Source organism: Burkholderia territorii (assembly GCF_902833055.1).
GTDB classification, from domain to species: Bacteria; Pseudomonadota; Gammaproteobacteria; order Burkholderiales; family Burkholderiaceae; genus Burkholderia; species Burkholderia territorii.
The window spans coordinates 227,703-283,871 of sequence record NZ_CADFEJ010000001.1; the positions used below are offsets into that span (position 1 = coordinate 227,703).

Sequence of the window (56,169 nt, forward strand, 5' to 3'; positions counted from 1 at the left end):
ACACGCTGCAGGGCGCGGTGGGCCGCGACTACAACTGGGTGCGCGACGTGACGATCTCGAACAGCACGTGGGGCAACCGGCTGCTGAAGATCTTCGAGCCGCGCGCGGGCGTGCATGCGCTCGGCGGCGGCATCGGCCAGGGCATCCAGATGGGCATCGGCGCGGCGCTGGCCGGCACCGCGGCGAAGACGGTCTGCCTGGTCGGCGACGGCGGCCTGATGGTCAACGTCGGCGAGCTCGTGACGGCCGTGCAGGAAAACGCGAACGTGATGATCGTGCTGATGAACGACCAGTGCTACGGCGTGATCCGCAACATCCAGGACGCGCACTACGGCGGCCGCCGCTGCTTCGTGCAGCTGCACCAGCCGGATTTCGCGCAGTTCTGCGCGAGTTTCGGCCTTACGCACTACCGGATCTCGTCGCTCGACCAGGCCGAGGCGATCGTGCGCGAAGGGATGGCGAAGGAAGGGCCGGTGATGGTCGAGGTCGACATGCTGTCGGTCGGCTCGTTCGCATCGGCATTCGCGGGCCCGCCGGTGAAGAAGGAAGAAACGCCGTCGGAGCGGCAGTATGCGTAACGGCCACGCTCACGGGCATGCGCCCGTCGACATCGCTATGATCGGCTTCGGCGCGATCGGCGCGGCCGTGTATCGCGCGGTCGAGCACGATGCATCGTTGCGCGTCGCGCACGTGATCGTGCCCGAGCATCAGCGAGACGCGGTGCAGCGCGAGCTCGGCGGCGCGGTGGAGGTCGTGTCGTCGGTCGACGCGCTGGCCCGCCGCCCCGAGTTCGCGCTCGAATGCGCGGGTCACAGCGCGCTCGTCGATCATGTCGTGCCGCTGTTGAAGGCCGGCACCGATTGCGCGGTCGCATCGATCGGCGCGCTGTCCGACCTCGCGCTGCTCGAGACGCTGTCGCAGGCGGCCGACGAAGGCGATGCGACGCTGACGCTGCTGTCCGGCGCGATCGGCGGCATCGACGCGCTGGCATCGGCGAAGCAGGGCGGCCTCGACGAGGTGCTGTACGTCGGCCGCAAGCCGCCGCTCGGCTGGCTCGGTACGCCCGCCGAGGAACTGTGCGACCTGCGTTCGATGACGGAAGAGAAGGTGATCTTCGAGGGCACCGCGCGCGACGCCGCACGGTTGTATCCGAAGAACGCGAACGTCGCGGCGACGGTCGCGCTCGCGGGCCTCGGCCTCGACGCGACGCGCGTGCGGCTGATCGCCGATCCGGCCGTCGCGCGCAACGTGCATCGCATCACCGCGCGCGGCGCCTTCGGCGAGATGTCGCTCGAAATGAGCGGCAAGCCGTTGCCCGACAACCCGAAGACCTCCGCGTTGACCGCATACAGCGCGATCCGCGCGCTGCGCAACCGCGCGGCGCGCTGCGTGATCTGAGCGGGCGACGCGGCCATTCGGGCCATTGAACGGCCGCCGGCGCCACGGCGCGGGCGGCTGCGCAGAGACAGATTAGTGGGACTTGTGACATGACTCCATTCGATACGAGCCTCGTACCCAACGGCGACATCCTGATCGGCGGCGAGTGGCGGCGCGGCCGTGGCGCGCCGTACGCGAGCATCTATCCGGCCGACCAGTCGCTGAACATGGAAGTATCGACGGCGAACGCCGAAGACGCCGTGGAAGCCGTCGTGGCCGCCGACGCCGCATGGCGCCGCGCCGACTGGGCCGGCCTGAAGCCGCACCAGCGTGCGCTCGTGCTGTACCGGATCGCCGACCTGATCATGCAGCGTCACGAAGCGCTCGCAAACCTGCAGCGCCGCGACAACGGCAAGCCGATCGGCGAGACGCGCGTGCTGGTGGCGAGCGCCGCCAACACGTTCCGCTATTTCGCGGCGTGCCTGGAAACGCTCGACGAAGAACTGACGCCTTCGCGCGGCGACTACCTGACGATGAGCGTGCACGAGCCGATCGGCGTGATCGCGGCGATCACGCCGTGGAATTCGCCGATCGCCTCCGATGCGCAGAAGCTCGCGCCGGCGCTCGCCGGCGGCAACGCGGTCGTGCTCAAACCGGCCGAAGTCACGCCGCTCGTGTCGCTCGCGCTCGCGCGCATCTGCGAGGAGGCCGGCGTGCCGAAGGGCGTGCTGAGCGTGTTGCCGGGCAAGGGCTCGGTGATCGGCGACGTGCTCGTGCGCCATCCGCTCGTGAAGAAGGTGTCGTTTACCGGCGGCACGGAAGTGGGCCGCGGCATCGCCCGCATCGCGGCGGAAAAGCTGATGCCCGTGTCGCTGGAGCTCGGCGGCAAGTCGCCGACGATCGTGTTCGACGACGCCGATCTCGACCATGCGGTCAACGGCGTGCTGTACGGCATCTTCAGTTCGTCGGGTGAGGCGTGCATCGCGGGTTCGCGCCTGTTCGTGCAGCGCTCGGTGTACGACGAATTCATGCAGCGTCTGGTGGCCGGCGCGCGCAAGCTGCGCGTGGGCGATCCGACGCGGCCCGACACGCAGATGGGTCCGCTGATCACCGCGAAGCATCGCGAGTCGGTGGAACGCTACGTCGCGCTCGGGCTGGAGGAAGGCGGCCGCCTGCTGTGCGGCGGCGAGCGGCCGTCGGGCGACGGCCGCGACGACGGCTTCTTCTATCAGCCGACGATTCTCGAAGGCTTGCCGAACAGCGCGCGCATTTGCCAGGAAGAGATCTTCGGGCCGGTGCTCGTCGCGATGCCGTTCGACGACGAAGCAGCGCTGATCGCGCAGGCGAACGACAGCGTGTTCGGCCTTGCCGCCGGCATCTGGACGCGCGACTACAAACGCGCATGGCGCATCGCGCGCGCGCTCGAGACGGGCACCGTCTGGATCAACACGTACAAGCTGTTTTCGATCTCCACGCCGTTCTCGGGCTGGAAGGAAAGCGGGATGGGCCGCGAGAAGGGGCGTCTCGGCATCCGCGAATACATGCAGCAGAAGAGCCTCTACTGGGGCTTGAACGACGCGCCGCTGCCGTGGGCGAACTGAGCGAAGGGGAATGACGCAATGAGCATCTTGGGTATCGAGCAGATCACGTACGGTGTCGACGACCTCGCGACGTGCCGGCGCTTTTTCGCCGACTGGGGGCTGAAGGAAGTCGCGCACGACGACACGCGCGCTCGCTTCGAAACGCTGAACGGCTGCACCGTGCTGGTCGTCAAGGCCGACGATCCGTCGTTGCCGCCCGCGTTCGAGGCGGGTCCGACGCTGCGCGAAGTCACGTGGGGCGTCGCGACGCAGCAGGAAGTCGATGCGCTGCGCACGAAACTGGCCGGCCAGCCCGGCTATTACGCGCAGGACGATGCGGTCGGCTGCATCGACCCGAACGGGATGGCGATCCGCATCGAGGTGACGCGCAAGCGTGCGCTGGACATCACCGGCTCGCCGTCGAACGTGTGGGGGCACACGGCGCGCGTCGACCAACCGAGCCCGATCTATGCGCGCGCCGAGCCGGTCGAGGTGGGCCACGTGGTGTTCTTCACGAACTGCCTCGACGCGCAGGAAGCGTTCTATCACGAGCTGCTTGGCTTCGAGACGTCCGATCGCTATCCGGGGCGCGGCGCGTTCATGCGCTGCGCGCCGCACGGCGGCCATCACGACCTGTTCCTGCTCGCATTGCCGAACGGCAAGCGCGGCCTGAACCACGTCGCGTTCACCGTGCGCGACATCCATGAAGTGTTCGGCGGCGGCATGCACATCGACCGCTGCGGCTGGGAAACGCAACTCGGCCCGGGGCGTCATCCGGTGTCGTCCGCGTACTTCTGGTACTTCCAGAATCCGGCCGGTGCATTGATCGAGTACTACGCGGACGAGGACGTGCTGACGCCCGAATGGCAGCCGCGCGAATTCGAACCGGGCCCGACCGTGTTCGCCGAATGGGCCGTCGACGGCGGCCTCGACGGCAACACGCGCCGGCAGAAGAACGCGAAGGCGCCGGAAGGCAAGTTCATGACGGAGCGCAAATCATGACCGAAGGGAATACGCAGGCGCCGGCGGCGCCGGGCACCGTCGTCGTGATCGGCGGCGGGCAGGCCGCCGGCTGGGTGCTGAAGACGCTGCGCGCGGAAGGGTTCGCGGGCCGCCTCGTGATGATTGCCGACGAGCCGCACCTGCCGTACGAGCGTCCGCCGCTGTCGAAAGCCGTGCTGGCCGGCGACGCCGACATCGAAACGGTGCGCGTCGTGCGTCCCGACGAATTCGACGCGCTGAACGTCGAGGCATGGCAACCGGAGCGCGCGTCGTCGATCGACCGCGCGCGCCGCGTGGTGAAGACCGAAAGCGGCCGCGAGATCGAATACGACCGCCTCGTGATCGCAACCGGCGGCACCTCGCGCCGCTTGCCTGACTCAATCGTCAGGACCCCGAATCTGCATTACCTGCGCACGCTCGACGAAGCGGCCGCGCTCGGCGAGAAGCTGCGTGCGAGCCGGCGCGTGCTGGTGATCGGCGGCGGCTGGATCGGCCTCGAGGTCGCCGCGACCGCACGCAAGCTCGGCGTCGACGCGGTCGTCGTCGAAGGCGCGCCGCGTCTGTGCGGGCGCTCGGTGCCTCAGATCGTGTCGGACTTCCTGCTCGAGCTGCATCGCGCGAACGGGGTCGACGTGCGCGTCGGCGCGGCGCTCGCGTCGCTCGACGCACAGCCCGACGATGCGTCGAAGGTGCGCGCGACGCTCGCCGACGGTACGACGATCGACGCGGATTTCGCGGTGGCCGGCATCGGCCTCGCGCTGAATGCGACGCTGGCGAGCGACGCGGGCCTGGCGATCGACGACGGCATCGTGGTCGACGAGTTCGGCGCGACCAGCGATCCGGCGATCTTCGCGTGCGGCGACGTCGCGAACCATCACAACGGCTGGCTGAAGCGGCGCGTGCGGCTCGAATCGTGGGCGAACGCGCAGAACCAGGCGATCGCGGCCGCGAAAGCCGTGCTCGGCGTGCGCGCGCCGTACGCGGAGATTCCGTGGTTCTGGTCCGATCAGTACGACGTGAACCTGCAGATCCTCGGCGATCTGCCGGCCGATGCGCAGCTCGTCGTGCGCGGCGATCTCGCCGCGCGCCGCGCGACGCTGTTTTTCGTAGGCGATGGACATGTGAGAGGTGTCGTCGCCATCAACAACGCACGCGAGCTCAAGCTCGCGCGCAAGTGGATGAACCAGGGCCGGGCAGTGGATACGGAAGCCCTGGCGGACACGACCAAAGCGCTTGCCTGACCGGCGAACGATCCAGGAGACACCCCGCATGAGCACTTTCGACAACGTCGTGGCCGGCAGGGCCGCGACGGAAGCTGCCGCCTCCACGCCCGGCGCGATCATCGCGCGGCTCGAGCGGCTTCCGGCCAACGCGATGCAGATCCGCGCGCGCGTGCTGATCGGCACGGCCACGTTCTTCGACGGCTTCGACGTGATCACGATCGCGGCGACGCTGCCGTTGCTGATTCACAAGTGGGGGCTGTCGCCGACGCAGATCGGCATGCTGATCGCGTCCGGCGCGATCGGCCAGCTGATCGGTGCGTTCCTGTTTCCCGCGCTCGCGGAGAAGCATGGCCGTGTGAAGGCGATCGCGTGGAGTTCCGCCGTGATCGGCATCACGAGCATCGCGTGCGGCTTCGCGCCGACGTTCGAGGTGTTCGTGCTGCTGCGGATCCTGCAGGGGCTCGGTCTCGGCGGCGAACTGCCGGTCGCGGCCACGTACATCAACGAAATCACGCGGGCGCACGGCCGCGGCCGCTTCGTGCTGTTGTATGAAATCGTGTTCCCGATCGGCTTGCTGGTGTCGATGGCGCTCGGCGCATGGCTCGTGCCGCGGTTCGGCTGGGAGATCATGTACTTCGTCGGCGGGCTGCCGTTGATTCTTGCGCTGGTGCTCACGCATCTGGTGCCGGAATCGCCGCGCTGGCTCGCATCGCGCGGGCACCTCGCGGAAGCCGGGCGCGCGGTCGGCGTGTTCGAATCGTCGGTGCGCGGCGAGCTGCCGCCGGTCACGCAGGTGGCCGCGTACGACGAGATGGTCCGTCAGCACCCGAAGCGCCGGATGAGCGACCTGTTCAGCGCAGCGTATCGCAAGCGCACGCTCGCGGTGGCGACGCTTTGGGCGACCTGCGGGTTCATCCAGTACGGGCTGTCGACGTGGTTGCCGACGATCTACAAGAACTTCTATCACGCGCCGCTGCAGCTCGCGCTGAATCTCGCGGTGATCGGCTCGGTGATGGGCGTGCTTGGTTCGCTCGCGTCCGCGCTGCTGGTCGACAAGCTCGGCCGCAAGCCGGTGATCGTGTGGTCGTTCGTGCTGTGTGCGCTGTCGCTGGCGTTCGCGGGCTTCTATCACGCGGCATCGGTGTATGTCGTGGCGACCTTCTGCTCGCTGTCGCTGGGGCTGATGGCGTCGGGCTTCATCACCGCGTACGTGTATACGCCGGAGCAGTATCCGACGAGCATCCGTGCGTCGGGCTGCGGGCTCGGCAGCGCGTGGCTGAAGATCGCGTCGTTCGCGGCGCCGATGATCGTGCCGCACGCGATCATCGGCGGCAACCTCGCGCCGGCGTTCTACCTGATCGGCATCGTGCCGCTGATCGCCGCCGTGACGGTTCATCTGGTCGGGATCGAGACGAAGGGGAAAGTGCTGGAAGCGCTGGAGGCGTGAGCGCGGCTGGCCGTCATCGCTGACGTGGATAAGCCCGGACACTGTCCGGGCTTATTCGTTTTACGGCGATCGCGTTCGCCGCTCGCGAGCGAGCGGTTCACCGTGTGACGCCCGGGGCTGCGCGCGGCGTTTCGTCCCGCAGGCGGCTTGCCCGATGGCCCGATCGAACGTACTCTCTGTCGATACTCCGGCCCACCAGCAGGTTATCGACCATGCAAGCCCATCCTTTGCGTCTTTCCCCCGGCGACGATCTGCGTGGATCGATCGAACAGGCATTGCGCCGGCTCGGCGCGGACGCGGCATTCGTGATCCAGGGAATCGGCAGCCTGAGCGTCGCGCAGCTGCGCTTTGCCGGTGTCGATGCGCCGACCGAACTGCGCGGCGACCTCGAGATCCTGACGCTCGCCGGTTCCGTCTCGCCGGACGGCGCGCATCTGCACATGTCGGTATCCGATGCGCACGGGCGCGTGTCGGGCGGACACGTCGCGAGCGGCTGCGTGGTGCGCACGACCGCCGAGATCCTGCTCGCGCTGTTGCCCGCACATCGTTTCTCCCGTGAACCCGATGCGGACACCGGATTCAACGAGCTGGTGATCCGCCCCGCGCAACGCTGATCGCGAGCGGCGCTCGGTGCGCGGCCGGTCGGCCCGTCGAGACGGCCGCGCACGGAGGGAGTGCTCAACGGGCCGTCCCGGCGAGCACATGGCGGCGGCAATGTTCGAGATACGCCTGTTCATGCACGGCCATCAGTTCGATGATGCTGCGCCACAGCCATGAAGGTGCGTCGACGGTTTTCGGGCGTTGACGATGCAGTTCGGTGCGCCATGCACGTTGTGTCGCGTCGTCCATCTGCGCGGCATGCGCGCGGCCGATCACGCGGGCAAGATACCGCGCGACCTCGATCGCATCGGCTTCCGACAGCCGTTCAGCTTCCAGTTTCAGATCCTGCGGCATCAATTCGCGCATGACGACGGAGCGCCCGTCGAGACGGCCGCGCACATCCGGCTCCCCAGCATCGGCGACACGTGACGGGCGCCTTCGAGCACGCGTTGCGCCGGATCGCGCGGCATGCGCACGCCGGGATGTCTGGGCGCCTTGGCGGTCGTGGCTTCCTTGATGTCGATCAGATACGGCGGATGTCCGTCGGCGCACGCGTCGTCGATGTCCAGCATGACCGCGAAGCGGCGCCGCCCGAGCGAGCTGCAGCCCTTTACCCAGTAGGCTGCATCGAGCACCTTCATGCTGGCGTCGCTGTCAGTCTTGCGGCTGAGCGCCGCGCTGACCGGGGAAAGCGGCGCGGATTCGAACAGCGCGTGGATGGCGTTTCGCTCCTGTTCCGAGAGCGGCCAGAAACGCTTTCCGAGCGGAATGTGCGGCGTGATGTTACGGATCGTCTGCCGCTCGAGTTTGCGCCACGATCGATGCAGTGCCGCGTTCATCGCGATTTGCACGGCGGTCGGGCGCTGCATGCGTTCGGTCGTGTCGCGGCGCCGGCCGTCGAACGCGCATTCGTAGCCGTCGATCAGTGCCTCGATCATCCGCCACGTGACGACACCGGGCAGATCCGAGCTGCGAGCCGCGGTCGCGAGCGAGAAGCCGAGCCGCAGCACGTCGTGAACGGGATTGCCGATCACGCTCTGGTCGAGGTCGCGAATCTGCACGGCGACTTCGCCCGTCTTCGCCGCGACCGGCCCCAGATTGCCGAGATGGCAGTCGCCGCCGATCCATACTGCGGGCCCGTCGGGCAACGTTCCGCGGCGATGGTCCGCCAGCCACGCGTAGAAGCGGTCCGCGCTGCCACGCGTATAGGTGTGTATCGAGCGCCATCTTGCGGCTGCGCAGGCGCGCGAGGATTTGCGCACGTTGGTCGCTGGAAGGCAGCCGCGAGGATTTCGATACCTTTTTTGCCATGATTCGTTCTCCTTCCGACCTGTGTGACACGCACTTGGTGCGTACGCCGGCCGCGCGGCGACGCAGCGCCGGCGCGGCTCGCCTGGCACACGCACCTTAGCCCGGCACGAACACGCCCATGGCCGCGATTGCCATCGCGCACGTCGCGAGCCATCCGCCCCATGCCAGCGTGCCGGTGATCGCGAACTTGCCCATGATGCGCCGGCTGCCGGCCATCAGCATCATCACGACCATGATCGGCACGGCGGTCACGCCGTTGATGACCGCGCTCCAGTACAGCGCGCGGATCGGGTCGAAATGCAGGAACGTGACCACGACGCCGCCGATGATCGCCAGCGCGATGACCGCATAGAATTCCGGCGCGACGCCGAGCTTCAGCGCGAGACTGTTGCGCCAGCGGAAGGTGCCCGCGGCCGCATAGGCGGCCGATCCCGCGAGCACCGGCAGCGCCAGCAGGCCGGTGCCGATGATCCCGAGCGCGAACAGCACGTACGCGAAGTGCCCGCCAATCGGCTCCAGCGCCCGCGCGGCATCCGCCGACGTCTTCACGTCGATGTGGTGCAGATGGAGCGTGGCCGCCGCGGTCAGCGTGATGAAGAACCCGATGACATTCGATACGCCCATCCCGACCCAGGTATCGAAGTTGATCCGGCGCAGCTGCGCGGGTGCCTGGTGCGGCGCACGCCGCAACGAGCGCTGGCTCGGCACCGCACGCAGTTCCTCGACTTCCTGCGACGCCTGCCAGAAGAACAGATAAGGGCTGATCGTGGTGCCGAGCACGGCGATGACCGTGGTCAGGTATGCGGCGGACCACTGGAAGTGCGGCCGCACGATCGCACGGCCGACCTCCCGCCACGGGACGGGCACGATGAGCGCCACCGCGACATACGCGAGCAGGATCAGCGCGGTCCATTTGAGCAGGCGCGCATAGCGATCGTACGGCACGAAGATCTGCAGCACGGCGGACACGGCGCCCAGGCATACGACATAGAGTTCTTGCGGGCCGTGCAGCAGCAGGTTGAGCGCCGCACCCATCGCCGACAGGTCGGCCGCGATGTTGATCACGTTCGCGACGATCAGCAGCACGACCGTGGCGTAGAGCAGCCAGCACGGATAGTGCGTGCGCATGTTCGACGCGAGGCCCTTGCCCGTCACGCGGCCGATGCGCGCGCTGACGAGCTGGATGGCGGTCATCAGCGGATAGGTCAGCAGCAGCGCCCACAGCAGCTCGAAGCCGAATTGCGCGCCCGCCTGCGAGTACGTGCCGATGCCGGACGGATCGTCGTCGGCGGCGCCGGTGACGAGGCCGGGCCCGAGACGGCGGAGCCAGTTTGCGGCACGCGGACGGTGCTGCGCCGAATCGGGGGACTCGTTGTCGTTCATGATCGCGACCCGTGGGGGAGGGGACGATCGATCCGCAAGTAGCGTGCCCGGCCGGCGCGGTCGGCGGGGCCGGGCTTTGACGCGTGTCGAGCGCCCGCCGGGCGCGACACGGAACAACGGAAAGCCGGCGTGGCCTAGGCGCGGGAAGAAAGGGCTGGGAAGCGGCGCGTGGCCGGATCCGGCCGCGGAATACGACGGGCGTGCCCCTCGATTCGCGCCAGCGCCTTTCGCCGCGGCAGGTGCGACGGGGAACCGCTACCGCTCATCGGCGGCGCGTGTCCGGCATCAACGTGCTGCGGTCGCCACGTCCTGATTGCCGCGCCCGCTCACGAGGCATGCCGACATGAAGGCTTCGCTCTGGCTGTCGGCGGCCGCGCTGCCGAAGCCCTTGCCGAGCGCGTCATATTTCACTTGCTGGGCGCCCTGCGAGCAGGCTGCCGGGCTCGCATCGCGGCCTTGCGCATGCAGCAACGCGCGGTCGCCGATCAGATAGGCCAGCAGCGCAAAAAAAGCGATGTGTACGACTCGTCTCATGGATCGTCTCCTCGTCGCTCGAGCGTAACGCGGACCGGCTGCGCGAGGCACTTGGGGCTTCCCCCGGTAAACGTCTGCGGAAATGACGACGAGCAGGTGATCGCTTCCCTTTTTTACAGCGCGCACGCGCAAAAGCGGCATTGGGCGGCCCGCTGCCGGCGCATGCGATCGACGCGAGTTTGACGAATATCAGGTTACGCGCGGGGCGAGACGGTCGGCCCCGCAGTCAAGGCGATAGCATGAATGCATGTTTCAACGGAACGCAATGCGCGGCGAGCGATGGGCGCAATGGTTTCGAACGCAACAGTTAAATGCCGGGCATCGCTGTCGAATTAGTGAGGAATCCAAATGCTGAACGTATCTTCGGTCCTGATCAGCCTGGCGCCGATGTGGGCCATTTTGCTGGTTGCGTCGTCCGCCGCGGCCTATCTCGTGTTCTGGCGCAAGGTCATCAAGTAAGCGTGACGCGCTGAACGATCTATCTGACTGCCGTTACCGGCACATTCGAGATTCGCACGAGCCGGCCCATCACGCTGTCGCGGAAAATCGACAGCAACTGATGAAACACGTCGTGCCGCGGCGCGACGACGACGATTTCGTCGCAACCCGTTTCGGCCGCAACGGCCGCGATCGTGTCGGCAACCGGGCCGACCTTCTTCACGATGCTGTACTGGACACCGGCTTCCCGCAGCACTCGCTCGGCCGCCGCCAGATCGGCGCATGCGAACTTGTCCTCGATCGAGCGCAGTCGCGACAGCGGGTGAAACGCCTCGAGCCGCGTTGCTTCGAGCGGCGGCTGGACGTTGATCAGCACGATTTCCGACGCGCAGTGCTCGCGATAAAGGAAGGTAGCGTGGCGGACCGCCTGCAGGGAGCGAGGCGAATGACCGACCGGAACCAGCAGCTTGAGCATGGAAAATGCTCCGTAGTCGAGATGTTCCCAGCGTAGTGCGCCGCCGGCTCGCGTGCCCTAAAGATATCGGGCGGCTGCGTAAAAATCTCGTCAACGTCCGTCGCCGCGTGTTGCGCCTATTAGAAATATAAGAAATTTAAGTTTATGCGCATAAACGTTTACACCGATCGGCCGGGGGCGGCAGCCCGACGTCGGCTGCCGTGCGGCGTACCGCGCGGATTTAGTCGAATCCTCGATGAATCGCGGCGGAAAATATCGGAGGTCGGCCATCCGGGCTCGCGTAGAGTAGAGCATCGACCGCGGCGCGGCCGTTCCCCGGCGCCTTCCTGGCCATTCGGGATGGACCGCCGCCACCACGCGGCCCGCCATTCCATTCCGATTCCAGGAGACTTCGCATGCCGCACGGCGCCCCGCAGCTTCTCGCCCCCGCATCCATCACCGTCGATCCGATCGTGGCCCTGTCGGCCGGCGAACTCGCGTCGGCGATCCGCGGCAAGGAGGTTTCCTGCGTCGAGACGATGCGCGCATATCTCGATCACATCGAGCGCGTGAACGGCGCCGTGAACGCGCTGGTGTCGCTGCGCGATCGCGCGACGCTGCTCGCCGAGGCAGCGGAAAAGGATGCCGCGCTTGCGCGCGGCGAATATCACGGCTGGCTGCACGGGATGCCGCAGGCGCCGAAGGACCTCGCGATGACCAAAGGGCTGCGCACGACCTACGGCTCGCCGATCTTCCGCGATAACGTGCCGCAGGCCGATTCGGTCGGTGTCGGCCGAATGCGGGCGGCGGGCGCGATCTTCATCGGCAAGACCAACACGCCGGAGTTCGGACTCGGTTCGCATACGTTCAACGAAGTTCACGGCGCGACGCGCAATCCGTACGATCTGACGAAAAGTGCGGGCGGCAGCAGCGGCGGCACGGCCGCCGCGCTCGCGTCGCGCATGCTGCCCGTCGCGGACGGCAGCGATTTCGGCGGCTCGCTGCGCAATCCGGCCGCGTTCTGCAACATCTACGGGTTCCGTCCGTCGCAGGGCCGCGTGCCGCGCTGGCCGGGCGTCGACGTGTTCATGCAGCAGCTCGGCATCGAAGGGCCGATGGGGCGCACCGTCGGCGACGTCGCGCGCTTGCTCGCGATCCAGGCCGGCTACGACCCGAACGATCCGCTGTCGCTCGCGGAGGATCCTGCCGTCTTCGCGGGGCCGCTCGACAAGGACCTGCGCGGCGAGCGCATCGCGTGGGTCGGCGACTGGAACGGCTACCTCGCGACCGAGCCCGGTGTGCTCGCGCAGTGCGAAAAGGGCCTCGCGACGCTGCGCGAGATCGGCTGCGACGTCGATGCGGCGCTGCCGGCGTTCGCGCCCGAGCGGATCTGGCGCCTGTGGCTCGCGCATCGGCATCTGCTGTCGGGCGGCGGGTTGCTCGCGCACTATCGCGACCCCGCGCGGCGCGCGCTGCTCAAGCCCGAGGCGATCTACGAGGTCGAAGGGCTGCTCGCGATGCAGGGCGCCGCCGTGTTCGACGCGAGCATCGAGCGCACCGCGTGGCACCAGGCCGTGCTGAGCTTCTTCGACCGTTACGACTTCATCGCGGCGCCGACCGCGCAGGTGTTCCCGTTCGACGTCGACCAGCGCTGGCCGAAGGAAATCGCGGGCCGCGCGATGGATACCTACCACCGCTGGATGGAGACGGTCGTGCCGTGGACGCTGGCCGGCTGCCCTGTGATCAGCGTACCGGTCGGCTTCAACGATGCCGGATTGCCGATGGGCATGCAACTGATCGGCCGGCCGCGCGCGGATCTCGCGGTGCTGCAGCTCGCGCGCGGCTACGAGCAGGCCGCCGACTGGGTCGGGCAGCGTCGGCCGGCGTGGATGGCTGCGTGATGCGTGATCCGGCGTCGACCGCGGACGCGCGGGACAAGCGATATTGATGCGCAACACGAACGAATCCGCGCGCATGCCCGACATCGCGCGAAAAACGCGGACGAATGCGCACGCCGAGCCGGCACGGCGGCGGAAATGCAAGCCGCCGCGGCGCCCGATTTCGTTTCGATGTGTTTCAGTCGTTGCGGCGGCGCGCGGCGCGCTTCGACAATATCGGCCTCAACCATTCGGGCACGAGGCAAACAAATGAAGCAGATTCGCGCGACGGGCAAGCACCTGGCATCGGCAGGCATCGCATTCGGCATCCTGCTGGGGGCGAACGGCGCCGCGCATGCGCAGCTCGACCTGCAGTCGATCGGCTCGGCGCTGCTCGGCGGCGGGCAACAACAGGCCGCACCCACGCAGGGCGGTGTCGCGCAGCTGATGCAGGCGTATGTCGGCGCGAACCAGCAGGTGCTGGCCGGCCAGTCGTCGCTCGCGTCGGCGATGGGCCTTACCGGCGCGGCCGGGCAGGCGCAGCAGGCCGCCAGCCTGCTCGGCGGCGGCAACGCGTTGACGCCGGCCGCGCTGTCGCAGATGGGCGGCGCGCAGCAGTCGGTGTCGCAGGCGCTCGGCCAGGCGTTCGCAAGCGGTGGCGCGACGCACGGCCCGATCGACAAGCAGGCGTTCAGCAACGGCCTCGCGTCGCTCGGCCAAGGCCTCACGCAGTATTCGCAGCTGCAGTCGGGGCTCGGCAATCTCGGTTCGACCAGCGCCGCGTCGCTGCTGCAGTCGGGCCTGAATCCGCAGAACATGCAGGCGGCGTCGTATATCGCGCAGAGCGCGCCGGGCCAGTTGCAGTCGCTCGCGTCCACGCTCAGCCAGGCCGTGCAGTTCGCGACGAGCCAGGGCATTTCGGTACCGTCGGTCGCGTCGTCCGCGCTGAAGCTGCTGCCGTAACGCTGTCGCACGCCACGCCACGCCACGCCACGCCACGCGCCGCGGTGCCGGCGGCGCGCGGCGATCCGGGATGGCCCCGCGCACCATGGGGATTTCGCTCGATGTTATCGTTGCACGTCCCTCCGTTTCCGGTGCCGGTTCATGACTGACTCGTTCGACCTCCCGCGCTACTTCGCCCGCATTGGCTACGACGGCCCGGCCGAGCCGACGCTCGACGTGCTGCGCCGGCTGCATTTGCTGCACCCGCAGGCGATTCCGTTCGAAAACCTCAATCCGCTGACCGGCGCGCGCGTCGCGCTCGATCTGCCCGCGATCGTCGACAAGGTGATCGGGCATCGTCGCGGCGGCTACTGCTTCGAACTCAACAAGCTCTTCTACACGGCGCTCACGACGATCGGTTTTCGCGTGACGCCGCTGATCGCGCGCGTGCGCTGGATGCGGCCGCCCGAGATCGTCACCGCGCAGACGCACATGCTGCTGTGCATCGATCTCGACGGCGCGGCGTGGCTCGCGGACATCGGCTTCGGCAGCGCGACGCTGACCGCGCCGCTGCGGTTCGTGCCGGGCGAGCGGCAACTGACACCGCACGGCGCGTTTCGCGTCGTCGGTGCGCCGGTCGACGGCGAGTTCGACATGCAGTTCGAGATCCCCGACGGCTGGCAGACGACCTACCGCTTCTCGCTGAAGCCCGCCGAGTGGATCGATTACGAAGCCGCGAACTGGTTCACGTCGACGTATCCCGAATCGATCTTCGTGAACGACCTGATCGCCTGCCGCGTGCTGCCGGAGGGCCGCGCGGCGCTGTTCAACACCGTGCTGACGCTGCGCGACGCGGCGGGCGCAGGGCGCACCGTCACCTTCGACGATGCGGCCTCGTGGGGCGCGTGCCTGCGCGACACGATCGGCATCGACATGGCCGGCTTCGATGTCGACGCGCTGTTCGCGAGAGTGGCAGCGCGGGTGAATCCGGCATAGGCCCGTATCGAGCGGGGGGCGGCAGCGCGGCCGGGTGACGACATCCGCCGCGCCGCCGGTTCCGGTGTGCCGATTGACATTTGCCAGCGTGAGGACGCGATCATGACCGATCTCCAGCAGGACGCCCCCGACAGCACCGCCGCGCGCGTCGCGCTGTGGCGCGCGCTGCACGTCGAACTCGATGCGCCGCCGCACGTGCTCGCCGACGAAGTCGGCCTGCGCCTGCTCGAGCCGGCGCCCGGCTGGCAGCAGCGCGGCGACATGGATCCGCACTTCACGCGGCCGTTTCGCGCATCGATCGTCGCGCGGGCGCGCTTCATCGAGGATCTCGTCGTCGAGCAGGCCGCGCGCGGCGTGAGCCAGTATGTGATCCTCGGCGCGGGCCTCGACAGTTTCGTGCAGCGCCGGCCCGAGATGGCGTCGCGTCTGACGGTCTTCGAGGTGGATCCGCCCGGGCCGCAGGCGTGGAAGCGCCGCCGGCTGACCGAGCTCGGCTTTGGCGTGCCGGACTGGCTGCGGTTCGTACCGGTCGATTTCGAGGCGAAGCAGTCTTGGCGCGACGCGCTCGTGCGCGCGGGCTTTGATCGGGCCAAGCCGGCGGTCGTCGTGTCCACCGGCGTCAGCATGTACCTGACGCACGATGCGAACGTGGCGGCATTGCGCGAAGTCGCGTCGCTCGCGCCGGGTTCGACGTTCGCGATGACGTTCCTGCTGCCGCTCGAGCTCGCGGATCCGGACGTGCGTCCAGGGCTGGAAATGGCCGCGAAAGGCGCGCGAGCGAGCGGCACGCCGTTCATCAGCTTCTTCACGCCGGCGGAGATCCGCGCGCTCGCGACGCAGGCAGGCTTCGCGCGGGCCGAGCACGTGTCGGCCGAGGAGCTTGCACGGCGCTACTTCGCCGATCGTACGGACGGCCTGCGCCCGCCGGGCAACGCGGAGGAGTTGCTGGTCGCGACGGTGTGATCCCGGCGCGACCCGCGGCGACCGTCACGCGCGTTCGAGCACGGCCATCTCGCGCACGACCACGAGCAGCACCGCGAGGCTTGCGCCGCCCGACGCGCGCAGGTCGGCGAGCAGATGCTCGTAGCGCTGCAGCGCCGCTTCGCGCCGTTCGCGCCACGCATGGACGATCGTCTCGGGCGCCGTCGAATCGGCCGATTCCGCGAGCGCGCTGGTGGCGAGCGTGCGCTTGAGGCGCGCGACTTCCGCGAGCGCGGCCGCGCGCGCCAGCATGTCCCAGTGCGTCGGCGTCGGCAGCGTGGCCGCGCGTTCGCCGATCCAACCGTAGTTCAGCAGCGTGCCGAGCGAGAAGTAGACGCCCGCGACCAGTTCGAGGCTGCGCTCGCAGGTCGCGGCCACTTCCGCGATGTCGAGCAGCGCGGCGGAAATCTCGCCGCTCGCGACGCGCACCGCGAGCGCGCTGTCGACGCCGGCCTCGACCAGCACGCGCTGTCGCTCGGACAGCGCCGCCAGATCGTCGGCCGGCAGCAGCGACGGCAGCTGCGGCGCAATGCGCTGCACCGCGTCGCGGCAGCGCGCGATCAAGCCGGCGACGCCGTCGGCTGCCGTGCCCGACTGCAACTGCCGCAAGAACCATAGCGCCGCACGCTCCAAGAGCCGCGCGACGTCGACGAACATGCGCGCCTGCACGTCGTCGGCGACGCGGTTGTCGAGCGCGTCGATGTCGCGCCATACCGCATCGAGATCGAACACGTCGCGCGCCATGATGCAGGCGCGCACGATGTCGCCCGGCTTCGCGTCGGTTTCCTCCATCAGCCGGTGCACGAACGCGCAGCCGACCCGGTTGACGAGCGCGTTGGTCAGGTGCGTCGCAAGGATCTCGCGGCGCAGCGGGTGACGATGCATCGGTTCGCTGAAGCGCTGTTGCAGCGGCTTCGGGAAATAGTCGACGAGCATCGCGGCGACGAGCGGATCCTCGGGCACGTCGGACTCGAGCAGCGCGTCGTACAGCCACATCTTGCTGTACGCGAGCAGCACCGCGCGCTCCGGCGACGTGAGGCCCTGTTTCGCGGCCTGCCGCTCGGCGATTTCGTCGTCGGTGGGCAGGAACTCGATCACGCGGTTCAAGCGGCCCGCGCGTTCGAGCCAGCGCATCAGGCGCGCTTCGGCGTCGAGCAGCTCGACGCCGTAGCGGCCGGCGATCGACAGCGCCTGCGTCTGGTAGTAGTTGTCGCGCAGCACGAGCAGCCCGACTTCATCGGTCATTTCCGCGAGCAGCGCGTTGCGCTGCTTCTCGGTCATCTCGCCGTCGCCGACGACGAGCCCGAGCAGGATCTTGATGTTGACTTCGTGGTCCGAACAATCGACGCCCGCCGAGTTGTCGATCGCATCGGTGTTGATGCGCCCGCCGCGTTGTGCGAACTCGATGCGGCCGAACTGCGTGAAGCCGAGGTTGCCGCCTTCGCCGACCACCTTGCAGCGCAGGTCCGCGCCGTTCACGCGTACCGCGTCGTTCGCGCGATCGCCGACCTGCTGGTGCGTTTCGTGCGTCGCCTTCACGTAGGTGCCGATGCCGCCGTTGTACAGCAGATCGACCGGCGCCTGCAGGATCGCGCGGATCAGCTCGGTCGGCGGCAGTGCGTGTGCGTCGATGCCGAGCGCGGCCTGCACGGCCGGCGACAGCGGGATCGTCTTCGCGGTGCGCGGGTAGACGCCGCCGCCCGCCGAAATCACGGATGTGTCGTAGTCGGCCCAGCTCGAGCGTTCGAGCGCGAACATCCGCTGGCGCTCCGCGAAACTCTTCGCCGCATCGGGGTTCGGGTCGAGGAACACGTGCCGGTGATCGAACGCCGCGACGAGGCGGATATGCGGCGACAGCAGCATTCCGTTGCCGAACACGTCGCCCGACATGTCGCCGACACCGACCACCGTGAAGTCGGTCGTCTGCGTGTCGATGCCCATCTCGCGGAAGTGCCGCTTCACCGACTCCCAGGCGCCGCGCGCGGTGATCGCCATCTTCTTGTGGTCGTAGCCGACCGAGCCGCCGGATGCGAACGCGTCGTCGAGCCAGAAGCCATATTCGTGCGAGATCGCGTTCGCGTAATCGGAGAAGGTGGCCGTGCCCTTGTCGGCCGCGACGACGAGATACGGATCGTCCGGGTCGTGCCGCACCACGTCGGGCGGCGGCACGATCGCGTTGCCGGCGAGATTGTCGGTCAGGTCGAGCAGGCCGCGCAGGAATGTCTGGTAGCACGCGACCCCCTCGCGCAGCCACGCTTCGCGATCGCTCGGCGGCGGCGGGTTCTTCACGACGAAGCCGCCTTTCGAGCCGACCGGCACGATCACGACGTTCTTCACCATCTGCGCCTTCATCAGCCCGAGTACCTCGGTGCGGAAATCCTCGCGACGGTCCGACCAGCGCAGCCCGCCGCGCGCGACGCGCCCGCCGCGCAGGTGCACGCCCTCGACGCGCGGCGAATACACCCAGATCTCGAACATCGGCTTCGGTTCGGGCAGGCCCGGTACTTTCGCCGGATTGAACTTGAACGACAGATACGGCTTCGATTCGCCGTTCGCGTCGTGCAGGAAATAGTTGGTGCGCACGGTCGCGTTGATCACGCCGAGGAACTGGCGCAGGATCCGGTCCTCGTCGAGGTTCGGCACCTGGTCGAGCGCCGTCTCGATCGCCTTCAGCAGGTGTTCGACCCGCACGTCGCGCGTGCCGCCGGTGGCCGGGTCGAAGCGCAGCAGGAACAGTTCGACGAGCTGCCGTGCGATCGCCGGGTTGCCCGTCAGCGCGCGCTCGATGTATGCGTCGCTGAACGTCGAGCCGACCTGCCGCAGGTATTTCGCATACGCGCGCAGGATCGTGACCTCGCGCGCGCTCAGATGCGCGCGCAACACGAGGCGGTTGAAGTCGTCGTTCTCGATCCGGCCGCTCCAGATCCGGTCGAACGCGTCCTCGAACAGGCCCTTCACGCGCTCGATGTCGAATTCGGTATCGTCCGCGAGTTCGAGGCCGAAGTCGTGCACCCACGCATGCGCGCCGTCCTGCGTCTGGATCCGGTAAGGCCGCTCCTCGTCGACGCGCACGCCGAGATGCTCGAGCATCGGCAGGCTGCGCGACAGCGCGATCGGGTCGCCCGCGCGGTACACCTTGAAGCGGAATGCGCGCGCGTCGGCCTCGATCGGGCGGTACAGGTTCATCGCGAGCTGGCCCGATTCCTTCACGCGCTCGATCAACTCGATGTCGCGCACGGCCGTGCGCGCCGGGTAGTCGTCGCGATAGCCGGCGGGGAACGAGTCCGCATAGCGCTGCAGCAGGCGGTTGCCCTGTTCTTCTCCGAAGGCGTCGAGCAGCGCGTCCGCGAGATCGTCCTGCCAGCGGCGCGCGACCTGCACGAGCCGCGTTTCGAGCTCGCGCGTGTCGACGTCGGGCATCGTGCCCGGTTCGGCATGGACGACGAAATGAATCCGCGCGATCGCCGATTCCGACAGCAGCGGCGTGAACTCGACGTTTACGCCGTTGTACGCGTCGACGAGCAGCTTCGCGATGCGTCGCCGCAGGTCGGTGTTGTACTTGTCGCGCGGCACGAACGCGAGGCACGACACGAAGCGGTCGAAGCGGTCGCGCCGCACGAACAGGCGCGTGCGCTGGTGTTCCTGCAGGCGCAGGATGCCGAGCGCGATGTCGTAGAGCTGGTCTTCGTCGGCCTGGAACAGTTCGTCGCGCGGATAGGTTTCGAGCACCGTCACCAGCGACTTGCCGAGATGCCCCTTCGGCAGGAAGCCCGCACGCTTCACGATGTTCGCGCATTTTCGGCGCACGATCGGAATATCGTTGTACGAACCGAAATAAGCCGTCGACGTGTACAGCCCGATGAAGCGGCGTTCGCCGGTCACCTTGCCGTCGGCGCCGACGAGCTTGACGCCGACGTAGTCGAGATAGCCGGGACGGTGCACGGTCGCGCGCGAGTTCGCCTTGGTCAGGAAGATCGGCCAGGGGCCGGTGATGATCTCGGCGGCGGCCGGCGGCAGCGGTGTCACGTCGGGCGCGCCAGGCGCGCGCAGCGATTCGCGCAGCAGGCCGCAGCCGGAGCCTTCGACGCCTCGCAGGCCGAAGCCCGTGCCGTCCGACACGAGCGCGTAGTCGCGCTGGCCGAGGAACGTGAAGTGATCGGCGACCATCCACTCGAGGAACGCGCGCGCCTCGATGTCTTCCGCGGTGGATTCGCGGGCCTTCATGTCCTTGATCGTCGCGCGCGCGATGTCGACGATCTTCGGCCAGTCCTCGACCGATGCGCGGACGTCGCCGAGCACGCGTGCGATGTCGTCGCGCAGTGTGTCGAGCAGCGCGGCGTCGCCGCAGCGATCGACTTCGAAATGAATGAACGACGCGAGCTGCGACTGGCCGTCGCCGGGCGTCGCGCCACCGGCATCGACGCGTTCGATTCCGCCGTTGCCGCCGCGCCAGATGCGGAACACCGGGTGCAGCGCGGAGTGCAGCGCGAGTCCGAGGCGATTGACGGCCATTGTGACCGAGTCGACCAGGAACGGCATGTCGTCGTTGACGATCTCGATCACCGTGTGATCCGAGTGCCAGCCGTGCTGTTCGAGAATCGGGTTGTAGACGCGCAGCCGTTCGCTGCCGGGCACGAATTTCTGGGCGGTCTGCCAGTGCGCCATCGCGGCGCCGTAGAGGTCGGCGATGCTGCGATTCTGCAGATCGTCGGCGTCGACGAAATCGTAATAATGACGCAGGAACGGTTCGACGATCCGGAACGTGGCTTCGGGCAGGCGTCCGCGCGCGAATTCGACGACATCGGAGAGCAGGTGTGCGACGACTTCCTCGTTCTTCGCTTCCATGGCGGTCTCCTCGTCGGGTGGCCATCGGCTGCTGCGTCTGTGCCGCATTATATGCGCCGATTGCGTGACAACGCGATGTGCGAGCGCACAACGCGTAGCGAGGAAGGGAAGCCGCGTGCAACGCCGGCGCTGGGCGTTGCACGGGGGCGTCAGGCCAGGTCCGGCGGTTTCAGCTCGGGGTGTCGCGCGTAGAGCGGATTCATGAAGTCGATCAGCATCGTGGTCAGCAGTTGCGATACGAATTCGCGATAGGCGACGAATTCCGACTCCGGACACGATGCCTTGACTTCCAGCAGGGAGCGATCCAGGTCGGCTCCCATTTGCAAGATCATGTCGTTGAGAACACTTGCGATTTGCTTGTCTGAGATCACTTGTTCGCCCTTTTAGCATCCCGCCAACGCATTGCAGCTGTTGACGCAGTTCCAGAACTTGAATCCGAAGTTGCCGGTGGGCAAAGTCATTGCCGAGCATTTTGCTCTGCACATTGCTCGCCATTGCGCACAGGCCGACGTGTGTCGGGGTTCCGGTGTCGTGTCGAGTGCGCGCGCACTGGCCACGGGACCGAGGAAAATGAAGTTCGCTGACTCTCGTTTCGTCGTATAGACGACAGCCAGGTCGTCCGAAAATACTAACTCGGCGTCAATTGCTTGCTGACCTGTCATCTGACAAGTCGTCGTTGCCGGTCATGTCGTCACGCGATAGACATGCTCCCGACTGGAAGATTTCATCTTTCCGGTCAGCCGGCATTTGCCGATATTGATGGAAACGTCCACGAGGTTTGGGGCGATCTGCAGTTGCATCGCGGTACCCGAAACCACCGTGGACCACTTTCCCGGACGGATCTCTTCTTGAACCTTGTGGCGAGACCGGTAGGGCTTTGCGACAAAGCTCGTGGTGTCGCCGTCGATGCTCAGCATCACACCGATCGATTGACTGCTCGTCTCCTGAATTCCGATCGTGATGTCGGACGAAATCGACGTCCCCGGAATATACTCGGTGCCGGTTGGACCGTTTCGTTGATCGTAGACGATGTACCCTGAAATATTGTTCTTGTTTCCGTAGACGATTAGAAAACGTTCTTGGGATACCTTGACGATTTTGTAGTCTGTACCGTTTTCGACCGCTTCCCATATCCGCACGGCAAGCGAAGGAGTTGGTCTGACGGATTCAATTGCCAACGAGCTTCCGAAGCCGGTGCTCGAGAAGGAAATCAAAGAAAACAGCAGCGCAGCAAAATAGCCTTTGAGTGTCGTGATTTTCATGGCGTTGGCCTGCAATGATGGGTTGAAGATCGGCTCGGTCTTGATTGCCGGATTTCATTGCTGGCGCCGCCGCTGGGGCGATTGGCTGGCTGGAGTGTTTCGGATGCTGATTTATTGAATTTGATTGGTTATGCAGATTGATATACGGAAAATCGGAAGATGCCTGTGCCAACGAAAGCTAATTGCCGCGAGACTGATTGTCAACGCCAATATATCGAGATAGCGGCGGAATTCGACATGTGCGAATTGCAGGCCTCCTTTTTCGACGTGAAAAAGGAGGCATTCGAGTAGCGGGAGTTCAAGCGCAACACACCCGCAGATCGAGCGGCACTATTCAGCGCTCGTCGCTCCACAGCTTGCCCGCCGTCGCCCAGTTTTCCTTCTTCACGTCGGCGAGAATGATGTCGACCGAGCCCGGGTCGCACCCGAGCGTCTCGCACGTGACGCGCGTGATCGCCTCGACGAACGCACGCTTCTGCTCGACCGTGCGGCCTTCGAACAACTGGATATTGAATGTCGGCATGACTGGATACTCCGATGGTGGGTTGAACGATTCGTCGGGAGAGTGTCGAGGGCGGGCGTTCAGTCGCGATACGACGGGTCGATCCGGTCGAGGCGGCGCAGCAGCGCCGGCCATTCCAGTTCGCCCTCGATCGCGCCGCCGTCGCGCAACTGCGCCGCGGTGCGCGTGGCGACGGCCGGTTCCGGCAACACGAGCGGCCCGCCGCCTGCCTGCGCGCGGATCTGGATGTCGCAGGCCTTGATCAGCGTATCCATCAAGACATACGCCTCGGCGACGGTCCGGCCGACCGTCAGCGTGCCGTGATTGCGCAACAGCATCGCGGATTTCGCGCCGAGGCTGGCGGTCAGCCGCGCGCCTTCGGCCGGCGAGAACGCGAGCGCCTCGTAGTCGTGATACGCGAGATCGCCGTGAAACCGCAGCGCGTGCTGCGACGCGGGCAGCAGCCCGTCGCGCTGGATCGACACGGCGATGCCGGCCGTATTGTGCAGATGCATCACGCAGACGGCGTCCGGCCGTGCCGCATGCACGGCCGCGTGGAGCGCGAAGCCGGTCACGTTGACTGCGTGCTCGCCGTCGCCGATCCGGTTGCCGGCCAGGTCGATCTTCACGAGATTCGATGCGCGTACCTCGTCGAACGCAAGGCCGAACGGGTTGATCAGGAAATGCCCGGGTTCGCCCGGCACCGTCGCGGACAGATGGGTGTAGATCAGGTCGTCCCAGCCGTTCAGCGCGACGAGGCGATAGGCGGCGGCGAGATCGACACGCACCCGGCGCTCGGCGTCCGAGATCGGCCCGCCGGGCTTCACGGTGTCAGGACGGTGTGCGAATGACGACATCGGGTTCTCCGAGGGTGAAGCGGCGCGCGACGATCACCGTGATCCACGACGCGACAGCGAACGGGGCCGTGAACGCAGGCAGGTCCGCGCGCGTCGCGAGCCACTGGATCAGCGCGGCGAGTGCGGCGGCGGCGAACGCCGCGCGCGGCCCGCGCGGCATCAGCGCGAGCGCGGCAAGCGCGCCGTTGATGCCGAGCAGGCCATCCGCGAACGACGTGCCGTTCGCGCCGGACGCGACGAGCAGCACGGTCGACACGATCGCGCCGCCGAGCGCGAATGCGGCCGCGCGGCGCGACGCGACGGCGAGGCCGGCGACGATCAGCATGCCAGCCCACGGGCCTTGCGCAAAGGTGGTCTGTGCGAGGCCCGACAACAGCGCATCGGCGACGGCAGGCAGCGTAAGCGGCGCAGTCGTCGCCGCATCGCTCGGATGCTGCGAAGCAACAAACGGCAGCCACAGCGCGGTGACGACGAGGCACGGGCTCGAATACGGGCACTGGCGCCAGCGGGCGAGCGGCACACGCATCGCGCGCTGCACGAGCGCCGCGCCGATCGAGACCACCGGCACGAGCGCGATGGCGGCGAGCGACGAAGGCGCGAACAGCACGGCGATCAGCGCGGCGAGCGCGCCGTTGAAGCCGTGCAGCCCTTGTTCGATGTCGCGGGGCTCGCTGCCCGTGAGCACGGCGACCATGCTGGCGGCGGCCGAGCCGACCAGCGCCGCGGATGCGAGCCGCAGGTCGGTCAGCGCCAGCGCGGCGAGCAACAGCGCGCCGGTGACTGCATTCGCCTGCAGCACCATTTGCCCGACGCCGCGCAGCAGGGTGCGCAGGTCGATCGACGGCGAGGCAGGGCGGGCGACAGGCATGGCGGCGGTGGGACAGGAGGAGCCGCGAGCATAGGACACAATGCCGTGCACCGGAATAGGGAATTCTGGATAGTCAGGATTTGTGGTGGATGCCCCGAATTGGGGAATGGCGATGCCGGGGGCTGCATTGGCGGTGTCGCGACACATTGCCGGTGTCGGTGGGCGGGTTCGTGGCACTGGCCGGTTCTCGCGGCCGTTTGCGTCGCCGAGCGGAATTCGTGCGACGATGACCGACATCGAATCGATCGGGAGGCGAAAGCATGCGCGAGGTGCGTTGGGCGTCGCTGGAGGGCGACGGCGTCGAACATCTGACATTCGACCGGAGCGCCGGCGGCATCGTCGTCGAAAGCGCGGTGGTCGGCCAGCGCTACGGCCGCGCCTACGGGCTCGCGTATCGCGTCGAATGCGATTCCCGCTGGCGCGTGACGTACGCGGTGCTCAAGGTGATGGGCGGCGGCACGCTGGCGTTGCAGGGCGACGGCGCCGGGCATTGGCGCGACGGTTCGGGCCGCGCGCTGCCGGAACTGGACGGTTGTGTCGACATCGACATCGCGGCGACGCCGTTCACGAATTCGCTGCCGATCGGCCGCCTCGGTCTCGCACGCGGCGAGCGGCGGCCGATCGACGTCGCATACGTTTCGACGCCCGACCTGAAGGTGACGCCGGTCAAGCAGGCGTATACGTGCATCGAGCCGGGCCGGCGCTACCGCTACGAAGGCATTTTCCGAAACTTCACGGCGGAAATGGACATCGACGCCGACGGGCTCGTGATCGACTACGAGACGCTGTTCAGGCGCCTGCCGGCATTGCGCTGAACCGTCGCCGCTTGCGTCGCTGCCGCCGGTGCTGCCGCGACCGCCGGCCTTTCATGCGCGGCCGCGAACCGGTCGATTCGGGCCGCGATCAGCTCCGGATTGCGCATCACGATCCAGTGCGCGCCGTCGATTTCCTCGCGCACGTGCTCGCCGAGCCAGCGATCGAGGTCGACCGACATCTCGGGCGTGACGTAGCGGTCGCGCACCGGCACGAGGATCTGCACCGGCGCCTGCGCATATCGCTCGCGCGGCTTTCTCGCCCGCGCGAGGAAGTTCGCGCGGTAAAGCTGCAACCCGTTCAGCGCGTTCTTCAACTGCGCGGGATCGCGCTCCGGCCGCACGCGCTCGGTCAGTTGCAGCCAGCGCGGCCACAGCGCGGCGCCGCCGAGGCGCCAGACCAGCGACGGCACGACTGGCAGGTGGAAGAACGCGATGTACCACGACTTCAGGCTTTGCTTGAGCCGCATCTTCGCGCGGAACACGTGGTCGAGGCACGGGCCCGAGATCGACGTGAACGACGCGATCCGGCCGCGAAACGCGGGATCGGTCACGGCCTCCCAGCACTGGATCGATCCCCAGTCGTGACCGACCAGATGGAACGGCCGGCCGCCGCACGTCGCGTCGGCCACCGCCTTCAGGTCCTCCGCGAGCCGCGCGAGCGCGTAGTCCGCGCGGCGGCGCGGCGCATCGGATGCGCCTGCGCCCCGCACGTCGTACGCGATCACGCGATAGCGCTTCGCGAGCCGAGCACGGACCGGCGCCCACACGGCCGCCGAATCGGGATAACCGTGCACGAGGATCAGCGGCGGCGCGCGCCGCGGTCCGCTGACGTAGACGGCGAGCTTCACGTCGCCGGAGCGGACGGTCAGCATCTCGTGTGTGCGCGCCATGACGTCATGCCTGCGCAACCGGATGCAGCGGCACGCGGCGCGGGGCGGCCTGCGCGGCATGGCGCGCGTTGGTCGCGTCGATGTTCGCGAGCAGCGTGTCGAGCCCCTGCAGGTACTGATGGTTGTCGTGGTCCCACGGATGGAAGCCGGGGCGGAAGTAGTCGAGCCATTCGCGCGCGATGCTCGGGAATACGCCGTGCTTCGGGCTGTACAGGTACTTGACGAGGCGCCACATGCCGCCGAACCTGCCGTGCTCGCGACGGTGCGCGAGCATCAGGCGAACGTGGAAGTCGAACACGATCGCCCAGAACAACACCGTCGTCGTCAGCATCGTGCCCGTGCGCAGCAGGTAGCTGCCGAGGCCCGGCTTCATCACGGCGTTCCATACGTCGTACGACACGGCCTTGTGCTCGGTTTCCTCCATCGCGTGCCACATCCACATCTGCTGATAGCCTTCGACCGATCCGTCGATCCGGTGTTCGTGGCCCGACAGCAGCTGGTTCGCGAGGATCGCCGTGTAGTGTTCGAGCGCGATCGTGATCGCGAGCTGCATCGAATGCGGCAGCACCTTCTTGAAGAAGCCGAGGATCGCCCACAGCCGCTTGTCGAGCTTGTGCGCGGGCAGGCCGGACGACTGCAGCAGGTCGTTGTACTCGATGTGCTCGCGCGTGTGCATCGCTTCCTGGCCGATGAAGCCGAGCACCTGCTTCTTCAGTTCGGGATCCTCGATGCGGTCGCGGTAGTTGCGCACCGAATCCATGAAGAAGCGCTCGCCGGCCGGGAACAGCAGCGACAGCGCGTTCATGAAGTGCGTGACGGGCACGCCCTGGACGTGCCAGTCCTTCGCGCGTTCGGGCGGCAGCGCGAAACGGATGTCGCGCCGTACCGGCATCATGTGCGGGGTCGTCATGATTGTTCTCCTCCCTGATTGCCTGCGTTGTTGTAGGTGGCGTGAAGCGGCGCGGCCGCCGGCGCGCCGTAGCGCGACGCCGCGCGGCGGGCCTTCGCGGCCTCGCGGCGCGTCGCGAGCACGACGAGCGCCTGGTATGCGGCCGGCAGCGTACGCGCCATCCAGTCCGCCGCTTTCGCGTCGCGGCCGATCAGCACGCGGCGCTTGTTCTTGCGCACGCCGGCGAGGATCGTGCGCGCGGCGTCGTCGGCGGTCGTGATGAAGAACTTCTCGAAGCTGTCCTTGCCTTGCTGCTCGCTCTCGACGATGAAGCCGACCATGTTCTTCGCGACGCGGCTCGATTGCGCGATGTTGGTGCGGATGCCGCCCGGATGCACGCAGGTGGCGGACACGCCGCACTTCATCATGTCGAGTTCCTGCCGCAGCGATTCGGTGAAGCCGCGCACCGCGAACTTGGTCGCGTTGTAGCCGCTCATCCCCGGCTGCGAGAAGATCCCGAAGATGCTCGACGTGTTGATCACGTGACCGTCGCCCGATGCCTTCAGGTGCGGCAGGAACGCCTTCGTGCCATGCACGACGCCCCAGAAGTTGATGTTCACGATCCACTCGAGATCGCTGTACTCCATGCCTTCGATCGTGCTCGACAGCGCGACGCCCGCGTTGTTGAAGATCAGGTTGACCTTGCCGTGTTCCTTCGCGGTGTCGTCGGCCCACGCGAACATCGCGTCGCGGTCGCCGACGTCGAGCACGCGCGTCGACACGCGCACGTTCGGCGCGATGGCCCGCACGATCCGCTCGGTTTCGGCGAGGCCGACGCCGTTCTTGTCCGCGAGCGACACGTGGCAGCCCGCCTGCGCGAGCTGAACGGCGAGCGAGCGGCCCATGCCCGAGCCCGCGCCCGTGATCGCGGCAACCTTGTTGGAGAAATCTCTCATGTCGGTGGCTCCTTGTCTGACTCAGGCCGCTTCGGCGGAAGTGGAAGCGGAAGCGGCGGGCGCGGCGACGGGCCGCGCGGTCGTGTCGTGGCTCGGCGCGCGATACGCGTGGTAATCGGCGATCGAGAAGTGCGCGGTCGCCTGGCGGAAGCGCCACGTGAAGCCGGGCCACAGGGTCGTGTTTTTGCCGGTGCGCGGATCGAGGTACCAGCTCTTGCAGCCTCCCGTCGACCAGATCGCCTTCTTCAGCTTGCCCTGCAGGTCGCTGTTGTACTGCGCCTCGACGAGCGGGCGCACCTCGATCGCATCGGCGCGTTCGCGGCGCATCGCGTTCAGCGCGCCGAGGATGTATTCGATCTGCGACTCGATCATGAACACCATCGAGTTGTGACCGAGGCCGGTGTTCGGGCCGACGATCATGAAGAAGTTCGGGTAGCCCGGCAGCGTCGTGCCGAGATACGCGTGCGCGCCGTCGCGCCAGGCATCGACGATGTCGAGGCCGCCGCGGCCGATGATCGCGCCGCGCGGATACGGATCGGCGACCTGGAAGCCCGTGCCGTAGATCAGGCAGTCGACCTCATGACGCTTGCCGTCGGTCGTCACGACCGCGTCGGCTTCGATATGGTCGATGCCGGTCGTGATCACGTCGACGTTCTTGCGCGACAGCGCCGGGTAGTAGTCGTTCGAGATCAGCACGCGCTTGCAGCCGAGCGTGTAGTTCGGCGTGACGGCCTTGCGCAGTTCCGGATCGGGAATCTGCTTGCGGATATGGCGCAGCGCGAGCTTCTGCACGTTCTTCATCAGCGACGGATGGATCGCGAAGCCGAGCACGCGCGATTCGAGCATCCAGTAGATGCCGCTGCGCACGATTTTCTGCGTGAACGGCAGCGTGCGGAACAGCCATTTCTCGAGGCCGGTCAGGTTGCGATCGGGCTTCGGCATGATCCACGGCGGCGTGCGCTGGAACAGCGCGAGTTCCTTCACGCGCGGGGCAATCTGCGGCACGAACTGGATCGCGCTCGCGCCGGTGCCGATCACCGCGACGCGCTTGCCTTCGAGCGCGTAGTCGTGATCCCACTGCTGCGAATGGAACGCGTGGCCCTTGAAGTCCTCCACACCGGGAATCGCCGGCAGCGCGGCGCGCGACAGCCCGCCCATCCCCGACACCAGCACGCGCGCCGACAGCCGTTTGCCGTTCGCGAACGTGAGGCGCCAGCGTTGCGCGGCTTCGTCGTATTCCGCGCGCTGCAATTCGTGGTTCAGGCGCAGGTGCGGGCCGACGCCGAAGCGCTGCACGCAATCTTCCAGATACGCGCGGATCTCCGGCTGCGGCGCGAACATGCGCGTCCAGCGCGGGTTCGGCGCGAACGAGAACGAATAGACGTGCGATTGCACGTCGCACGCACACCCGGGGTAATGGTTGTCGCGCCACGTGCCGCCGACCGACGCGGCCTTCTCGAGAACGACGAAGTCGGTCACGCCGGTCTGCCGCAGGCGAATGGCCATCCCGAGACCGGCGAAGCCGGTGCCGATGATAGCGATGTCGATGGTTTCGTCCGGGCCGTCATGGCCGGGCGGGCCGAAAGGCAACGTGCGAGCATTCATCCGGGTGTCTCCGATCTGGCTCATTTTTGAATGTTACATTGTGTGATGTAACGATAGTGGGTGAACCCGGAAACCGCAAGAGGCTAGAAGCGGCGCTCTAAGGGCCGGAAGCCGCGCGGGGAAAGGCTGAGCGAGGTTTGGAACGGGTCGGTTTCCGCATTGCGGAATGCGCGGAAACGGCCGCCGGCAGGGCGGGAGCGGCGGCGGAGGAGGCCACCGGCGCGCGGCGGCCTGTTTGAAACACTATCGGGGCCGGATCGTCCGGGCAGCCGTCTCATGGAAAACCCCGGCGACGATCGTGACCTGCGCGAGCGCGTAGAGGCCCCAGATCAGATAGTCGATGCCGGGAAAGCCGCCGAGGAACCGCCCGACGCCGATCAGCGTGTCGGAGCCGACGAAGATCAGGCTGCCGATGGCGACCAGCGGGCCGCGCGTGCGTGCGGCGAGCGCGAAGCTTGCCATCGCGCACAGCACGAGCATGTAGATGGCGACCGGCGCGAGCAGCTCGCCGAGGTGCGGGAGGAATGCGGCGTAGAACGCCGGCGCGGCGATCCACAGGCCGATCAGCGCGAGGATGCGCCAGCCGTGCGGCCGCGCGCGCCAGCGCACGAAGATCGCGCTGTAGCACAGGTGTGTCAGCAGGAACGCGCCGAGCCCGAGGACGAACGACAGCGGCCAGTCCGGCAGCGCGAGCAGCACGTCGCCGAGCACGGCCGTGGCGAGCGCCGCGCATAGCCATGCCCGTTCGCGCGGTGCCGCGCAGGTGCCGCCGGCCGCGAGCAGCAGGATGCCCATCGCGGCTTTCGCGACGGCCTGGCCGGGATAGGGCGCGGCCGCGAGCGACAGCCCGTACAGCAGCGCGGCGGCGACCGCGAGCGGCCAGAGCCGGCGATAGGTGGCTGGGAGGGTAGCGATCAAGGCGGGTGTCTCCGGATTGTTGTCGTCTGCGATGGACGGCGCGCTGTCGTGAGCGCGGCTGCAGGCCATTATCCGGAAGAACGGGTGGGGGAAAACCGGGGAATCCTTCTAGCGCATGGTTCCGGCCGCACATCCCGCGTGCGGGTCGACGTGTTCGCGGCGCTAGAGGGATGCGGCGATGCACGTAGCCGGCGTGCGCATACGGCGGCGGTGGAACGAGAAAAGCGGACGGGGAGGGTACCCCGGCCGCCTTGCTCGAACGAGCGCCCGCCGCGCGTTACTTGGCCGCGAGCGCGCTCGCGACGCGCTTGTCGCTCCACGCGTTGTCCGCGACGCTCAGCTTTTGCGGAATCAGCTTCGCCGCATAAAAGGCATCGGCCACGCCTTGCTGAACCGCGACGATCTTCTCGTCGACCGGCACCGCGCCGAACGGCACGCGCTTGAGCCACGTTTCGACGAGCGGCAGCGGCAGGCCGACCTTCGGCGCGATCAGCGCGGCCGTCTCGGCCGGATGCCCATTGACCCACAGGCCCGTTTCGCGCAATTGCTTCAGGATCGTGCCGACCACGTCGGGATGCTGCTCCGCGAAGTCGCGCGTTGCCTCGTAGAAGTTGTTCGCGGGCGTGAGGCCCGTGTAGTCGGACAGCGTGCGGATCTTCAGCGAATTCTGGGCGGCCGCGTAGTACGGATCCCAGACGGCCCACGCGTCGACGTTGCCGCTCTCGAACGCGGCGCGCGCGTCGGCGGGCGGCAGGTACACGGGGCGGATCTCGTCGTAGCCCACGCCGGCCTTTTTCAGCGCCTCGAGCAGCAGGTAGTTCGCGCTCGAGCCTTTCTGCAGCGCGACCTTCTTGCCGCGCAGGTCGGCGAGCGAGCGGACCGGCGAATCGGCTTTCACGAACACGGCTTCATTGTGCGGCGACGGCGGTTCCGCGCCGACGTACACGAAGCGCACGCCGGCCGCCTGCGCGAACACCGGCGGCGGCGCGCCCGTGTAGCCGAAGTCGATGCTGTTCGCATTCAGCGCTTCGAGCAATTGCGGGCCGGCCGGGAATTCGAACCACCGGACGTCGTAGCCGAGCGGCTTGAGCCGCGCCTCGAGCGAGCCCTGCGTCTTGACGACGGACAGCAGGCCGGCCTTCTGGAAGCCGATGCGCACAACCTTGTCGGTGCTGCCCTGCGCGAGCGCGGCGGTGGCGGTGAGCGCGACGAGCGTCGTCGCGGCGGCGCGGGTGATCCAGCGGGTGAAACGAATCATCGAACGGACTCCATGCGAAACGTCTTCGGGGAGCGGCGCGTGCCGCTCGGGTGGAAGAATCGTCGCACGGGCGATCGGGCCCGCAAACGAAGCATTGCCGATATGAATATGACGCCGGCGCGCCTATGCTTTGTCGCCGTCGGCTTGCGGATCGGCCGTGCCGGCCTGCCGTGCCGCTTCGTCGCTCAGCTTCTTGTCGAGGATCGTCGCGACGCGGCCGCCGAGATAGGCGCTTGCCGCCGCCTCGAGCGCGCGGTTCGTCTCGCCTTCGACGAACACGGCCGCGAGCGGGCGCAGCCGCCAGATCGCGTCGACGAGCGCGGGCACGTCGTTGACCGGCGGCAGCGTGCCCGCGTCGTAACGGTCGAGCCGCTTCACGACGAGATCGACGAGCAGCCGCGCGATCGCGTCGAAGTGCGGCCGCGCGAGGCTGATCACGTCGAGCAGCTCGCGCGGCGGGATGCCTTCCTTCGTCATCGCGGCCGCTGCCTCGAGCAGCGCGGGGCTTTTCGCGACGAACGACAGGCCGCGCCGTTCGAGCAGGCCGAGTTCGGTCACGCGCGACAGTTGCGATGCCGTCTGCGGGCCGAACATCTGCGCGAGCGCGGCGAGCGAATAGGTTTTCGGCAGTTCGTGCGACCAGCGGCCGCCGATCGCGTTTTCCAGGCCGAGGATCGAGCGCAGGTCGTGGCCTTCGTCGATCGCCTTGATCAGGTCCTGGATGTTCGACAGCGTATAGCCGCGCGCGAGCAGGTGGTTGATCAGCTTCAGGCGCGCGACGTGCGTGTCGTCGTAGATGCCGACGCGCCCGCGCTTCTCGGGCGGCGCGAGCAGGCCGCGATCCTGGTATGCGCGGACGTTGCGCACGGTCGTGTCGGACACGCGTGCGAGTTCGTCGACCGTGTACTCGTTGCGGGAATCCGCCGCGGCCTCGTCTGGCATGGTTGGAGTCTGTTTTGGCATGCGGCCATTCTAGCGCGACGCGACAGGCTCGGGCGAGGCGGGCAGCGTGCGTGCGCCGTCGCCGAGCGCGCGCTGCATCAGCGCGGTATCGATCCAGCGGCCGTGCTTGAAACCGACCGCCTTGAGCACGCCCGCCGGCTCGAAACCGAATGCGCTGTGCAGCGAAGTCGAGCCGCCGGTGCCGCCGTCGGCGATCACCGCGATCATCTGCCGCCACGGGCCGGCCTCGCAACGCGCGATCAGCGCCGCGAGGAGCGCGCGGCCGATGCCGCGGCCGCGCTGCGCGTCGTCGATGTAGATCGAATCCTCGATCGTGTGACGGTACGCCGTGCGTGTGCGATACGGCGTCGCGTACGCGTAGCCGGCGATGCGGCCGTCGCATTCGGCGACGAGATAAGGCAGCCCGTGGCGCAGCACCGCGTCGCGGCGGGCCCGCAGTTCGTCGACGTCGGGCGGCGTCTCTTCGAACGACGCGACGCTGTGGCGCACGTGGTGCGCGTAGATCGCGTGAATGGCGGCGAGATCGGCATCGGTCGCGTCGCGGACGACGACGCAGGCGGGGGCGGCGGACATGGTGGCGGAGCGATCGGACGAAACCGCTACTATGCCCGCCGCGACGCGGCGCCGTAAAGGCATGGATCGCGTCGCGCGCTCGGCAGGAGCCGGGGCCTACAAATGCCCGTCCGCTTCGCGAACCGCGTCGGCGATTGCGTCCGCGACGCGCTGCACGCGCGGCGAGCGCCGCACGTCCGGGTGGACGACGAGCCAGATCTCGCGCTCGACATCGCAACGAGGCACGGACGTCAACTCGACGAGCGCGGCGGCGCGCGGCAGCGACGGGTCGCTGGGAAGCGGCGGCGTGCCCGCGCCCGCGTCGGCATCCGTCGCCGACGTGTCGACGAGAAAGCGCGGCAGCAACGCGACGCCCGCGCCGGCCACGCACGCACGATGCAGCGCGGCCAGGTCGTTGGCGATGAACGCGAAGCGGCGCCCGGCCGCGAAGCGTTCGAGCCATTGCTGCTGCGGCATTTGCGCGAGCGCGTCGTCGTAGCCGAGAAATGCCCAGGTGTCGGGCGGCGCGGCGGCCCAGTCGGGGGACGCGCACAGCGCGAAGCGCATCGTGCCGAGCCGGCGCGCGGCCAGCCCCGGTTCGGTCGGTCGCGACAGGCGCACCGCGAGGTCCGCTTCGCGCGCGTACAGGTTGGCCGCCTGCATCTCGCCCATCAGGTCGATCCGCAGCGCGGGCCACGCACGCAGCGCGCGGGCGAGCCGCGGCGCGAGGAAGTGGCTCGCGAATACCGGCGACGCCGACACGCGCACGACGCCATCGAGCGCCGCCGCTCCCTGCGCGGCGCGCGCGAATGCATGCACGTCGGCTTCGACGCGGGCGGCATGCTCGGCGAGATGCAGGCCTTCGTCGGTCGGCGGCCAGCCGCGCGGCAGCCGGTCGAACAGCCGGATGCCGATTGCGGACTCCAGCGCATCGATGCGCCGGGCGACCGTCGAATGCTGGACCTGTAGCGCTCGCGCGGCGGCCGACAGGCTGCCGCCGCGCATCACTGCCAGGAAATAGGGCAGGTCGTCCCAATTCATCGGCGGCGCGGATGCTGGCAGCGGATCGGTCGAATTTTGCACAGTAATTGGGCGGAAAACGGGAATTCCGATCGATTATGCACGATGGGATGATCGTGTCACACCATTCGATTGCGAGGAACGTCATGACCCAAACTGCCACCGCCACCCGAATCGGCATCGACCGCTACGGCGACGCCGGCGTGCTGCGCCGCGTCGATGCGCCCGTCGCACCGCCCGGCGCCGGCGAGGTGCGGATTCGCCAGACCGCCGTCGGCGTGAACTTCGTCGACATCTATTTCAGGACCGGCGCGCATCCGTTGCCGGCACTGCCGGACGCGCTCGGTGTCGAGGCGGCCGGCGTGATCGATGCGGTCGGGGCCGGCGTGACGGGGCTGGTCCCGGGGCAGCGTGTCGCCTATGCGGGGCTGCCGACCGGCAGCTACGCGAGCGTGCGCACGCTGCCTGCCGAGCGCGTGGTGCCCGTGCCCGACGGCGTGAGCGACGACGCAGTCGCGGGCGGGCTACTGAAAGGCATTACCGTCTACATGCTGCTGCACCGCGTGCGTCAGGTGCATGCGGGCGACACCGTGCTCGTGCACGCGGCGGCGGGCGGTGTCGGATTGCTCGCGACGCAATGGGCGCGCGCGCTCGGCGCGCGGGTGATCGGCACGGTCGGTTCGGCCGCGAAGGCCGCCCTGGTGCGCGCGCGAGGCGCGGAGGCGGTGATCGACTATCGCGAGGCGGATTTCGTCGCGGCGGCCCGCGCATTCGGCGGCGGCGCGGGTGTCGACTATGCGATCGACGGAATCGGCGGCGACGTGCTCACGCGTACGCTCGGCGCGGTCCGGCCGTTCGGGATGGTCGCGAGCATCGGCCAGGTTGCCGCGATCGGCGCCCGGCAGACGTTCGACCTCGACGAACTGGGCCCGGCCCGCTCGATTGCGCTGGCGCGGCCGAGCGTGCTGGGCTTCATCGCGCGGGACGTGGCGGGGTACCGGGAGGCGGCGCGCGCGACGCTCGAACGGCTCGTGGGCGGGATGCACGTCGAAATCGGCGCGCGCGTGCCGCTCGAGCAGGCGGCCGACGCGCATCGTCTGCTGGAATCGCGACAGACGACGGGCGCGGTGGTGCTGGTGCCGTGACGGCGGACCGTGCATCGGGAGCGGCCGTTGCGCGGCGCCTGGCGGCGGGCAGGCGCCGCGATCACGGTGCCGCCGCCCGCTCGCCGATCAGTGATGCTTGCGCAGCGGCGTGCTCTCGACGAACCACGCAAGCACGAACGCGATCGCGATCACGCCGGCGGCCGCGAGATACACGACGTGCAGCGACCCGGCGAACGCATGCAGATACGCGTCGCGCACCGCATCGGGCAATTGGTGGACGGCCGCCGGGCCGAGCGCCGGGGGCAGCTCCGTGCCGGCCGGCAGCGCTTGCGTGAGCCGCGCCTGCAGCCCGTGCGAGAACAGCGCGCCGAACGCCGCGACGCCGAGCGAGCCGCCGATCGAGCGAAACAACGTCACGCCCGACGTCGCGACGCCCATGTGGCGGAATTCGACCGTGTTCTGCACGGCGAGCGTGAGCACCGGCATCACCATGCCGAGCCCGATCCCGAGCAGCGCCATGTACGCGTACATCGTCCGCAGCGGCGTGTCGAGCGACAGCGTCGACAGCAGTGCCATCGCGATGCCGCCGATCAGCGTCCCCGCGATCGGAAACGGCCGATACGTGCCGAACCGCGAGATCAGCCGCCCGCTCGCGACCGACATCGCCAGCATCCCGCCCATCATCGGCAGCAGCTGCATGCCGGCCTGCGACGGCGTCGAGCCCTTCACGACCTGCAGATAGAGCGGAATGAAGGTGACCGAACCGAACAGCGCGATGCCGACGACGAAGCCGATCAGGCTCATCAGCACGAAGGTGCGCTGGCGGAACAGGTCGAGCGGCATGATCGGCTCGGCCGCGAGCCGTTCCTCGTAGATGAAGCCGCCGACCGCGACCACGCCGAGCACCAGCGTCATCCACAGCTGCGGCGACGACCACGGCAGCAGCGAACCGCCTTCGCTCGTGAACAGGATCACGCACGTGAGGGCCGTCGCGAGGAACGCGGCGCCCATGTAGTCGATCCGGTGCTTCACGTGCGCCGTGTGCGGCCGGAACGCGATGCCGATCACCGCGAGCGCGACGAAACCGAGCGGCAGGTTGATCGTGAAGATCCAGCGCCACGACAGGTGTTCGACCAGGAAGCCGCCGAGCAGCGGCCCGATGATCGTCGCGAGGCCGTATACGCCGCCGAACATGCCCTGATAACGCGCGCGGCGGTCGGGCGGCACGAGGTCGCCGATCGCGGCCATCGTGACGACCATCAGCCCGCCGCCGCCGAGGCCTTGCAGCGCGCGCAGCACGATCAGTTGCGTCATGTCCTGCGCGACGCCGCACAGCGCGGAGCCCGCGAGAAACAGCACGATCGCGGCCTGCAGCACGATCTTGCGGCCGTACAGGTCGCCGAGCTTGCCGTACAGCGGCAGCACGACCGTCGACGACAGCAGGTACGCGGTGACGACCCACGACAGCTGGTCGAGGCCGCCGAGCTCGCCGACGATGGTCGGCAGCGCGGTCGACACGATCGTCTGGTCGAGCGCGGACAACAGCATGACCAGCAGCAGTGCGGCGACGATCAGCCCGGTCGGCGCGTCGCGGCGGGCCGCGTCGGCGGCCGGCGGGGTAACGAGGGTATCGGTTCTCATCGACATATCTGCCATGGCAGGAAACTGACCGAAATATAGAATCGATTGATTGCCTGGTCAATTTCTGCCGCATCTGGAATTGTTGCAGCCGTAACAGAAGATTGCGGGCGGGAAAATTGATCGCGATCAGCCCGGCAAAGGGCAGGGCTCAAGTTTTTTGCAGGCAAACCGTAATCCAGAGTGCCGCGGACCGATTGCCGCGGCACTTTTTTCCGCTCACGTCCCGTCATGAACCTGAACGCCCTGTTTTCCCGCTTCTCGATCCGCACGCGGATTTTTTCCACGCTCGGCCTCGTCGCCGCGCTGCTCGTCGTCTCGGGCCTGATCGGCCTGACCGGCATGCAGAGCTCGAACCGTGCGCTCGACGAGGCCTATACGCGCCAGCTGGCCGCGAAGACCGCGCTGTCGGCCGCGAGCCTGAACCTGACGATCGTGCGCACCACACTCGATCGCGCGCTGCTGCATCCCGAGGCGCCGGAAGTGCCCGATCTCGTCACCAAGGCCGAAAACTATCTGGCGAAGGCCGACGCCGCGTGGCGCACCTACGCGGCGATGCCGCACGACGGCGACGAAGGCCCGCTCGCGACGCGGCTCGACGCCGCGCGCCAGGCGCTGATCGGACAGGCGTTGAAGCCGTTGATCGACGCGATCCGTGCCGGACATCGCGACGATGCCGACCGGCTGCTGATGACGGTCGCGCCGCCGCTGTCGGTCGCGCTCACGCAGGCGACCGATGCACTCGACGCGTACCAGGCCGCGCGCGGCAAGGAGGTCTACGACACCGCGCAGACGTATTACGGCTGGATGCGCGCGGGCGCGATCGCCGGCATTGCGTTCGGTCTCGCCGCGTGCCTCGGCTGCGCGATCGGCCTGCATTTCGCGATCACGCAGCCGGTGAACCGTCTGCTGTCGCATTTCCGCCGCCTGTCGGACGGCGACCTGACGTCGGAAGTGCGCTGGTCGTCGCGCGACGAGATGGCCGAGCTGGTCAAGGGCGTGACGGGCATGCAGCGCAGCCTCGCCGATACGGTGCGCCAGGTCACGCAGGGCTCCGAAGCGATCTCGACGGCCACGCACCAGATCGCGGCCGGCAACACCGACCTGTCGCAGCGCACCGAGGAGCAGGCGTCGGCATTGCAGCAGACGGCCGCGAGCATGGAACAGCTGACGGCGACCGTGAAGCAGAACGCCGATCACGCGGTGGAGGCGCAGGCGTGCGCGGACGACGCGAGCCAGATCGCGACGCGCGGCGCGGCGGTCGTCGGCGAAGTGATCGGCACGATGAACGAGATCGACCAGAGCTCGCAGAAGGTGGCCGACATCATCGGCACGATCGAGGGCATCGCGTTCCAGACGAACATCCTGGCGCTGAATGCGGCGGTCGAAGCCGCGCGCGCGGGCGAGCAGGGTCGCGGCTTCGCCGTGGTCGCGGGTGAAGTGCGCACGCTCGCGCAGCGCTCGGCGTCGGCCGCGAAGGAGATCCGCACGCTGATCGGCGAATCGGTCGAGCGCGTCGCGACGGGTTCGCGGCTGGTCGGCGTGGCCGGCGCGACGATGCAGGACATCCAGCAGGCGATCGGCCGCGTGACGGGCATCATGACCGAGATCGCGGCCGCGTCGAACGAGCAGCGCGACGGGATCGAGCAGGTGAACCGCGCGGTGTCGCAGATGGACCAGGTGTCGCAGCAGAACGCGGCGCTGGTCGAGCAGGCGGCGGCCGCCGCCGCGTCGCTCGAGGAGCAGGCCGACGGGCTGCGCCGGGCGGTGGGCGCGTTTCGCGTCGCGTGACGTGCGGCGCGGGCGGGGCGCTGGGTTGCGCGCGCCCGCCGGCCGAGCGTCGCGTCAGCCGTTCGTGAGCTGCGCGGCCGAGCGCGCCGACGCGACGAGCAGCAGCTTCATCGTCGCGCGCGTCGCGCCGACGAACAGCTTGCGGGCCGCGCGCGCATCGAGCGTGTCGAAATCGATCTCGGTGAGGATCACGCACGGTGCGGACTGCCCCTTGAAGCGATAGATCGAATCGAGCAGCACCTCGCCTTCGCGATATTCAGGGTTGCCGAACAGATCGTATTTGCCCGTGAAGCGCTTGACCCGATGCGGGCCGAGCTGGTCGAGCCGCGCGAGCGCCGAGCTTTCGCGTCCGCGATACGACAGCACCGCGATGTCCTGCTTGCGGAAGCCGAGCGACAGCGCGTGCGTGATCGCGCGCTTGGTCGCATCGATGCACGCGTCGGCGAGCGCGTCGCCCGATGCGCCGTCTTCCCCGTATGACGACACCGACGGATCCGAGCCATCGAACGGGCTGCCGGAACACAGCTCGGCCGCGAGCGGCTCGACGCGGCCGACGACGTCGCGCACGAAATCGAGCAGGTCGCGCGGGCTGCGGTAATTCGTCAGCGCCTTCAGCGTGACCCAGCCGGGCAGCGCGACGGGCTCGCGCAGATAAAGGTTCTGCAGCGGATCTTCCAGCCACCACCATGCACCGTCCGGCGCCAGCAGGCGCTCCAGCGCGGCCGCCCATGGCGCGTGGAAATCCTGTCCTTCGTCGACGATCAGCACATCGAAGCGCCAGCGTTCCGGAACCGGCGTTTCCGCGAAACGCGCCTCGAGCCGCTCGAACGCGCCGGGCACGTCGAAGTCGGGCGTATAGCCGCCGTCGCGGGCCACCCAGTCGCACAGCTGATGGTAGTTCGCGATCTTCGCGCCGGGCGGCGCGATGCGCGCGATGTAGTCGGCGAGCGGCCGGTTGAAGCACACGTAAAGCACGCGCTTGCCGGCCGCGACCGCGTCGCGCATCGCCTGCACGGCAAGCTGGGTCTTGCCCGAACCCGCGGTGCCCGTCACGCGCAAGCGGAACGGCGTGAACTCGAGCTGGCGCGCCCACGCGGCGAGCCCGCCCGACAGCCGCGTGACGAGCGTGCCGGCCTGCCCGACGAGCGCGCTCGTGTCGGGCGTGAGCGCGAGTTCGTCCGCGAGGAAATGATGCAGCTTCGCTGCGTTCGGCAACGGCTCGTCATGCTCGGGCAGGATCTGCAGGATCACCTGCGCGAGCTGCGCCTTGCGCGATGCGTCGACGATGCGGTCGGCCGCGACGCCGGCGATCGCCGTCTCGCGGATCGAGTAGTCGGGGCAGTACAGCAGCGCCTCGACGCCGTAGACGCCCGCGCCGAGCGCGGCGGTCAGGCGCCGGTGCAGCGTCTCCTGCGTGCGCGCGAGCTGGATCGGGACGTTGCGCTCCTTCTGCAGGTACACCTTCACGAGCCCCTTCGGCGTTTCGCGCAGGAAGCCGGCCTTCTGCTCGATCAGCAGCACGCGGCCGGCCGGGCTCACGACGACGAATGCCGCTTCGCCGAACACCGAGAAGCCCTGGTCGGCACGCGTCCAGTGCACGCCGTGATAGACGGTGTAGCCGTCCGGCAACGCGTGTTCGAGGGCCGCGAGCGTCTCGCGCTCGCGTTCGGCCGCACCGGTGGCGGCGAGGCTTTTCCAGTCGTCGGGAATGAGGCGGGCCATGAAGTCGGGCGGCGCAGGCCGTCGTGAACGAGGTTCGGCCATTGTACCGAGGAACCTGTTCACGGCCGCCGTGCGGCCGGCGCGCCGGCCATGCGAAGGCGCGGCGCGTGCGTGCGGAAATTACCCGCGTGCGAGCCGCTTCGCGAGATCGGCGCTGAGGATCGCCATGCGTGCGGGTTTTTCGTAGCAGACGACGTCGAACGCGCGGATCACTTCGCTGATGTCCGCTTCGCTCGCGCGGCCCGTGAGCAGGTCGCCCGTCAGCACGAAGATCGGCGCGCCCGGATTGTCGGACGTGCGCACCGCCTTGATCGCGGTGGCGGCCGTGCTGTCGTCGAACAGCCATTCGGTGACCACCGCGTCGAACGCCTGGCCCTGCAGCGCGTCGACGAACGGCGTGAGGCCGTCGAATGCGGCCGTCGCGAAACCCTGTCGCTCGAGATAGCGGCACAGCTCGGTCGCGCTGACGCGATCCGGATCGATTACCGCGACGACGAGCTTGTCGCTTTCCGCGCGGCGCGGATAGATCTCGATCTTGTGCACGTCGTACGCGTTCTGGTACAGCACGCCCGTATGGCGCAGCACGCGCCAGCGGCCGTTCTGCTCGTACGCGACGAATTCGGGGCGCGCACCGGCTTCGAGCGGAGCGCCGATCCAGGCGGTGCATGGAATCTCGGCGACACCGGCGTACAGGACGGCCTCCTGCGAATAGGCGCCGACCATGCCGGGGTCGAGCGTCTGCGCGCCGAACAATTGAGCGGCGGGCTCGCCGTACGCTTCGGCGACCTTCTTGATTTGCGCGAGCGTCCAGGGGCTGCTGCCGCGCAGTTTGCGGTGACCCTGCGAAAAGCTCAGGTCGAGGATGCGGCACAGCTCGGTGGTTTGCTGGCGCTTGCCGATGCCGTTGCGAGTCATCAACTCGCGCACGCGCTCGGCAACCGCGAGGGAATCCGTGGTGATTGCTTCAGTGGTCATGCTACGGGAACGGATCGTGACGTTCAGAACGACGCCTTGCGGCAGTCTCGGCGGACAGTCTCGACGACGTCCAGGGGGCGAGCCGACCGGCCACGCGCGGAAAAGATAACTTTACCGCAAAACGACGGCCATTCCATGTCGCGAAAGGTGCGTTTCTGTGAAAGGTGTGTCACGACGTTACGCCTGCTGCGGCGGCGTGTGCGGCGCGCCGCCGGCCCGTTCGCAACCTTCAGGCGCGGATCGTGCCGGGCGGGTGCGCGATTGCTCGTCGGGCGGCACGTAATTGCGCCGCGATGCCGACGAAATGCACCACGGCAGGGCGCATTCGGCGTTGGGGGCGCGGCATCGTGTCGCCGTGGCGGCGACAAATTTTTACAGGACGTCGTGCGTCGGGCCCGCAAAGCCGCATCCTGTAGTGGATCGTCTGGACGGTTTACTCTAATAAAACCGATGCTGCCCCGTTTCGGCAGCGGGTGTGAATGCGCCGGACGCCCATGCTACGATTTCCCCCGTCTCAAAATAGTGTTGAAGCAATGCAGAAGAAATTTGTGATGCGCGGGTACGAGATGAACTGCGAGCCGCGCGTGACGGAAGACGGCAAATATGCCGCGCAGGTCGAGGTCACGAAGCTGGGTTTCAGCCGCGAGGCGGCATTCCGCAAGCTGGGCGAATTCGATACCGAAGCCGAAGCCGTCGCCTATGCGAAAAAATTCTCCGAGGAGTGGCTGAGCCGCTACGCATAGCGCGTAGTCTGCCCGTGCAATGCGGGCAGCGGCCGGCACGTGCACGCACGCCGACGCGTGCCGGGACGCCGCGCCGACGGCGTCGTTCCGGTCCGCAACGTTTTCCTCGATACGTGCCGCATGCGGGCTCACCGCACGCGGCACGCGATGTCGTTTGAATTGCCGCGGCGTCAGGTTTGCGGCTGCGCGCCCTGCATCGCGTCCGCCGCCGCTGCCACCAACGACGGTGGCGCGGCCTGCGCTTCGTCGGAGTCACGGCTGCGCCGGCGCGGATCCGCGCGCGTGCGCCCGCGGCTGCCTGAACCGAACGCATCGAGCAGCGTGCGCCCTCGCGGCGTCAGATGCACGCGGCGATGTCCGTCCGCGCGATGTTCCAGCATGATCAATTGCCGCTCGAGCAGCGCGTCGATTTCGGCACGGGTCGTGTCCAGCTGATCCGGCGCATGACGGATCAGCATCAAGGTCGCGAATTCGTGTGGACTCAGCATGGTCGTCTCTCATGGTCAATGCATCGGGCACACGGCAACACCACGCGCGACGAACCGGTGCGCGATCGTGCCGCGGCCGGCGTGGGCGATAACGCATCGAAACACGCAGCGCGCGAATCGCGGCTGCGTTGAGCGACACCTAAAATAGGTCAGGCGATGCAAATTTCAAGGGGCCATTCGACACGCGACGAATGGAGGTTTCATGGATCTCTTCGACTTCGTGAACGAGCAGATGGAAGCCGTCCGGCTGCCGCTCTATGCGGTGACGGTGACGGCCGCCGCACGCGCCAATACGCCGTTGATCGCGATCCTGCACTGGCACGGCTTTCTGCGTGAAACACCGCTGGCGCTGCCCGGCGTCGCGTTGCCGCGGCGGCCGGTTCCCGGCAGCGCAATCCAGTTCGCGCTGCCGTGGCATGCGCTCGAGTCCATCGACGAAACGCTGCTGGATGCCGCATGGCGGCTCGGCGCGTGGGAGCTGGAGCGCGTCGAGCGGCGCGGCTGCAACACGATCGGCGCGTCGGCCGGCGAAGCGCTTGCGTGCCGCCAGGCATTCGGCGATTACGACGGCGGCCCGTCTGCAGGCTGTCATCTCGTCGACGGCGCACCGGATCGTGATGAGCTGATGCGCTTGGCCGCCCGCAACGGGTACGCAAGATGGCTGTTTCGCCCGGTCAAGGGCGGGCTCTTGCGCATGCTGGACGAGCGCGACGACACGCTCGACGCCGATGGCGGCCGGCAGCCGCCGTGTCCCGTTTTGCCGCGGCCGGCCGGACACCGTTCGGCGCGCACGCTTTACCGTCTGGGCGCCATTCGCGGCATCCTGATGCGTTGAAACATTTTGTTACAAACGCGTTTTCTTCTGCCCCTTGAAGCGCGCATCGGCGCCACTATTTCGCTTTTCGCCAAACGATGGCACGGCCGCGCAGCTGCCTCGCAAGTGCCTGCGCCGCCGGATTCCCTTATTCAGGTGATCTTATCGCTCAGGAGATGAAAATGCAGATTCGTCCCCTCTACGACCGGGTTATCGTCAAGCGAATCGAACAGCAGCGGACGACAGCCTCCGGCATCGTGATCCCGGACTCCGCCGCGGAAAAGCCCGAACAGGGCGAAGTCATCGCGGTCGGCAGCGGCCGGCTGCTCCAGGACGGCTCGCAGCGCCCGCTGCAGCTCAAGGTCGGCGACCAGGTTCTCTTCGGCAAGTATGCAGGCCAGACCGTCAAGGTGGACGGCGAGGAACTGCTCGTGATGCGCGAAGAGGACGTCATGGGCGTACTCGAACCCGAATCGCAGCCCGCCAGGAAGGCGGCCTGACATCCGATTCGACCGCGCGGCACCGGCGTGGGCCGGTGGGCGCGGAATTCCGTTCAACGACTTCATCCGGAGCAATCGAAATGGCTGCAAAAGACGTGAAATTCAGCGACGGCGCGCGTAGCCGGATCGTCAAGGGCGTGAACGTCCTGGCCGATGCCGTGAAGGTGACGCTCGGGCCGAAGGGCCGCAACGTGGTGATCGAGCGCAGCTTCGGCGCACCCGTCATCACCAAGGACGGCGTATCCGTCGCGAAGGAAATCGAGCTGAAGGAGCGCTTCGAGAACATGGGCGCGCAGATCGTCAAGCAGGTCGCGTCGAAAACCGCCGACGTGGCCGGCGACGGTACGACGACGGCCACCGTGCTCGCGCAGGCGATCGTGCAGGAAGGCATGAAGCATGTCGCGGCCGGCATGAATCCGATGGACCTGAAGCGCGGCATCGACAAGGCCGTCGGCGCGGTGCTCGACGAACTGCGCAAGCTGTCGCGACCGATCTCGACCCACAAGGAAATCGCGCAGGTCGGCGCCATTTCCGCGAACTCGGACGACGCGATCGGCAAGATCATCGCCGACGCGATGGAGAAGGTCGGCAAGGAAGGCGTGATCACGGTCGAGGACGGCAAGTCGCTCGACAACGAACTCGACGTGGTCGAAGGCATGCAGTTCGATCGCGGCTACGTGAGCCCGTACTTCATCAACGATCCTGACAAGCAGGCCGCGTATCTCGACGACGCGCTGATCCTGCTGCACGACAAGAAGATCTCGAGCATTCGCGACCTGCTGCCGATTCTCGAGGCTGCGTCGAAGGCCGGCAAGCCGCTCCTGATCATCGCGGAAGATGTGGAGGGCGAAGCGCTCGCGACGCTCGTCGTGAACGCGATGCGCGGGATCCTGAAGGTCGCAGCCGTCAAGGCTCCGGGCTTCGGCGACCGGCGCAAGGCGATGCTCGAGGACATCGCGATCCTGACCGGCGCGACGGTCATTTCCGAAGAAACCGGCAAGCAGCTCGACAAGGCCACGCTCGACGATCTCGGCCGCGCGAAACGCGTCGAGGTTCGCAAGGACGACACGATCATCATCGACGGCGCGGGCGACGCGGCACGCATCGACGCACGCGTGAAGTCGATTCGCGTGCAGATCGACGAAGCGACGAGCGACTACGATCGCGAGAAGCTGCAGGAACGCGTCGCGAAACTCGCGGGCGGTGTCGCGGTGATCAAGGTCGGCGCGGTTACCGAAGTCGAAATGAAGGAAAAGAAAGACCGTGTCGACGATGCGCTGCATGCGACGCGCGCGGCGGTCGAGGAAGGGATCGTGCCCGGCGGCGGGGTCGCGTTGCTGCGCGCACGCGCGGCGTTGTCGGGCCTCAAGGGGGCGAACGCCGACCAGGACGCCGGCATCCGGATCGTGCTGCGCGCGCTCGAGGCGCCGCTGCGCGTGATCGTGTCGAACGCCGGGGAAGAGCCGTCGGTCGTGATCGCGAAGGTGCTCGAAGGCAAAGGCAACTTCGGCTACAACGCGGCGACCGGCGAGTACGGCGATCTCGTCGAGGCCGGCGTGGTCGACCCGACCAAGGTCACGCGTACCGCGCTGCAGAACGCCGCATCGATCGCGGGCCTCGTGCTGACGACGGATGCGACCATCGCCGAAGCGCCGAAGGAAGAAAGCGCCGCGCCGGCCGCGTCGCCGGAACTCGGCTACTGATCCGCACCGCAGGCGACGCCTGCGACGATCGATCCGCCGCTGGCCGGAGCGGCACTGTGCGGCGCGCGCGACAGTGGGGACGCGCGCGCCGTTTTTCTCGTGGTTGGCGATAGATCATGAAACTCGAACTGCTGATCGATTCCAGGCGACTGGAGATCGAGATCGACGACGTGGTGGCCGGGCTGCTCGCGGCGCGGCTCGGGCTCGCGCCGGACGGCGACCATCGCGATGCGATCGCCCGTTACCTCGGCGAGGCAGCGGCGCCGTGGACGCTCGACGACGACCATATGCGCAAGCGCGTGATGCGCCGGCTGATTCTCGATGTCGCCGATCCGGCGCTCGTGATCCAGTATCTGATGGACGATCAACCCGATGCCTGCGATGCAGGCGCGTGACGCGCGCCCGCGTCGCAGGAGGCGCGGCTATCGCTTCGCCGGCGCGTCGGCCTGGTCGCGCGCGAGATAGGTGCGCACCACGCCCGCCATGTTGTGCTCCAGCCATGCGGCCATCGCCTGTTCCTCGGGCAGGATCCGCTCGCAGATTTCCATCGTCTCGCGGTCGCCGACGAATCGCGCGGCCTCGATCAGGTTGCGATACGCGGCGATCTCGAAGTGCTCGAACGTGTAGCCGGCCATCGCGCCCTTGACGATCTCGTCGGTCGCGAACGCGCCGGCCAGACCCTGCACCCATGCCATCGTCTTCGCGCCGACGTCCTTCATCGTCGACACCGAGCCGCCGCGCCGCTCGATGCACGTGCGCAGCAATCGGGCCTGTTCGCGCGTTTCCTCGATGTGTTGCTCGATGCGCCGCTTCAGATCCGGGTAGTGATCGATCCGGCCGGCCATTGACGTGAGCATCGTCTCGGCCTGTTCCTCCATCGCGTGCGCGTCGCGCAGCCAGTCCATCAGGTGTTCATCGCCTGCAGTCGTATCAACGGTCATTGCGTTCTCCATTCGGGGGCGAAAAGGCGCCGGGCGCCGCGAACGGGCACCCCGCGGTAACGTTCATGCGCGATCCGGCTTGCCGGCGGCGCCGTCCTGCGGGACCGGCGAGCCGCTGCCGAGCTCGGCGCCGGTCACCGGATCGCTGTCCGGATCCGACGCGAGCCGCTGCGCCATCGCGTCGATCGCATCCGCCTGGCGTTGCTCCAGCATGCCTTCCGGAATGCCCGTGCCGCCGTCGACGGCCGGCTCGGCCGGACGGATCTCGAGGTCGCCGCCGTGGTTCCACGGGCCGACCAGCGGTTGCGCGTCCGGCTGCATCCGGAAATACACGCGGTCATAAGGCTCGACCGGCGCAAGCTTGCCCGGCGGGAAGTTGTCGGTGATCGCGTACAGCGCCTTCTCGAACGACTTCTGGTGCGAGACCTCGCGCGTCATCAGGAAGCCGAGCGCGTCGCGGATGCCCGGATCGTCGGTCACGTTGATCAGCCGCTCGTAGATGATCTTCGCGCGCGCTTCGGCCGCGATGTTCGAGCGCAGGTCGGCCGTCGGTTCGCCGATCGTATCGATGTACGCGGCCGACCACGGCACGCCGCCCGAATTCATGAGCGGCGAACCGGCGCCGTACAGCAGCTGCGTCACGTGGCTGTCGTTGCCCGCGCCGTGCAGCTTGCGATAGAGCTCGGCCTGTTCGTCGACCGCTTCGGCGAGTTCGCCCTTCGCGCCGCGGTTCAGCATGGCGACCAGCGAGCCGATCACTTCCAGGTGGCTCAGCTCCTCGGTCGCGATGTCGAACAGCATGTCCTTGCGGCCCGGATCTTCCTCGGTAATCGCCTGCGTGAAGTAGCGCATCGCGGCGGCGAGTTCGCCCTGCGGTCCGCCGAACTGTTCGAGCAGCAGGTTGGCGAGCCCGGGGTTCGGTGCGTCGACCCGCACCGTGTATTGAAGCCTCGTGTTGTGAATGAACATGGAATCTCCATAGAAGTGGTCGCGCGACGTTCGCGCTGTCGAACCAGCACGAAGCGATCCCGCGCGCCGCGGCCGGCGTCGCGCGCGCTTCGATTGCCCGGGCACGCGCGATGCTCGGCGCTCCGGGCGGCACGTTCGGGGGTTGCGCCGTCCGGCGACGCAAGCCGCGTGCGTCGGGCAGCCAGGGGCGCCGCGACGACTTTCGACTTCGGAGACGACATGCAGATGGACAATGATTCACGTGGCGGGGAGCCGGGGCGGCAAGGTGCCGGTTCGGCCGAAGCGAACCCGGACGGGCATCCGGTGACGCGGGCATTCGAACGGTTCGCGTCGGGCGTGACCGCATGGGCCGGCTCGCCCGTCGCGTTCGGCTCGGCGGTGGCGATCACGGTCTTGTGGCTCGCGTGCGGGCCGATCTTTCACTACTCGGATGCGTGGCAGCTCGTGATCAATACCGGCACGACGATCGTCACCTTCCTGATGGTGTTCCTGCTGCAGCGTAATCAGAACCGCGACAGCGTCGCGCTGCATCTGAAACTCGACGAACTCGTCGCGGCGACGCGCTCCGCGAGCGATCAGCTGATCGGCATCGAGGATGCGTCGGAGGAAGAGCTGCGCCGTCTTGCGAAGGCGTATCTCGAACTCGCGAAGCGCGCGGCCATCGACGGCCGCGCGGCGGCATGCGACGAACCCGACGCGGCGGACGAGCCGAGCGGCGTCTCGTGACCGGCGGCACACGCTGCCGGCCTTACAAACGGTTGTCATTTGGATTGCATCGGCCGTGCCGCGCGCGACGCCGATCTTTCGACGGAGGGCGGATGGCGACGCTCGACAGGAACGCGCTGACGGAGCGCACCGCGACCGGCATGCGCGACGTGTTCGCCGGTAGAAGACGCGCGCCGCGCGCGGCGCTGCTGTTCGCGGGACCGGCGATCGTCGCGTCGGTCGCGTACATGGATCCCGGCAATTTCGCGACCAACATCCGCGCCGGCGCGCAGTTCGGTTACACGCTGCTGTGGGTCGTGTTGCTGGCGAACGTCATCGCGATGCTGTTCCAGGCGCTGTCGGCGAAACTCGGCATCGCGACCGGCCGCAACCTCGCGGAACTCTGCCGCATGCATTTTCCGCCGCCGGTGGTCGTCGGCATGTGGGCCGCGAGCGAGCTGGCCGCGATGGCGACCGAACTCGCGGAATTTCTCGGCGGCGCGATTGCGCTCGCGCTGCTGTTCAAGCTGCCGACGCTCGCCGGGATGGGCGTGATGGCCGTCGTGACGTACGGCATTCTGCTGGCCGACCGCAACGGCTTCCGGCCGATGGAGATCGCGATCGGCGTGCTCGTCGGTGTGATCGGCCTTTGCTATCTCGCAGAGATGTTCATCGCGCCCGTCGCGTGGGCCGAGGTCGGGCTGCACGCGGTCGTGCCAGGGTGGCCGCGCGGCGAGGCGCTGACGATCTCCGTCGGCATCGTCGGCGCGACGATCATGCCGCACGCGCTGTATCTGCATTCCGGGCTCACGCAGCGACGCGTGGCGGGGCTCGATACGGAGCAGCGCCGGATGATGGTGCGTTTTTCCAATTGGGAAGTCGTTGTTGCATTGTCCGTTGCCGGCGCCGTCAACATGGCGATGGTCGTGATGGCGAGCGCGGCGTTTCACGCCGGCTATCGCGACGTCGCCGAAATCGCCACTGCGTACCGGACGCTGACGCCGTTGCTCGGCGCGGCCGCAGCCACCTGCTTCCTCGTGTCGTTGATGAGCGCCGGCATATCGAGCTCCGTCGTCGGCACGATGGCCGGGCAGATGATCATGGAGGGATTCGTCGGCTTCCGGATTCCGGTGTGGCTGCGCCGGCTCGTTACGATGGTGCCGGCATTCTTCGTCATCGGACTCGGCGTCGATTCCACGCAGGCGCTCGTGATCAGCCAGGTCGTCTTGTCGTTCGTGTTACCGGTGCCGATGCTCGCGCTGGTTTACTTCACCGGCCGCCGGGACATCATGGGCACGTTCGCGAACGGACGCGCGACGCGCTGGGCCGCCATCGGCTCGATGGCCGTCGTTTGTATGCTGAATGTCATCTTGCTCGCGCGGCAATTGCCGCAGTGATGGCGTAATTTCGCGCTAACCGAATAATGGTTTGGGAAATTCGAATAACCGGGTGGAAAATATTGCGTATCGAAAATCGGGGGATAAGTCCTTTTTACCGCGGTATGTGAAAAACAATGAAGCAGGCCCGCATTGGTCGGCGGGCCCGTTCATTCACCGCGCTTTCAGCATTTCATCGGCGAGGCGATACGCGCCGAGCGCGCGTTTGGATTCGTAGTCGGCGATCGCCGATACGTTACGGCCGGCGTCTCGCGACAGCAGCCCCTGCAGCGCCGCCGCAGCGAAGAAATCGCGCAGCGCGGGCATCGGCTGCTCCGATTCCGGCGGGGCCGCGACCACGGGGTCCGGCTTCCAGAAGACCGGCGATGGCGGGGCGGCCTTGTGTACCGAGGCGGTTTTTTTGGCGCTCACATCCTGGGACAACGACATCATTTCTTCCCCTTCGATCAGGTGTCAGTTGGCTAAGCTGGATAGGTCCTCGTATACACGGCGAGCAGCTTGGTTTTTTATGTCTTGAGAAGTACTAACGACAGATCGACGCGAATATTCTCCGGTAATGCTCAATCCGTCAAAAGAAAAAAATTAATTCCGGCATTTCTGGGGGGGAGCATGATTTGTTCCCGGGCAGGATGAGAGCGCGGTGCTCACGTATAAATCGATATCGATGATATGTCGGTGCGCGTGACGTTGCAGTGACGCGCGCAAATGTGCGATGGCGCACTGAACGCAGGCTGGTTTTCGATGTGGGTAAGCATCGGCGATTGAATGGCGCGCCGGCGTATTACGTCCGCATTACCGCGACCATTCATTCATCGCCGCGCATTCGCTCGCGTTATGCCGGCATGTACGTGAACGGTTCGCCGTCCTCGCGCTCGACGGACAGCAGCCGCTTCAATTGATCGAGCGCGAACAACTGCTTGCCGTCCGCCGCCGCTTCGTCGATCGCGGCATCCACGAGTTTTCTCGCTCGCGCGAGAATCACCGAGCGCTGACGCGCGATCTCGAGCACCATGCGCTGCTCGATGTTCTGGCGGGTCGATTGCCTGTCGCTGAGATGACGCCAGCGGTCGCGAAGCTCCGCCCACGTAACGCGCTGAAATTCCGGAATCGCGCGCGGGAGCGTGCCGGCTTCTGCGGGCGCCGGCTGCGCACGCAATGCACAGCGCAGTGCTGCGCGGGCGCGCCATTCGTCGGAAAACGGCGCATACACGTCGCGCGTGCGGCCGATCGGATTCGCGCGTTCGACCTCCTTGTCCAGCAGATAGCCGAGCCGCCGCAGCGCGGAGCCATGCGCGAGCATGTCAGGATCGAGCACGCGGATCCGGCGCGACGCATCCGCGACGTGCGCCTTCAGCTCCCAGAGCGTCAGGCGAAGATGCTGGACTTCCAGTATCAGGCGCTGGACGTCCGCGTAAGTGCACTTCGTCCACCATTCGGTGAGGTCGTTCAGCTTCGGGGGATCGAATGGGGGGAGGATCATTTTGACTGCGGAGACACTGTATGGATATACAGTTTAGCGCGCGGTAACATAGCGCCGTCAAGGCGAAAAAATGGGGACGGCCGATCGGCAAAAACGACCGGCGGCGCGGCCGCGGCCGGGCCGTTCGTCGATTGTCCGTACGTTCGCGCGCCCCGCAGCCCGACCGCATGATCCCGCGCATGCCATCGCGAACGCCGATGGCGGCGCCCGACGTATCGACGCCAACAGAGAACAATGACGACGACCTATCCGCTGCATGACGCATTGACGCACGCCAACACGGCGTTCCCGGCTGAAGCCGACATCGTGATCGCCGGCGCCGGCATCATGGGTTGTGCGGCCGCCTATTACCTTGGCTTGCGCGGCCTGAAGGCGGTCGTGCTCGACAAGTCGCGCATCGCCGGCCAGCAATCGACGCGCGCGTGGGGTTTCGTGCGGCAGCAGGGCCGCGAGTCCGCCGAAGTGCCGCTGATGATGGCCGGCATGCGAATCTGGGAAGGGCTGGAGCAGGCGCTCGGCTTCGATCTCGAATGGCGGCAGGGCGGTTGCCTGTATATGGCGGACAACGAAGAAGACTGGGCGTCGTTCCAGGCATGGCTCGCCGTTGCACGCGAACACGGGCTCGACACGCGCACGCTGACCCGTGCGGAAATCGACGCGCGCGTGACGGGCCTGTCGGCGCAGGCGCGCACGCTCGGCGGGCTGTATACGGCGACCGACGGGCAGGCCGAGCCGCGCCGCGTGGCCGCCGCGTTCGCGGCACGCGCGGCCGAAGCCGGCGCGCGTTTCTTCGAAGGCTGCGGCGTGACGGCGATCGAGACGGCCGGCGGCGCGGTCGTCGGCGTCGTGACCGAGCGCGGCACGATCCGCACGCGGCGCGTGATATGCGCGGCCGGCGCGACCAGCTTCCGGCTGCTTGACGGCATCGGCATCCGGCTGCCGCAGCAGGCCGTGCGCGGCACCTGCATGCGCACCAACGTGCTGCCCGACGTGTCCGCGTCGACGATCTGGGGCCACGGCCTCGGCATTCGGCAACGCAGGAACGGCGCGATCAATCTCGCCGACGACATGCAGGTCGACGTCGACCTGACGCTCGGCCACCTGCGCGGCTTGAGCCTGTTCTGGCCGGAGTTCTGGTCGCAGCGCGAGAAGTTCCGGCTGCATCTGAATGCGGCGGCGTGGCGCGATGTCTGCGCGCGCATCGCCGGTGGAGGCGGCGCGATCGAGCCGCGCGATCCGCAGCCGCAGCCGAATCGCGCGCATGCGCCGCGCGCGCTCGCGAAGCTGAAGGCGATCTTCCCCGCGCTGAAGGACGCGCAGATCGTCGAAGCCTGGGCCGGCCTGATCGACGTGCTGCCCGACGGGATTCCGGTGATCGACGCGCCCGGAACGCCGTCCGGGCTCGCGATCGCGACGGGCTTTTGCGGGCACGGCTTCGCGATGGGTCCGATCGTCGGGCGGTTGCTGTCCGAGTGGGTCGATACGGGCGAGCCGTCGCTCGACCTGTCGGCGTTTCGTGCACGGCGTTTCGTCGACGGGACGATGGTGCGGCCGCGCAGCATGCTGTAGCGGCGTACCCGCGTGTTCCCGTCGTAGAATCGAGCCCGCAATCTTCAGGAGATTCCCCGTTGGCAACGCCCTCCGACAAGCGCCGCTCGTTGCGCTCACGCCTGCGTCGCGCCCGCGATCCGTGGCGGGCGCCGCGTGCGCGCACGCTGTTCACGCGTCCGGCCACGTCGCCGCGTCGCACGTTGCTGTTCCGTCTCGGCGCGGTCGTGGTGCTGTGCATGCTCGCGTTCCTCGTGCTGTATCTCGATCGCGACGGACTGCGCGATTCGACCAAGAGCACGCCGATGAACGTCGCCGACCTCGTGTACTTCACGATGGTCACCGTCGCGACGGTCGGGTACGGCGACATCGTGCCGGTCACCGCGCGTGCGCGTCTGATCGACGCGTTCTTCATCGTGCCGATCCGCATCGGCATCTGGTTCATCTTCCTGGGCACGGCATATCAGTTCGTGATCCAGCGCGTCATCGAGGAATTCCGCATGAAACGCCTGCAGAAGCAACTGTCCGATCACATCGTCGTATGCGGCTACGGCCTGTCGGGGTCGATCGCCGTGCGCGAGCTGCTCGAAAGCGGCGTCGATCCGGCGACGATCATCGTGATCGATGCGCAGCAGCAGGCGCTCGAGGCCGCGACGTCGCTCGGCGTGACCGGGCTGCTCGGCGATCCCGCGCACGAGGATCTGCTGCAACAGGCGCAGGTGCGCGCGGCGAAGGCCGTGATCATCTCGGTGACCGACGACCCGACCGCGATCCTGCTGACGCTGTCGGTGCGCAGCATCGCGCCGGAAACGAAGATCGTCGTGCGGATCCAGGAGAACCTGTATCAGCGGCAATTGCGGCAGGCCGGTGCGGACGTGATCGTGTCGTCGACGAAGATCGGCGCGCTGCTGCTCGCGGACGCGGTGCATAGCCGCTACATCGTGCCGTTCGTGAACGACATGCTGTCGACGCGCGGGCGCGCGACGCTGCTGGAGCGCGAGGCGTTGCCGCACGAGATCGGCTGCATGACGAACGTCGTGCCGGGCGCGATCGTCGTCGGCCTTGATCGCTGCGGGAAGATTCATTCGTTCTACGAGGATCCGCCGTGCCGGATCGAGGCGGGCGACACGCTGGTCGTGATCCAGTCGGCGAGGATTCCGGATCCGGATGCGTGACAGGCGGCCGGCGACGACCGGGGCATCCCGGCTTGATATGCCAATGCGCGTTATTTAGTATGAAGTAATCGCGTCGTGCGCCGCGCACGAGCGTGATCATCGAGGAGACACATGCGATTCAGGCCGGCGGCTCCCCATACCATCGTCGCGATCGGTATCGTGATTGCTTGCGCGCTCATGGGTCTGTGCGTGCTGCAGCTGTTCCAGAGCCGCAACGACGCGCTCGAGCGGGCGAGCGAAACATCCCGCAATCTGGGACTGATCGCCGAGCGCGACATCGAACGCAATTTCGAACTCTACGACCTGTCGCTGCAGGCGGTCATCGATGGCCTGCGGCGTCACGACATGATGACCGCGCCGGCAAGCTTGCGGCGCGCCGTGCTGTTCGACAATGCGATGACGGCGCAATTTCTCGGCTCGGTGCTGGTACTCGATGCCGACGGCAACATCATTCTCGATTCGGCCAACGACGTGCCACGCCGCGGCAATTTCGCCGATCGCAAGTACTTCTCCGTGCACCGCGACAATCCGAATGTCGGCCTTTATGTCAGCGACCCGTTCTCGTCGCGCTTGCGTGCAGGCTCCCCGAGCATCGGGCTCTCACGGCGGATCTCGAATCCGGACGGTTCGTTTGCCGGCGTCGTGCTCATCGCGGTCAACCTCGAGTATTTTCACCAGTTGTTCGCCGGCCTGTCGCTCGGGCAGCACGGTTCGATCTCGCTGATCGGCACCGACGGCGTGATGGTGATGCGTCATCCGTACGACGTCCGCACCATCGGTCGGGACATCAGCCACGCCGCGACGTTCAAGCGGTTCCAGGCCGCGCGCGAGGGCGTGTTCTCCGAAACCGCGTCGCTCGACGGCGTGCGCCGCCTGTATTACTTCAGGCATCTGCCGAAGCTGCCGCTGATCATCATGGTCGCGGAAGCGGAGCAGGACATCTATGCGGCATGGCGGCACCGGGCCGTGACGATCGGCGCGCTGGTGGTGACGTTCGGCGCCGCGTTCATCGCGGTGTCGTTCATGCTCGGCACGCAGCTGCGGCACCGGATGCGCGCCGAGTCGGAGCTCGTGCTGCTTGCCCGCACCGACGGTCTCACCGGCCTGAACAATCGCCGCAGCTTCGCGGAAGTGCTGGATCGCGAATGGCGTCGCGCGCGGCGCTCACGTTCGGTTTTCTCGTTGCTGTTCGTCGATGTCGACCGCTTCAAGGCCTATAACGACACCTACGGCCATCAGGCGGGCGACGATGCGCTGGCTGCGGTTGCGCGCTGCATCGGCGAAAACATCCGCCGGCCGGCCGATACCGCGGCCCGCTACGGCGGCGAGGAATTCGTCGTGTTGCTTCCGGATACATCCGAGACGGGCGCCGCGCAGATTGCCGAGCGGATTCGCGCGGCGATCGACGAGCTGCCGCTCGAGCACGCGGGCAGCGAATACGGGCACGTGACGGCCAGCATCGGCCTCGCGAGCTGGACGCCCGAGCACGATGCCGAGGCCGACGCCGTGATCAAGGCAGCCGACGAGGCGTTGTATTACGCGAAGGCGACCGGGCGAAACAAGGTTGCCGCCTTTCGGCAGCCGGCATGACGCGGCTCGCGCGATGCGGCCGCAACCGTTCGTGACGGACACCGAATAGTTCGCCGCGCGGCCGGCCTTCGCGCTACAGTGGGCGTCATCCGTCTTGCGCCGAAGGCCGATCCGAGGTCGAACCATGCAACTTCAAACCGGCAACCTGTTCAATGTCGAACGAACGCGCGGCGACGACGAGCGGGTCGATGTGCTCGTCGCCGGCGCGCGCCTGAACGTCGAGCGGATCGTGTCGATGGGGCATACGAGCCCCGACGGGTTCTGGTATGACGATTCGCGCGCCGAATGGGTCGTGCTGCTGTCGGGCGCCGCGGTGCTCGAGTTCGAAGCGGACGCGACGCTGCACGACATGCGCGCCGGCGACTACGTGCTGATCGAACCGCATTGCCGGCATCGCGTCGCGTGGACGCATCCCGACGAGCCGAGCGTCTGGCTCGCGATCTATCACGAACGCTGAATCGCGCGGCGCGCCGCGCCTTTATCCGCGCCCCACGAACGGCATCGTGGTCGCCATGATGGTCATGTTCAGGATGTTCGTA

Annotated in this window: 52 protein-coding genes and 1 pseudogene (2 of these 53 running past the window's edge); 25 read left to right on the forward strand and 28 right to left on the reverse strand. The window is 67.5% G+C overall.

From position 1 onward, the window contains the following. From HW466_RS01015 to HW466_RS01045, 7 genes are all read left to right on the forward strand, one after another. Positions 1-578, forward strand: partial view of a thiamine pyrophosphate-binding protein gene (locus tag HW466_RS01015; RefSeq protein WP_151004342.1) — the final stretch only. It extends 1,093 nt beyond the left edge of the window; only the last 578 of its 1,671 coding nucleotides appear in the window; the start codon falls outside the window, past its left edge; its stop codon occupies positions 576-578. Continuing rightward, entirely contained in the window at positions 571-1,398 is an 828-nt protein-coding gene (locus HW466_RS01020; protein WP_151004340.1) for an aspartate dehydrogenase, read from the forward strand. The genes HW466_RS01015 and HW466_RS01020 overlap by 8 nt, the downstream gene beginning before the upstream one ends. Before the next feature lie 89 nt (positions 1,399-1,487). Further along, the gene (locus tag HW466_RS01025; protein ID WP_059792818.1) at positions 1,488-2,978 is read left to right on the forward strand and encodes an aldehyde dehydrogenase; all 1,491 of its coding nucleotides are present in this window, start codon (positions 1,488-1,490) and stop codon (positions 2,976-2,978) included. An 18-nt stretch (positions 2,979-2,996) separates the two neighbouring features. Continuing rightward, on the forward strand, positions 2,997-3,959 hold the full coding sequence (locus HW466_RS01030; RefSeq protein ID WP_151004338.1) for a VOC family protein: 963 nt from the start codon (positions 2,997-2,999) through the stop codon (positions 3,957-3,959). Continuing rightward, positions 3,956-5,200: an NAD(P)/FAD-dependent oxidoreductase gene (locus tag HW466_RS01035; protein WP_151004336.1), complete on the forward strand. Its 1,245-nt coding sequence runs from the start codon at positions 3,956-3,958 to the stop codon at positions 5,198-5,200. The genes HW466_RS01030 and HW466_RS01035 overlap by 4 nt, the downstream gene beginning before the upstream one ends. Before the next feature lie 28 nt (positions 5,201-5,228). Next, positions 5,229-6,629 carry an MFS transporter gene (locus HW466_RS01040; RefSeq protein WP_151004334.1) on the forward strand — a complete coding sequence of 467 codons (1,401 nt, stop codon included), beginning with the start codon at positions 5,229-5,231 and terminating at the stop codon, positions 6,627-6,629. A 212-nt stretch (positions 6,630-6,841) separates the two neighbouring features. Continuing rightward, a complete protein-coding gene (locus HW466_RS01045; protein WP_151004332.1) occupies positions 6,842-7,243 on the forward strand; it encodes a PPC domain-containing DNA-binding protein in 402 nt (133 codons plus the stop codon). A gap of 64 nt (positions 7,244-7,307) precedes the next feature. Here HW466_RS01045 and HW466_RS01050 read toward each other — a convergent pair. The 4 genes and pseudogenes from HW466_RS01050 to HW466_RS01065 form a co-directional block, all read right to left on the reverse strand. Next, a pseudogene (locus tag HW466_RS01050) lies at positions 7,308-8,540 on the reverse strand (DUF2252 family protein). A 96-nt stretch (positions 8,541-8,636) separates the two neighbouring features. Continuing rightward, positions 8,637-9,923, reverse strand: coding sequence for an Nramp family divalent metal transporter (locus HW466_RS01055; protein WP_151004330.1), 1,287 nt, complete (start codon positions 9,921-9,923; stop codon positions 8,637-8,639). 285 nt (positions 9,924-10,208) lie between these two features. Beyond that, the gene (locus HW466_RS01060; RefSeq protein ID WP_059451084.1) at positions 10,209-10,457 is read right to left on the reverse strand and encodes a hypothetical protein; all 249 of its coding nucleotides are present in this window, start codon (positions 10,455-10,457) and stop codon (positions 10,209-10,211) included. 478 nt (positions 10,458-10,935) lie between these two features. Beyond that, positions 10,936-11,370 carry a universal stress protein gene (locus HW466_RS01065; RefSeq protein WP_151004328.1) on the reverse strand — a complete coding sequence of 145 codons (435 nt, stop codon included), beginning with the start codon at positions 11,368-11,370 and terminating at the stop codon, positions 10,936-10,938. A 395-nt stretch (positions 11,371-11,765) separates the two neighbouring features. Between HW466_RS01065 and HW466_RS01070 the strand changes: the two genes are divergently transcribed. The 4 genes from HW466_RS01070 to HW466_RS01085 all read left to right on the forward strand — a co-directional run bounded on the left by HW466_RS01070 (position 11,766) and on the right by HW466_RS01085 (position 16,127). Continuing rightward, complete coding sequence (locus tag HW466_RS01070; RefSeq protein WP_060022377.1) at positions 11,766-13,250, forward strand: amidase; 1,485 nt, start codon at positions 11,766-11,768, stop codon at positions 13,248-13,250. Between the two features lie 246 nt (positions 13,251-13,496). Beyond that, positions 13,497-14,189, forward strand: coding sequence for a hypothetical protein (locus tag HW466_RS01075; RefSeq protein ID WP_059451087.1), 693 nt, complete (start codon positions 13,497-13,499; stop codon positions 14,187-14,189). A gap of 141 nt (positions 14,190-14,330) precedes the next feature. Beyond that, complete coding sequence (locus tag HW466_RS01080) at positions 14,331-15,164, forward strand: arylamine N-acetyltransferase family protein (protein ID WP_151006640.1); 834 nt, start codon at positions 14,331-14,333, stop codon at positions 15,162-15,164. A 102-nt stretch (positions 15,165-15,266) separates the two neighbouring features. Then, entirely contained in the window at positions 15,267-16,127 is an 861-nt protein-coding gene (locus tag HW466_RS01085) for a class I SAM-dependent methyltransferase (protein WP_151006639.1), read from the forward strand. 24 nt (positions 16,128-16,151) lie between these two features. Here the strand turns inward: HW466_RS01085 and HW466_RS01090 are convergent, their stop codons facing one another. The 6 genes from HW466_RS01090 to HW466_RS01115 form a co-directional block, all read right to left on the reverse strand. Further along, the gene (locus HW466_RS01090; protein ID WP_059798582.1) at positions 16,152-20,990 is read right to left on the reverse strand and encodes an NAD-glutamate dehydrogenase; all 4,839 of its coding nucleotides are present in this window, start codon (positions 20,988-20,990) and stop codon (positions 16,152-16,154) included. A gap of 149 nt (positions 20,991-21,139) precedes the next feature. Then, entirely contained in the window at positions 21,140-21,361 is a 222-nt protein-coding gene (locus HW466_RS01095; protein WP_059507641.1) for a hypothetical protein, read from the reverse strand. Positions 21,362-21,673: 312 nt separating this feature from the next. Then, positions 21,674-22,252, reverse strand: coding sequence for a hypothetical protein (locus tag HW466_RS01100; protein WP_151005825.1), 579 nt, complete (start codon positions 22,250-22,252; stop codon positions 21,674-21,676). Between the two features lie 334 nt (positions 22,253-22,586). Next, positions 22,587-22,775 (reverse strand): 4-oxalocrotonate tautomerase, encoded by a 189-nt coding sequence (locus tag HW466_RS01105; RefSeq protein ID WP_014898956.1) that lies wholly within the window; start codon positions 22,773-22,775, stop codon positions 22,587-22,589. A 59-nt stretch (positions 22,776-22,834) separates the two neighbouring features. Beyond that, entirely contained in the window at positions 22,835-23,611 is a 777-nt protein-coding gene (locus tag HW466_RS01110) for a class II aldolase/adducin family protein (protein WP_151005823.1), read from the reverse strand. Then, positions 23,586-24,479 (reverse strand): urea transporter, encoded by an 894-nt coding sequence (locus HW466_RS01115; protein WP_174905478.1) that lies wholly within the window; start codon positions 24,477-24,479, stop codon positions 23,586-23,588. Before HW466_RS01115 ends, HW466_RS01110 begins: the two co-directional genes overlap by 26 nt. Positions 24,480-24,739: 260 nt before the next feature. Between HW466_RS01115 and HW466_RS01120 the strand changes: the two genes are divergently transcribed. After that, positions 24,740-25,294, forward strand: coding sequence for a putative glycolipid-binding domain-containing protein (locus HW466_RS01120; RefSeq protein ID WP_059792801.1), 555 nt, complete (start codon positions 24,740-24,742; stop codon positions 25,292-25,294). On the opposite strand, the gene HW466_RS01125 is transcribed toward HW466_RS01120, so the two are convergent. The 9 genes from HW466_RS01125 to HW466_RS01165 all read right to left on the reverse strand — a co-directional run bounded on the left by HW466_RS01125 (position 25,255) and on the right by HW466_RS01165 (position 34,366). Beyond that, positions 25,255-26,184 carry an alpha/beta fold hydrolase gene (locus HW466_RS01125; RefSeq protein WP_151005950.1) on the reverse strand — a complete coding sequence of 310 codons (930 nt, stop codon included), beginning with the start codon at positions 26,182-26,184 and terminating at the stop codon, positions 25,255-25,257. The genes HW466_RS01120 and HW466_RS01125 overlap by 40 nt on opposite strands. A 4-nt stretch (positions 26,185-26,188) precedes the next feature. Further along, positions 26,189-27,094 (reverse strand): metal-dependent hydrolase, encoded by a 906-nt coding sequence (locus HW466_RS01130; protein WP_059507635.1) that lies wholly within the window; start codon positions 27,092-27,094, stop codon positions 26,189-26,191. Next, positions 27,091-28,029 (reverse strand): SDR family NAD(P)-dependent oxidoreductase, encoded by a 939-nt coding sequence (locus HW466_RS01135; RefSeq protein WP_059451097.1) that lies wholly within the window; start codon positions 28,027-28,029, stop codon positions 27,091-27,093. Before HW466_RS01135 ends, HW466_RS01130 begins: the two co-directional genes overlap by 4 nt. A gap of 21 nt (positions 28,030-28,050) precedes the next feature. Then, positions 28,051-29,634: a flavin-containing monooxygenase gene (locus HW466_RS01140; protein ID WP_151005952.1), complete on the reverse strand. Its 1,584-nt coding sequence runs from the start codon at positions 29,632-29,634 to the stop codon at positions 28,051-28,053. A 243-nt stretch (positions 29,635-29,877) separates the two neighbouring features. Then, entirely contained in the window at positions 29,878-30,552 is a 675-nt protein-coding gene (locus tag HW466_RS01145; protein WP_059793089.1) for a lysoplasmalogenase, read from the reverse strand. Positions 30,553-30,829: 277 nt separating this feature from the next. Continuing rightward, positions 30,830-31,810: a sulfonate ABC transporter substrate-binding protein gene (locus HW466_RS01150; RefSeq protein WP_151006554.1), complete on the reverse strand. Its 981-nt coding sequence runs from the start codon at positions 31,808-31,810 to the stop codon at positions 30,830-30,832. A gap of 123 nt (positions 31,811-31,933) precedes the next feature. Beyond that, entirely contained in the window at positions 31,934-32,773 is an 840-nt protein-coding gene (locus HW466_RS01155; protein WP_059507632.1) for a MerR family transcriptional regulator, read from the reverse strand. 9 nt (positions 32,774-32,782) lie between these two features. Continuing rightward, positions 32,783-33,346, reverse strand: a complete 564-nt coding sequence (locus HW466_RS01160; RefSeq protein ID WP_059451101.1) for a GNAT family N-acetyltransferase — start codon at positions 33,344-33,346, stop codon at positions 32,783-32,785. Positions 33,347-33,442: 96 nt separating this feature from the next. Further along, positions 33,443-34,366: a LysR family transcriptional regulator gene (locus HW466_RS01165; RefSeq protein WP_174905479.1), complete on the reverse strand. Its 924-nt coding sequence runs from the start codon at positions 34,364-34,366 to the stop codon at positions 33,443-33,445. A gap of 125 nt (positions 34,367-34,491) precedes the next feature. On the opposite strand from HW466_RS01165, the gene HW466_RS01170 reads away from it, so the two are divergent. After that, entirely contained in the window at positions 34,492-35,490 is a 999-nt protein-coding gene (locus tag HW466_RS01170) for a quinone oxidoreductase family protein (protein ID WP_174905480.1), read from the forward strand. Positions 35,491-35,577: 87 nt separating this feature from the next. Here the strand turns inward: HW466_RS01170 and HW466_RS01175 are convergent, their stop codons facing one another. Continuing rightward, positions 35,578-37,092 (reverse strand): MDR family MFS transporter, encoded by a 1,515-nt coding sequence (locus HW466_RS01175; protein WP_060118303.1) that lies wholly within the window; start codon positions 37,090-37,092, stop codon positions 35,578-35,580. 228 nt (positions 37,093-37,320) lie between these two features. Between HW466_RS01175 and HW466_RS01180 the strand changes: the two genes are divergently transcribed. Continuing rightward, positions 37,321-38,880: a methyl-accepting chemotaxis protein gene (locus HW466_RS01180; protein ID WP_059451103.1), complete on the forward strand. Its 1,560-nt coding sequence runs from the start codon at positions 37,321-37,323 to the stop codon at positions 38,878-38,880. A 54-nt stretch (positions 38,881-38,934) separates the two neighbouring features. On the opposite strand, the gene HW466_RS01185 is transcribed toward HW466_RS01180, so the two are convergent. Together HW466_RS01185 and HW466_RS01190 are read right to left on the reverse strand one after the other, a co-directional pair. After that, a complete protein-coding gene (locus HW466_RS01185; RefSeq protein ID WP_151005324.1) occupies positions 38,935-40,602 on the reverse strand; it encodes an ATP-binding domain-containing protein in 1,668 nt (555 codons plus the stop codon). A 120-nt stretch (positions 40,603-40,722) separates the two neighbouring features. Then, on the reverse strand, positions 40,723-41,577 hold the full coding sequence (locus HW466_RS01190) for a helix-turn-helix domain-containing protein (RefSeq protein WP_059451105.1): 855 nt from the start codon (positions 41,575-41,577) through the stop codon (positions 40,723-40,725). Positions 41,578-42,110: 533 nt separating this feature from the next. Between HW466_RS01190 and HW466_RS01195 the strand changes: the two genes are divergently transcribed. Further along, positions 42,111-42,320: a hypothetical protein gene (locus tag HW466_RS01195; RefSeq protein ID WP_006759801.1), complete on the forward strand. Its 210-nt coding sequence runs from the start codon at positions 42,111-42,113 to the stop codon at positions 42,318-42,320. A gap of 170 nt (positions 42,321-42,490) precedes the next feature. Here the strand turns inward: HW466_RS01195 and HW466_RS31775 are convergent, their stop codons facing one another. After that, complete coding sequence (locus HW466_RS31775) at positions 42,491-42,808, reverse strand: hypothetical protein (RefSeq protein ID WP_230940460.1); 318 nt, start codon at positions 42,806-42,808, stop codon at positions 42,491-42,493. Positions 42,809-43,010: 202 nt separating this feature from the next. On the opposite strand from HW466_RS31775, the gene HW466_RS01205 reads away from it, so the two are divergent. From HW466_RS01205 to HW466_RS01220, 4 genes are all read left to right on the forward strand, one after another. Further along, entirely contained in the window at positions 43,011-43,643 is a 633-nt protein-coding gene (locus tag HW466_RS01205) for a diguanylate cyclase (protein WP_151005322.1), read from the forward strand. A gap of 161 nt (positions 43,644-43,804) precedes the next feature. Further along, positions 43,805-44,122 (forward strand): co-chaperone GroES, encoded by a 318-nt coding sequence (locus HW466_RS01210; RefSeq protein WP_059451108.1) that lies wholly within the window; start codon positions 43,805-43,807, stop codon positions 44,120-44,122. 80 nt (positions 44,123-44,202) lie between these two features. Next, positions 44,203-45,825, forward strand: coding sequence for a chaperonin GroEL (gene groL, locus HW466_RS01215; RefSeq protein ID WP_059507626.1), 1,623 nt, complete (start codon positions 44,203-44,205; stop codon positions 45,823-45,825). 116 nt (positions 45,826-45,941) lie between these two features. Further along, positions 45,942-46,220 carry a hypothetical protein gene (locus HW466_RS01220; protein WP_059774164.1) on the forward strand — a complete coding sequence of 93 codons (279 nt, stop codon included), beginning with the start codon at positions 45,942-45,944 and terminating at the stop codon, positions 46,218-46,220. Between the two features lie 27 nt (positions 46,221-46,247). On the opposite strand, the gene HW466_RS01225 is transcribed toward HW466_RS01220, so the two are convergent. After that, positions 46,248-46,766, reverse strand: a complete 519-nt coding sequence (locus HW466_RS01225) for a ferritin-like domain-containing protein (RefSeq protein ID WP_059451111.1) — start codon at positions 46,764-46,766, stop codon at positions 46,248-46,250. A 63-nt stretch (positions 46,767-46,829) separates the two neighbouring features. Further along, on the reverse strand, positions 46,830-47,735 hold the full coding sequence (locus tag HW466_RS01230) for a manganese catalase family protein (protein WP_059507624.1): 906 nt from the start codon (positions 47,733-47,735) through the stop codon (positions 46,830-46,832). Between the two features lie 219 nt (positions 47,736-47,954). Here HW466_RS01230 and HW466_RS01235 point away from each other — a divergent pair, with 219 nt between their 5' ends. Both HW466_RS01235 and HW466_RS01240 read left to right on the forward strand, forming a co-directional pair. Further along, positions 47,955-48,461 carry a low affinity iron permease family protein gene (locus tag HW466_RS01235; RefSeq protein ID WP_059507623.1) on the forward strand — a complete coding sequence of 169 codons (507 nt, stop codon included), beginning with the start codon at positions 47,955-47,957 and terminating at the stop codon, positions 48,459-48,461. 92 nt (positions 48,462-48,553) lie between these two features. After that, entirely contained in the window at positions 48,554-49,837 is a 1,284-nt protein-coding gene (locus HW466_RS01240; protein WP_151006348.1) for an Nramp family divalent metal transporter, read from the forward strand. 153 nt (positions 49,838-49,990) lie between these two features. Here the strand turns inward: HW466_RS01240 and HW466_RS01245 are convergent, their stop codons facing one another. Further along, positions 49,991-50,269 carry a hypothetical protein gene (locus tag HW466_RS01245; RefSeq protein ID WP_059507621.1) on the reverse strand — a complete coding sequence of 93 codons (279 nt, stop codon included), beginning with the start codon at positions 50,267-50,269 and terminating at the stop codon, positions 49,991-49,993. A gap of 400 nt (positions 50,270-50,669) precedes the next feature. After that, positions 50,670-51,317, reverse strand: a complete 648-nt coding sequence (locus HW466_RS01250; RefSeq protein WP_151006347.1) for a hypothetical protein — start codon at positions 51,315-51,317, stop codon at positions 50,670-50,672. Between the two features lie 234 nt (positions 51,318-51,551). Between HW466_RS01250 and HW466_RS01255 the strand changes: the two genes are divergently transcribed. The 4 genes from HW466_RS01255 (at position 51,552) to HW466_RS01270 (ending at position 56,087) form a co-directional block, all read left to right on the forward strand. Then, positions 51,552-52,886 carry an NAD(P)/FAD-dependent oxidoreductase gene (locus HW466_RS01255; protein ID WP_059943197.1) on the forward strand — a complete coding sequence of 445 codons (1,335 nt, stop codon included), beginning with the start codon at positions 51,552-51,554 and terminating at the stop codon, positions 52,884-52,886. 59 nt (positions 52,887-52,945) lie between these two features. Beyond that, positions 52,946-54,040 carry a potassium channel family protein gene (locus HW466_RS01260; protein ID WP_059451118.1) on the forward strand — a complete coding sequence of 365 codons (1,095 nt, stop codon included), beginning with the start codon at positions 52,946-52,948 and terminating at the stop codon, positions 54,038-54,040. A gap of 111 nt (positions 54,041-54,151) precedes the next feature. Further along, a complete protein-coding gene (locus HW466_RS01265; protein WP_151006106.1) occupies positions 54,152-55,630 on the forward strand; it encodes a sensor domain-containing diguanylate cyclase in 1,479 nt (492 codons plus the stop codon). A gap of 124 nt (positions 55,631-55,754) precedes the next feature. Next, positions 55,755-56,087 (forward strand): cupin domain-containing protein, encoded by a 333-nt coding sequence (locus tag HW466_RS01270; protein ID WP_059507617.1) that lies wholly within the window; start codon positions 55,755-55,757, stop codon positions 56,085-56,087. A 21-nt stretch (positions 56,088-56,108) separates the two neighbouring features. Here HW466_RS01270 and HW466_RS01275 read toward each other — a convergent pair whose 3' ends face one another. Beyond that, positions 56,109-56,169, reverse strand: partial view of an SDR family oxidoreductase gene (locus HW466_RS01275; protein WP_151006107.1) — the end only. The gene runs 698 nt beyond the window's last position; the window shows 61 of its 759 coding nt (coding positions 699-759); the start codon falls outside the window, past its right edge — the gene reads right to left on this strand; it ends in the stop codon at positions 56,109-56,111.

Bases quoted from the DNA above. Each gene is read 5' to 3' on its own strand.
- HW466_RS01020 (WP_151004340.1), top strand. From the start codon at position 571: ATGCGTAACGGCCACGCTCACGGGCATGCGCCCGTCGACATCGCTATG.
- HW466_RS01265 (WP_151006106.1), top strand. From the start codon at position 54,152: ATGCGATTCAGGCCGGCGGCTCCCCATACCATCGTCGCGATCGGTATC.
- HW466_RS01065 (WP_151004328.1), bottom strand. From the start codon at position 11,370: ATGCTCAAGCTGCTGGTTCCGGTCGGTCATTCGCCTCGCTCCCTGCAG.
- HW466_RS01210 (WP_059451108.1), top strand. From the start codon at position 43,805: ATGCAGATTCGTCCCCTCTACGACCGGGTTATCGTCAAGCGAATCGAA.
- HW466_RS01055 (WP_151004330.1), bottom strand. From the start codon at position 9,923: ATGAACGACAACGAGTCCCCCGATTCGGCGCAGCACCGTCCGCGTGCC.
- HW466_RS01235 (WP_059507623.1), top strand. From the start codon at position 47,955: ATGCAGATGGACAATGATTCACGTGGCGGGGAGCCGGGGCGGCAAGGT.
- HW466_RS01180 (WP_059451103.1), top strand. From the start codon at position 37,321: ATGAACCTGAACGCCCTGTTTTCCCGCTTCTCGATCCGCACGCGGATT.
- HW466_RS01120 (WP_059792801.1), top strand. From the start codon at position 24,740: ATGCGCGAGGTGCGTTGGGCGTCGCTGGAGGGCGACGGCGTCGAACAT.
- HW466_RS01040 (WP_151004334.1), top strand. From the start codon at position 5,229: ATGAGCACTTTCGACAACGTCGTGGCCGGCAGGGCCGCGACGGAAGCT.
- HW466_RS01205 (WP_151005322.1), top strand. From the start codon at position 43,011: ATGGATCTCTTCGACTTCGTGAACGAGCAGATGGAAGCCGTCCGGCTG.
- HW466_RS01130 (WP_059507635.1), bottom strand. From the start codon at position 27,094: ATGACGACCCCGCACATGATGCCGGTACGGCGCGACATCCGTTTCGCG.
- HW466_RS01100 (WP_151005825.1), bottom strand. From the start codon at position 22,252: ATGAAAATCACGACACTCAAAGGCTATTTTGCTGCGCTGCTGTTTTCT.
- HW466_RS01070 (WP_060022377.1), top strand. From the start codon at position 11,766: ATGCCGCACGGCGCCCCGCAGCTTCTCGCCCCCGCATCCATCACCGTC.
- HW466_RS01155 (WP_059507632.1), bottom strand. From the start codon at position 32,773: ATGCCAAAACAGACTCCAACCATGCCAGACGAGGCCGCGGCGGATTCC.
- HW466_RS01105 (WP_014898956.1), bottom strand. From the start codon at position 22,775: ATGCCGACATTCAATATCCAGTTGTTCGAAGGCCGCACGGTCGAGCAG.
- HW466_RS01160 (WP_059451101.1), bottom strand. From the start codon at position 33,346: ATGTCCGCCGCCCCCGCCTGCGTCGTCGTCCGCGACGCGACCGATGCC.
- HW466_RS01035 (WP_151004336.1), top strand. From the start codon at position 3,956: ATGACCGAAGGGAATACGCAGGCGCCGGCGGCGCCGGGCACCGTCGTC.
- HW466_RS31775 (WP_230940460.1), bottom strand. From the start codon at position 42,808: ATGCTGAGTCCACACGAATTCGCGACCTTGATGCTGATCCGTCATGCG.
- HW466_RS01225 (WP_059451111.1), bottom strand. From the start codon at position 46,766: ATGACCGTTGATACGACTGCAGGCGATGAACACCTGATGGACTGGCTG.
- HW466_RS01220 (WP_059774164.1), top strand. From the start codon at position 45,942: ATGAAACTCGAACTGCTGATCGATTCCAGGCGACTGGAGATCGAGATC.
- HW466_RS01140 (WP_151005952.1), bottom strand. From the start codon at position 29,634: ATGAATGCTCGCACGTTGCCTTTCGGCCCGCCCGGCCATGACGGCCCG.
- HW466_RS01190 (WP_059451105.1), bottom strand. From the start codon at position 41,577: ATGACCACTGAAGCAATCACCACGGATTCCCTCGCGGTTGCCGAGCGC.
- HW466_RS01115 (WP_174905478.1), bottom strand. From the start codon at position 24,479: ATGCCTGTCGCCCGCCCTGCCTCGCCGTCGATCGACCTGCGCACCCTG.
- HW466_RS01170 (WP_174905480.1), top strand. From the start codon at position 34,492: ATGACCCAAACTGCCACCGCCACCCGAATCGGCATCGACCGCTACGGC.
- HW466_RS01175 (WP_060118303.1), bottom strand. From the start codon at position 37,092: ATGAGAACCGATACCCTCGTTACCCCGCCGGCCGCCGACGCGGCCCGC.
- HW466_RS01255 (WP_059943197.1), top strand. From the start codon at position 51,552: ATGACGACGACCTATCCGCTGCATGACGCATTGACGCACGCCAACACG.
- HW466_RS01110 (WP_151005823.1), bottom strand. From the start codon at position 23,611: ATGTCGTCATTCGCACACCGTCCTGACACCGTGAAGCCCGGCGGGCCG.
- HW466_RS01230 (WP_059507624.1), bottom strand. From the start codon at position 47,735: ATGTTCATTCACAACACGAGGCTTCAATACACGGTGCGGGTCGACGCA.
- HW466_RS01075 (WP_059451087.1), top strand. From the start codon at position 13,497: ATGAAGCAGATTCGCGCGACGGGCAAGCACCTGGCATCGGCAGGCATC.
- HW466_RS01125 (WP_151005950.1), bottom strand. From the start codon at position 26,184: ATGGCGCGCACACACGAGATGCTGACCGTCCGCTCCGGCGACGTGAAG.
- HW466_RS01165 (WP_174905479.1), bottom strand. From the start codon at position 34,366: ATGAATTGGGACGACCTGCCCTATTTCCTGGCAGTGATGCGCGGCGGC.
- HW466_RS01245 (WP_059507621.1), bottom strand. From the start codon at position 50,269: ATGATGTCGTTGTCCCAGGATGTGAGCGCCAAAAAAACCGCCTCGGTA.
- HW466_RS01270 (WP_059507617.1), top strand. From the start codon at position 55,755: ATGCAACTTCAAACCGGCAACCTGTTCAATGTCGAACGAACGCGCGGC.
- HW466_RS01045 (WP_151004332.1), top strand. From the start codon at position 6,842: ATGCAAGCCCATCCTTTGCGTCTTTCCCCCGGCGACGATCTGCGTGGA.
- HW466_RS01060 (WP_059451084.1), bottom strand. From the start codon at position 10,457: ATGAGACGAGTCGTACACATCGCTTTTTTTGCGCTGCTGGCCTATCTG.
- HW466_RS01080 (WP_151006640.1), top strand. From the start codon at position 14,331: ATGACTGACTCGTTCGACCTCCCGCGCTACTTCGCCCGCATTGGCTAC.
- HW466_RS01240 (WP_151006348.1), top strand. From the start codon at position 48,554: ATGGCGACGCTCGACAGGAACGCGCTGACGGAGCGCACCGCGACCGGC.
- HW466_RS01195 (WP_006759801.1), top strand. From the start codon at position 42,111: ATGCAGAAGAAATTTGTGATGCGCGGGTACGAGATGAACTGCGAGCCG.
- HW466_RS01085 (WP_151006639.1), top strand. From the start codon at position 15,267: ATGACCGATCTCCAGCAGGACGCCCCCGACAGCACCGCCGCGCGCGTC.
- HW466_RS01185 (WP_151005324.1), bottom strand. From the start codon at position 40,602: ATGGCCCGCCTCATTCCCGACGACTGGAAAAGCCTCGCCGCCACCGGT.
- HW466_RS01250 (WP_151006347.1), bottom strand. From the start codon at position 51,317: ATGATCCTCCCCCCATTCGATCCCCCGAAGCTGAACGACCTCACCGAA.
- HW466_RS01150 (WP_151006554.1), bottom strand. From the start codon at position 31,810: ATGATTCGTTTCACCCGCTGGATCACCCGCGCCGCCGCGACGACGCTC.
- HW466_RS01090 (WP_059798582.1), bottom strand. From the start codon at position 20,990: ATGGAAGCGAAGAACGAGGAAGTCGTCGCACACCTGCTCTCCGATGTC.
- HW466_RS01135 (WP_059451097.1), bottom strand. From the start codon at position 28,029: ATGAGAGATTTCTCCAACAAGGTTGCCGCGATCACGGGCGCGGGCTCG.
- groL (WP_059507626.1), top strand. From the start codon at position 44,203: ATGGCTGCAAAAGACGTGAAATTCAGCGACGGCGCGCGTAGCCGGATC.
- HW466_RS01025 (WP_059792818.1), top strand. From the start codon at position 1,488: ATGACTCCATTCGATACGAGCCTCGTACCCAACGGCGACATCCTGATC.
- HW466_RS01030 (WP_151004338.1), top strand. From the start codon at position 2,997: ATGAGCATCTTGGGTATCGAGCAGATCACGTACGGTGTCGACGACCTC.